The sequence below is a fragment of the Streptomyces echinatus genome (genome assembly GCF_014203595.1).
Lineage (GTDB): Bacteria > Actinomycetota > Actinomycetes > Streptomycetales > Streptomycetaceae > Streptomyces > Streptomyces echinatus.
In genome coordinates, this window is record NZ_JACHJK010000002.1 from 280,153 (window position 1) to 335,653 (window position 55,501).

Consider the following 55,501-nt stretch of genomic DNA (forward strand, 5'->3'; position numbering starts at 1 on the left):
GCGACCACAAGGAGCCAGTTCACAACGACTTCTTACCTTCCGGTTCCGTTCCGTCCGGGCCGGCGGTCCGCCCCCCGTACCGGACGATCTCGCAGTTCTCCAGGGTCACCAGCGCCTCGCCGATCACTTCGTCGAGCAGCGGCAGGAACGCCCGGATCCGCTCCTCGGCGTCCACGGCGACCACCATGGCCGGCAGGTCCTCGCTCAGCGACAGCAGGCGGCAGGTGTGGACGCAGGAGGTGGCACCGAAGCCCTCGATGCCCCGGAAGACACTGGCCCCGGCGAGTCCGGCGGCATGCGCGCGGTGCACGATCTCGGAGTAGAGGGGTTTGTGGTGCCAGGTGTCGTTCTCGCCGACGTATACGGTCAGCCGCAGGGCGCGGCCGGTGAGTGACGTCATCGCTGTCTCCCGGTGAGGACCCGGCGGGCGGCGGCCGAGGCCAGCCACACCGCGGCGAGGGCCGCGCACAGCGTCGCGGCCAGGTAGGCGAGCCCCAGGCCGGGGCGGCCGGCGTCGACCAGTCCACGGATGTCGACCGCGTAGGTGGAGAACGTGGTGAAGCCGCCGAGGACGCCGGTGCCGAGGAAGGGCCGCAGGAGGCGGTGGGCGGCCCACACCTCGGTGATGAGCACCATGAGCACGCCCATGGCGGCACAGCCGGAGACGTTGGTCCAGAAGGTCGCCCAGGGGAAGCCCCCGGGGGGTGTGGGCCAGGCGAGCGTGAGCGCGTAGCGGGCCACGGCACCGAGCGCGCCGCCGACGGCCACGACCGCGACCACGGGCGCCTGCGCACGCCACTCGCCGCGCCGGTGCGGCGCGGGCGGGACGCCGCGCGTCCGGGTTTCGGGGGCTGTCATGCCGGTGCGTCTCCTGTTCGGCCCTGCCCCGACGGGTGATCACGGCCGGCACCAGCGTACCGCCGGGTCAGGGGGCGGCGGGCCGTGCGCAGACCGCCACACCGGGCTCCCAGGCACTGCCGAGCACCAGGTGGTCACCGACCGCGCCGACGCTGGTGACCATGCGGAACCCGGACCGGCGGCGGGTGAGGTGGTGGACGGTGCGGCCCTGGTCGTCGAGGGCGAGGACGCCGGTGGTCCCGCTCGGGCGGTACGGCGCGCGCACGGCGGCGCGGGCGGCGGCGCGGCGGACGGCCGGCGGAGTGCGGTGCAGCAGGTGCAGGGCCGGTACCCGGGGGCTGGCCAGGGCGACCCAGAGCGGGCCGTCGGGGCCTTCGCGCCAGAGGTTGTCCGGCATCCCGGGGAGGTCGGCGAAGGGTTCGGCGTGGCCGGCACGGGGGCCGGTGAGCCGGTAGCGGGTGAGGCGGCAGGCGCCGGTCTCGGCGATCACCAGGAAGGAGCCGTCGGCGCTCGCGGCCAGTCCGTTGGCGAACTGCAGTCCGTCCAGGAGGACTTCGGGTTCCCCTCCCTCGGGTGCGAGCCGCAGGAGGCGTCCGGTGCCGGTGTGTTCGACGATGTCGCCGATCCACCGGTCGAGGGAGTAGCGGCGGCTGGAGACGGTGGCGTAGACGCTGCCGTCGGCCAGGGCGACGGCGTTGCTGCAGAAGCGGAGCGGCTCCCCCGCCGCCGAGTCCGCGAGGACGCGGACGGTGCCGTCGCCGGTGCTCACCCGCAGCAGTCCGCGGTCGGCGTCGCACACCAGCAGGTCTCCGTCCGGGAGGAGTTCGAGCCCCAGGGGGCGGCCGCCGGTCTCGGCCAGCACCTCCACGCGGGCCGAGTCGGGATCGCCGGGGTGGTGGACGCGCAGGATGCGCCCGTCCGCCACTCCGGTCAGCACGCGCCCGTACGGATCGGGGACGACGTCCTCGGGGCCGTGGCCGCCCAGGGAGACGTAGTGCAGCGGCACGAGCTCCGCGGGTCGGTCCATGTGCGGTCCCCTTCTCTCTGTCACCGTCGGTCGTCCTGCCCGTCACCATCCCTTCTCGAACATCCTGGCCACCTCGGCGATGCGGATCTCGTCGCGGAGGTAGTGGGTGCGGCAGCGGAACCGGCGGGTGCGCAGGACACCGAGGCGGGTGAGGAAGTCCAGGTGGGCGGCGGCGGTCCGGCGGGGTACGCCCAGCTTGGCGGCGACGGCCCGCGCGGTGACGCCGGTCGCGGCGAGGTCGCGGCGGGGCGGGGCCGGGAAGTGGACCGCCGGGTCCTTGAGCCATTCCAGGATGGTCCGCCGCATCCGGCCCGAGGGAGTTACCGTCATCCGTCCGCCTCCCGCTTCCGGCCTCCTCGTACGCAGTGTTCCCACTGTGGGGCCGGCGACGCCGTCGCGTCCGGGACTCGGCGTCCGTTGTCCGGTACCGAACGGCCGTGCGACCACGAGGGCGTCCCACCGCCCCGGGAACTCGGCGGGGGCCCGGCCGCCGGGCCCGTCGCGGGCGGCTCGGCGATGGCCGAACCACGTCATGGAGGAGAGCGCCTCGTCGTCATGTCCGAGGGCCGCCCCCGCCGGGCGGCCGGCCCGCGAGCGCTCGTGCCGGGACGCCGCCCCCGGGGCGCGCTCACCTCCCCCTCGGGCTCACCAGTCCCGTCTCATAGGCGACGACCACCGCCTGGGCGCGGTCGCGCAGACCCAGCTTGGCGAAGACGCGGGCCACGTGGGACTTCACCGTGGCCTCGCTCAGGGTCAGCTCGGCGGCCAGTTCGGCATTGGACAGGCCACGGCCCATCAGCGTCAGCACCTCCCGCTCGCGCGGGGTGAGCGCGGCCAGGTCGGCGGGTACGGCCTCGGCCGGCCGCTCGGCCTCGGCCGCGTACCGCTCGACCAGGCGGCGGGTGATCTGCGGCGCCAGCAGGGCGTCGCCGGTGCCGACGAGACGCACCGCCGCCGCCAGGTGCTCGGGGGTGACGTCCTTCAGCAGGAAGCCGCTGGCCCCGATCGACAGGGCCGTGTACACATACCGGTCCAGGTCGAAGGTGGTCAGCATGAGCACCCGGGAGCCGGGCGTCCGGGCCAGGATGTGCCGGGTCGCCTCCAGGCCGTCCATGACGGGCATCCGGATGTCCATGAGGACGACGTCCGGCCTCAGTTCACGGGCCGCGGCGACGGCCTCGGCGCCGTCGGCGGCCTCACCCGCCACCTCGATGCCCCGGGCGGTGAGGATCAGCCGGAAGCCGGTCCGGATCAGCGTCTGGTCGTCGGCGATCAGAACGCGCGGCGCCCGCTCGGGCGCGGCCGGGGTCACGGGCGGTCCAGGGGGATGCGGGCGCGGACGCGGAACCCGCCGCCGAGTCTGCGCCGGGCGTCGAGGTCGCCGCCGTACAGGGCGACCCGTTCGCGCAGGCCGAGCAGACCGCGGCCGGTTCCGTGGCCCTGCGGTCTCGGGGCGGCCGGTGCGGTGCCGGTGAGAACGCTGGGGCCGGAGTTCAGTATCTCCACGCGCAGGGCGTGGTCGGCGTAGCGCACGGTCACCTCGGCCTTGCCGCCGTCGCCGTGCCGGAGCGCGTTGGTCAGGGCCTCCTGGACGATGCGGTAGGCGGTCACGTCGACGCCCTGCGGCAGCGGGCGCGGCTCACCCGAGACACGGACCTCGACGGGCAGGCCGGCGAACGATATCCGGTCCACCAGCGGGCCGAGCCGGTCGAGGCCGGGCTGCGGAGCCAGGGGCGTGCGGGCCGCCTCGGCGGCCGGCTCCAGGGCGCCGTCGGTGCCGTCCTGCGCGGGCGCCAGCAGTCCGAGCAGATGCCGGAGGTCGGTCATGGCGCCCCGCCCCGCGTCCTCGACGGCGCTGAGCGCCGTCGCGGCTTCGTCCGGCATGGTGCCGAGCACCTCGCGGGCGGCGCTCGCCTGGACGACCATCAGGCTGACGCTGTGGCTGACGATGTCGTGCAACTCATGGGCGATCCGGTCCCGTTCGGCCGCGATCGCGGCCTCGGCGGCGCTCTCCCGCTCCCGCTCCAGCAGCCAGCCGCGCTCCCCCACCGCCGTCAGCCAGCGGCGCCGGGTGCGCACCAGCGCCACGGTCAGCCCCAGGACGGCCGCGCACGCCATCGCGAGCGCCGCCGTCAGCATGTCGTGCTCCCCCATGCCGTTCATGCTCGCAGACGGCACTGACATCCGCATCGACCTGGGGATTCAGTCGTCTGCATCCGGAGGATGAGTGGGGCGGCGGAGTGCCGTCCGCAGGTGGATGCCGGGGCCGTGGTCCCGCGTCTAGCGTCCTGGTCATGGTCACAGAGGTGAGAACGGCCGACCCCGTCGTACGGCTCGACGGGTTGCGCAAGGAGTACGGCGAGACGGCGGCGCTCGACGGGGTGTCTTTGGAGATCCGGGCCGGGGAGGCGGTCGCGGTGATGGGTCCCTCGGGATGCGGCAAGTCCACGTTGCTCAACATGATCGCAGGCCTCGACCGGCCGTCGGCCGGCACGGTCGTCGTGCACGGGGAGAACGTCGGCGAGTTGAGCGAGAAGGGGCTCGCCCTGTTCCGGCGGCGCCGGATCGGCATGATCTTCCAGTTCTTCAACCTCGTCGACGACCTGTCGGCCCTGGACAACGTGGCGCTCGCCGCCCAGTTGACGGGGACTGCGGCCCGCCAGGCCCGGCGGCGCGCGCTGGAGCTGTTCGAGGAACTGGGCATCGCGGGCCGGCGCAACGCCTATCCGGCGGTACTCAGCGGCGGTGAGCGGCAACGGGTGGCCGTGGCACGGGCGTTGATGAACCGGCCGGCGCTGCTGCTGGCCGACGAGCCGACCGGCGCACTGGACAGCCGCGCCGGGGAGCAGGTGATGGACCTGCTGATCGACCTGAACCAGATCGGTCAGACCCTGGTCGTCGTCACGCATGACGAGCGCCTCGCGCAGCGCTGCGCGAGCCGTCTGGTGGAGCTGGCGGACGGCCGGGTGACCGGCGAGCACACCCTGGAGCCGTCGGTATGAGGGCGGTGTGGAAGGCCGCGCGGGCGGCCGTGCGCCGCAGGCGGCTGCAGACGCTGATGATCTGGCTGGTCACGCTGGTGTCGACGGGGGCGCTCGTGGTGGCGCTGGGTCTGGTGGACGCCGCGTCGGCGCCCTTCGACCGCGCGTTCGGCGCGCAGCACGGACCGCACGTGGTCGCCGCGTTCGCGCGGGACAGGGTGTCGGACGGCCGGCTGTCACGTGCGGCGCGGGCATCGGGGGTGGAGGCGGCGGCCGGTCCGTTCGCGCAGGCCGCGGTGGACATTCCGCGCGGCGCGGCGGACTTCGGCCTCGGGGGCGAGATCACGGTGGTGGGCCGTGCCGGTCCGGGCGGGACGGTGGACCGGGTCGACCTGTGGGCGGGGCGGTGGGCCGTCCGGCCGGGCGAGGTGGTCCTGAACCGGCAGTCCGACTGGACCGCCGACGACCTCGGCAAGAAGTTCCGCGTACCGAAGGGGCCGACGCTCACGATCGTCGGGTTCGCCTTCGACCTGAGCCACACGGCGGACGCGTGGGTGGCCCCGGCACAGATCGGCGCGCTGCACCCGACGGCCACTCAGATGCTGTTCCGGTTCCGCGCCGCGGCGACGGAGGAGGGGCTGCGGGCGGAACTGGCCGAGGTGACCGGCGGGCTGCCGCGGGGTGCGCTCACCGCTTCGCGGACGTACCTGGCGCTGAAGCACCGGATCGGGAGCAACGCGCGTGCCTACGCGCCCTATCTGATGGCGTTCGGTGTCCTCGGCATCCTGGTGGCGGTACTGATCGTCGCCAACGTGGTCAGCGGGGCGGTGGTGTCCGGATTCCGGCACATCGGCATCCTCAAGGCGCTCGGTTTCACCCCCGGGCAGGTGCTGGGCGTCTACCTGACGATGATCAGCGTGCCGGCCGTCCTGGGCTGCGCGCTCGGCACGTACGCCGGAAACCTGCTGGCCGAGCCGTTCCTGCGGTTCGCGTTCACCGGGCCGGCCTCGGGGGTGCTGCACGGCAGCCTGGGGATCGCGCCCTGGGTGAACCTGCTCGCACTGCTCGGCATGCCCCTGGTCTGTGTGCTCGCCGCGCTCGGCCCTTCGGTGCGGGCGCGGCGGCTGCCGGCGGCGCGGGCCATCAGCGCGGGCAGCGCGCCCCGCCACGGACGTGCGCTCGGCATCCAGCGGCGCCTGGCGAGCGCCCGGCTGCCCCGGTCGGTCAGCCTCGGCGCGGGCCTTCCGTTCGCCCGTCCCGCACGCAGCGCGCTCACGCTGGCCGCCGTGGTGCTGGGCGTGACGACGGTGACGTTCGCGACCGGCCTGGCGGCGACGCTGAACAGCTACGGCAACGGTGAGCGTTCCTACGACGTCACGGTCTACGTGGGCGACCACCGGGACGGCAGGGAGCCGGTGCACGGCGACCGTGAACTCCACGCTCTGCTGGGCAGGTTGCCGGGGGCGACCCATGTGACGGCGCGCTCGGACGACGAGGCGCTCCTCGTCGGCAGCACCCAGGCGGTCATGTTCGAGGGCCGGCGCGGTGGCCGGTCCCTGGACAGCGCGCTGGTGAAGGGCCGCTGGATGCGGGAGACCGGGGAGGTCGTGGTCGGGACGCCGTTCCTGCGCCGCAACGGGGTACATCTCGGGGACCGGCTGCGGCTGCGGAAGGACGGCCGCGAGGAGGAGGTGACCGTGGTCGGCGAGACCATGGACACCGACGACCGGCTGGTCATCGGCTCCTGGCCGACGGTCACCGCGCTCATGCCGCGCGCCGAGCCCATCGCCTACCACGTCAAGCTGCGCGAGGGCGCGGACCAGTCGGCGTACGCCCGCGCCGTCCGGGCCGCCGATCCGGGGCTGTCCGTCCAGCTGAGCGGCTCGAACAGCGTCACCGGCACCATCGTCGGATCGGCGACCGGGCTCACCCTGATGCTGTCCCTGGTCGCCTCCCTGGGCGTGTTCAACACGGCCGTCCTCAACACCCACGACCGGCGCCGCGACCTCGGCATGCTCAAGTCCATCGGCATGACCCCGCGCCAGGTGACGGTGATGACGGTGACGTCGATGGCCGTGCTCGGCGCGCTGGGGTCCCTGATCGGCATCCCGCTGGGCATCGTCGCGCACAAGGTGGTGGTACCGCGCATGGCGGCCGGGGTCGACATCACCCTGCCCCGGTACATGATGGACGTCTGGCACGTCCCCCTGCTGAGCGTCCTGGCGCTCGCGGGCGTGCTGATCGCCGTCCTGGGCGCGCTGGTCCCGGCCCGCCGCGCCGCCCGCCTCACCGTCGCCGAGGTGCTGCACAACGAGTGACGGCGGCAACCGGTCAGGATCGGAGAAGCCGCCGCGGGCTCCCCGGCCCTAGCGTGAGAGCACCGACGAGGAACCCGTCGGGCACGTATCTCGAAGGAGTGAGTCGCATGACCGCCGGCCTGCAGACGATCATCTACCCGGTCAAGGACCTGGACCGCGCCAAGGCCGTGTTCGGCGCGCTGCTGGGTGTCGAACCGTACGCGGACCAGCCCTACTACGTCGGCTACAAGGCCGCCGGACAGGATGTGGGCCTGGACCCGAACGGGCACGCCAAGGGCATGACCGGTCCGGTGCCGTACTGGCACGTGACGGACCTGCGGCAGCGTCTGGCGGCGCTGGTGGAGGCGGGCGCGGAGCTGCTCCAGGACGCGCAGGACGTGGGCGGCGGCCGGCTGATCGCCTCCGTGAAGGACGCCGACGGCAACCTCGTGGGGCTGCTGCAGGACGCTTCCGCCTGAGGGCGGGCGCCCGCCCGCACCACAAACTAGTTGCACACTCAACGATTGGCCGGATCGGTGCTACGGTGCGGGTATGGCAGTCACAACGGCCGAAACCCGGCTCGAGGAGCGCTGGCGGGACATCCTCGCGGTGCACGCGCGCACGATGTGCGAGATAGACCGCGCCCTGCACCCGCACGGCCTGGGCGCCAGCGACTTCGAGGTGCTGGACATCCTGACGGCGGAACGGCCCGAGCAGGGCGAGCAGTGCCGGGTGCAGAACCTGGTCGGCCGGGTCCACCTCAGCCAGAGCGCACTGTCCCGGCTGATCGGCCGGCTGGAGAAGGACGGCCTGGTGGAGCGCTCGGTGTGCGCGGAGGACCGCCGCGGCGTCTGGGTCGCGCTCACCCCCAAGGGCCGCACGCTGCACGCCGAGGTGCTGCCGCTGCAGCGCGCGGTGCTCCGGCGCATGCTGGCCGAGCGGGAGGACTAGGGGGTTTCGCCCGGGTCGCGGCGCGCCGGCCGTGTCGGTGTCCTGTCCGGTCGGCACACCTGGAGCAGCAGCTCGGACCCGTCCGGCAGGATCTCGGCGCCGTGCTCGGACACGTGCGCGCGTGCGGGTGAGGCGGGGTCGAGCAGCGGGTTGGTGTTGTTGAGGTGGGTGTAGATCCGGCGCGGACCCGGATGGCGGGCCAGCGCGGCCAGGGTGCCGTCCGGACCGGTGACCGGCAGATGCCCGAGGGCGGCCTGCCCGGCGCCGGAGCGCCCCACCGTCCCCATCTCGTCGGCCGCGAAGAACGTGCCGTCCAGCAGCACGCAGTCGGCCCCGGCGCACAGCTCGTCCAGGACCGGGCTCCAGACTCCGACGCAGGGCGCGTACACCAGCACTCCCCCGCTGGCCAGGTCCTCGACGCGGTAGGCCGTCACCCATGGCCCCGCGGGCACGGGCGCCTGCGCCGGCACGTACTTCGGGATCCTCGCGCCCATCGGATGAGCGGTCACGACGAGTCCCCCGGCCAGCACGAAGCCCCCGTCGGCCAGACTGTCCGCCCACTCCCAGGGCGCGTAGCGGTCCAGCGCGGCGCGGGCCGGGCCGAGGACGGCACGCACCGGCGGCGCCGCGTACACCTTCAGGCCGGCCGCTCCGCGCAGCGCGGCCAGACCGCTCACGTGGTCGGCCTCGGCGTCGGTGAGCAGCACTCCGCGCAGCGGGCTGTCCCGGGGACCGGGGCCGGGCCACAGAGCCGGGGTGGCGGCGAGCTGGGCACGCAGGTCGGGAGAGGCGTTCAGCAGCCACCAGTCGCGGCCGTTGCCCGTGACGGCCGCACACTCCTGGGTCCGGGAGGGCAGCTTGCCGTCCCGGGCTGCGGCGCACAGCGCACAGGCGCAGTTCCACTGCGGGAAGCCGCCCCCGGCGGCGGTGCCCAGCAGGACGACCCTCACGACCATCGGTCCCTTCGCATGCGCCCGGACGTGTCCTCCGCTGGGATCTTCCCTTCCGGGCGCCGGTGACTACCCGGGGGCGGGGGGCAGTTCCGGTCGTCCTTCGTCGGGCCGCCGGTCCACCGGGCGGCGCGGCGGGACGGGGTCGGCCGGGAAGTCACGGGGCCCGGTCCACAGGGCGGGCACGGCGTCGCAGCGGCGGCACAGCTCGTAGGCGATCGCCTCGTAGTTGACCCGCCAGCCCCGGAAGTGCGGCCAGGCCTCCGCCGCGGTGCGCCCGGTCCGGAATCCGGCGCTCCCCAGCATGTCCACCGCAGCCTCGAACTCGGCGAAGGTGAGCCGGACGGGAGCCTCGGGCGACGGGTCGGCGTCGAAGGGGATGCGCAGGGCCCGGGCGATGTCCCGCAGCGCGGTGAACCCGGCGCGCAGCACCAGCCGGGCCTCGGGCGGCGCGAGCCGGGGGAGCAGGGCGAGCTGCAGGGCCGCCGCGTCCATCACGGCGATCAGTCCGACCAGCCAGCTGCGGTAGGGGCGCGGGGCGCGGAAGGTCAGCAGGATGGGGTAGGTGGAGTGGCTCTCGCCCATGTCCGAGGCGAGGCGCTCCCAGGCCCGGTACAGCTCGGGCAGCGCGGTCTCGGTGTCCACCAGCCACTGCCGGGCCAGGATCTCCGGCCCCCAGGCGGGCTCGCCGGCCCGGGCCTGGAGCAGGGTGACCTCCAGCTCGCGGCGGTTGTAGGCGGCGTAGAGGGTGGGCAGGTAGGCGATCTGCAGGGCGATCAGGACCGGTCCGGTGGCGGCGGCCATGAAGTCGAGCACCGACAGCTTCAGCCGGGCGCCGCTGGCGAAACCTAGAGTGAACAGGCTGGAGCCGGCTTCGCGGAACGCGGTGGCCCAGGACAGCGGGGAGAGCGCGTACAGCAGGAGCCCGAAGCCGAGCAGGGCTCCGCCGAGCCAGCTGGTGAGCATGCCGATCAGCATCAGCGGCGCGAGCCAGGTCTGGGCGCGGTCGATGGCCTCGTAGCCGCCGCGTGGGGCGGTGAGCCGGAGCGCCCGGCGCAGCAGCCACCAGAGGCGGAACACCAGCGCGGAGTAGAGGCCCCGGGGGACCACGAGGGTGCGCAGGATGCTGCCGAGGACCAGCCCCAGGACGAGCAGCCCGGCCGCGCCCGCGATGTATGCCATGGGCTCATTCTGTGGCCCGGGGGCAGGGAGTGATCGGTTTCGCGGGCAGGCGGGGGTGCCGTGGGGTCAGCGGGCCAGCAGGGTGCGGACGCCTTGCGAGGTCAGGGTCAGCGAGTGGGCGGAGCTGCCGTCGATGGCGAGGGAGAGGTTCTCGTCGGGCCATTGCGCGGCGAGTGCGCCGAGCGGGATCAGGCGGTAGCGCGAGATGAACGGCAGCAGCTCGGCCATCTCACCCTCCGTGGTGAAGACCGGGACGACCGAGTCGCCTCCGGGCTGCTCCAGGACCGGCAGGGCCACCGTCGTGGCGTCGGCGCCCTCTCCGTCCACCGCGTCGTCCGGCACCGGGACGAGCACGTCACTGTGGGCGAGGGTGTCCAGGGCCCTCTGGTCCTCGGCGTTCACGGCCAGCGCGTCCAGCGCCTGCTGGGCCGGCGTCGGCAGGTCGTCGTGTGCGGGTGTCTCCATGACTGATCCCCAGGTTGCGGTGGTCGTTCGGGCCGCCCCGGCGTACTGCCGCCCGGGCGTGCTCGGCTCGCGTACCCGGTGGGGTCCGGGGCATGCGTGCAGATCACCGGGAGGTCCGGTGGCGAGGCCGTGGGCGGCCGGAGCAGGGACGCCGATCGGGGCGGGACGCCGGCCCTGGCGGCGGTCACGGCTCCGGCTGCGGTTCCGGCTGCGGTTCCGGTTCCGGCTGCGGTTCCGGCTCCGTGAGCAGGTCGGAAAGGGTGGTGACGCGGACCAGCGGCCGGTACAGCTCCATGATCTGCAGGGCTTTGAGGTGGGAGTCGTCGTCGGCACCGGCACAGGCGTCCGCGACGACCAGCACCTCGACGCCGGCGTCCGCGGCGGCCAGGGCGGTGGACAGCACACAGCACTCGGTGCTGACGCCGGCCAGCACGAGACGGCCGCCCGGGCCGACGCGGGAGGCGAGTTCCGGGGTCCACTTGCCGAAGGTGGTGGTGTCCAGGACGTGGTCCGCCAGGTCCGCGAACCCGTCGGTCAGCTCCCAGAGCGCGGCGTCCGGAGGCAGGCGGGCGAAGGGCCACCGGTCGTAGTAGGCACGCCAGGCGCCGGCCGGCCGCCCGGGGGCCAGGAAGCGGGTGAAGGTGACCCGGCCGGCGAAGGCCGGGAGCAGGCCGCGCACGCCCGCCGCCGCGTCGGCGTACCGGGGTGCGGCCCAGGGGCTCGCCGGGTCGGCGAAGACCCGCTGCATGTCGATGACAGCCAGATGTCCGGCGCTCATGCGTGCCGCGCCTCCTCCTGGCGTGCCGGGCCCGGCGTCCGGTCCTCCTGGTCGCGCACCCGGCCACGGCCCAGCAGCAGCGTGCCGAGGAAGGCGAGCGCCAGGGCGGCGAGGACGCCCAGGTTGGCGTACGCCCAGGCACCGGTCCTGCCGCCGAGGCCGAACGGCTCCAGCAGATAGCCCTGCCAGGTCAGCCAGCTCGCGGCGGAGTTGGTGACCAGTCCCCACCCGACGGCCGTGGCGGCGAGGGTGAGGCACAGCGGGAGGAACGGGACGTCGCCGTAGCGGCCGTGCGGGCGGTACAGGTCGGTCTCGTCGTAGTCGCGGCGGCGCAGGGCCAGGTCGGCGAGCATGACGCCGGCCCAGGCCGCGATGGGCACGCCGAGCGTGGTGAGGAAGCCCATGAACTGGCCGAGGAAGTCGTCGGCGAAGAACACGATGTAGACCGCGCCGGCGGTCATCAGTACGCCGTCGAAGAGCGCGGCCAGGTAGCGGGGCACCCGCAGGCCGGCCGAGAGCAGGGCCAGGCCGGAGGAGTAGATGTCGAGGACGGCACCGCCGACCAGGCCGAGGACGGCGACGACGGCGAACGGGACCAGGAACCAGGTCGGCAGGATCGTGGTCAGCGCGCCGATCGGGTCGGCCGCGACGGCCTTGCTCAGGTCCTCGGAGGAACCGGCCAGCAGCAGGCCGAAGACCAGCAGGACCAGCGGGGCGAGGGAGGCACCGAAGGCGGTCCAGCCGATCACTCCCCGGCTGGAGGAACCGCGGGGCAGATAGCGGGAGTAGTCGGCGGCGGCGTTGACCCAGCCGAGGCCGAATCCGGTCATCATGAACACCAGCGCGCCGATGAACTCCTGCGCCGAACCCGCCGGGACGGCGTCGACCCGGCTCCACTCGATGCGGTCGGCGACGAGGGCGATGTAGACGATCGTGAGAACCCCCGTGACCAGGGTGATCCAGGTCTGCAGCCGCATGATCAGGTCGAAGCCCATGACCCCGCCGACCACGGTCAGCGCGGCCACCACCAGGAGCCCGAGGACTTCGGTCCTGGTGCCGCCGCCCCAGCCCAGACGGCGGAAGACCGTCGCGGTGGCCATCGTGGCGAGCGCCGTGAGGACGGTCTCCCAGCCGACGGTGAGCACCCAGGAGACGGCGGACGGCAGCCGGTTGCCGCGCACACCGTACGCGGCCCGGCTGAGCACCATGGTGGGTGCCGATCCCCGCTTCCCGGCGACCGCGATGAAGCCGCACAGCAGGAACGAGGCGACGATGCCCAGCGTGCCGGCGGCGAGGGCCTGCGGGAAGGAGATGCCGAAGCCGAACGCGAAGGCGCCGTAACTGAGGCCCAGGACCGAGACGTTGGCCCCGAACCAGGGCCAGAACAGGGTGCGCGGGGTGCCCCGGCGCTCCGCGTCCGCGATCACGTCGAGACCGTGGGTCTCCACCCGGAGGGCCCGGCTCGTGGCCGCGCCGTCGAGGGGGTCCTGCGCAGACGTCATCGCCGAGCCACCCGCCCTGCCTGTCCGGACCTGACCGGACTGTCCGCTCACGCTAGGTCGGGGGCCGGGGAGCGTCAAGGCGGCTCGGGAGCGGCGCGGTTCCCGGGCCGTTCGCCTGCACGGGGCCGACGTCTCAGCGGTCGAACTCCTCGTGGATCGGGGTCTTCGGCTCTTCCCACAGATGCAGGGAGAGACCGGGCCGGCCACCGTGCCGCGCCTGCCGTTCCCGTGGCGCGGCACGGTGGCCGGGGTCCGGGTCCTCGTCCGTGGTGTCGTCGGCGGGGTCGGCTCCCTCCGCCTGGGACGGGGTGGTGCGCTCCGGCTGCTTCTCGTCGCGGGCGTCCGCCTCCCGCTCGCCTTCGGCCTGGGACGGGGTGTTCTCGCTCATGGGGTCCTCTTCACACGCGCTCCCCCGGCTGTTCCGATGCCCCCGAGTACCCGTGCGCCGGGAAACTCACCACCCGGCGCGAGGACCGGAATCCCGCCGAGGCGGGAACCCACCGCGGGGTGACATCCCTCACAGTCCTGTCGACTACTAACCATGCTCCCTAGTAGGTGTCCCATCCTCGACATATGGGATTTGTCCGGCTTGCCATAGGCCTGAATCGCCGTTCGCATGTCGGCGGACCGGCCGATCGGCACCTCGCCGTATCGGTCGCCGAGTGCGCGTTCCTGACGGCCCGACAGCGTTGCGCAAACATCGCGGTCGCGAAGTCTGCATCTCTCGATGCGCCTGACAAGGGCCGCGAGAGCATACGAAGCGCGGTAGTAGACGCGCTCTTTGCGCTCCTTGTGAGGCCGTCCTGAGAATGAGTGCTCCGCGATCACCGAGCGAGGTTGACGTATGGGCCAGCACCGCAAAACCAAGCACTACCGGCGGATAGTCATTGCCGCCGCCGCCATGGGCGCCGTGGGCGTGCCGTCTGTCGCCCTGGCCTGTTCCGAATGGCCGAACGGCACGGAAGGCCAGGCACAGGCCACCGCGCCGAGCGCACCCGGGACGCAGTGGCAGCACATTCCCTGGCATCACCACCGCAACGGCTTGGAGGCTGTCGCACCGGGGACCGCCGCGCCGGAGACCGGCGTGCCGCAGCCGGCCGCACCGCGGACCACCGCACCGGCCGAGCCCCGGACCACGGCTCATCCGAGTGCCAGGAAGAAGGTCCCGGCCCACCGGCCCCAGGGGAACGCCGCCCCGAGCACCCCGAGTGCCCCGAGTGCCCCGAGTGCCACCACCGCCCCGGCCGCCCCCGCGCCCGCGGCCTCCGCCGCGCCGAGCACCCCGAAGCCCAGCACCACGGCGTCCGGGGTCACCGCGGAGATCCTGCGGCTCGTGAACGCCGAACGGGGCAAGGCCGGTTGCCGGCCCCTGACCCTGAACTCGACGCTCACCAAGGCGGCGCAGGCCCACAGCGCCGACATGGCCGCCCACCAGAACATGTCGCACACCGGATCGGACGGGTCGAACCCGGGCGACCGCATCACGCGCGCCGGTTACACCTGGAGCAGCTACGGCGAGAACGTCGCCTACGGCTACGGCACGGCGGAGCAGGTCATGGCGGGCTGGATGGCCAGCCCGGGCCACCGGGCCAACATCCTCAACTGCGGGTTCAAGGAGATCGGCGTCGGTCTCGCGCAGCCGAACAGTTACTGGACCCAGGACTTCGGCACGGCCCGCTGACCACCGGCGGCCGGCGGGTCCGCCCGCCGGCCGGGGCCCGGGGGCTCGGGCAGGGTACGGAAGAACAGCCAGCTCAGTACCGGCATCAGGATCAGCGGGGCGAGGGCGGTCCGCAGGGACGTCGCGTCCGCGACCCGGCCGATGAGGGGGCTCACCAGGCCGCCGACGCTGACGGTCAGCCCCAGGGTGACGCCGCCGGCCGTGCCGACCCGTGAGGGCAGGTAGTCCTGGCCGAGCGTCACCTGGAGGGAGAACGGGACGTAGAGGCCCGCGGACGCCAGGGCCACGCACAGGTACAGGGCGGGGCCCGGGACGAACACGACGCCCGCGACCGCCACGGCCGCCAGCAGGTACGACCAGCGGCACACCGTGACCCGGTCCCGGCGCCCGGCCAGCCGGCCGCCCAGCACGGAGCCGGCCGCGCCGCCCAGATAGAGCACGAACAGCGCGGCCGTACCGGCCGCCACGCCGCCGCCCAGGCGCTGCGCCGCGTACAGGGACAGAAAGCTGCTCAGGCCGGTGAACACGACCGAGCGGCACACCACGGCCAGCGACAGCCTCAGGAAGGACGCCCGGTCGTCGGGGCCGGCCGCCGGTGCCGGGTCCAGCAGGCGCTGTCGCTGCCCCGGTGCGCGCAGCACGCTCAGGGTCAGCGCCGCACCGACGAGCGCCGGCAGCATCAGCAACGGGGTCCAGCGCAGTCCGCCGGTACCCACGACGGCCGCGACCAGGAGCGGGGCCAGGGCGAAACCGACGTTGCCGCCCAGGGAGAACCAGCTCATGGCGGTGTGCCCGCCCCCGCCCGCCAGCCGCGCGACGCGGGCGGACTCGGGGTGGTACGCGGCCACACCGGCGCCGGACCCCGCCACGCACACCAGGGTCAGCGCGTACGAGTCGCCGCTGCCGCACAGCGCGATGCCCAGGCCGGCCAGGAGCGTACTGGCCGGCAGCAGCCAGGGGACCGGCCGGCGGTCGGTGAGCGCGCCGAACAGCGGCTGCGCCACCGAGGACAGCAGGGAGGCGGCCAGGACGACGCCCGAGGCCGCCGCGTAGCCGTAGGCGCGCTCGGCGACGAGGAACGGGATCAGGGACGCCACGCACCCCTGGTAGACGTCGACGCAGGCGTGCCCGACGGACAGCAGGATGATGGATGCTCTTCTTCGCACCCGGCCATGCTCCGGCCCGGACGGCCTGTCGCGCTTTCGATAAACTGCCAGGTGATGACGCAGATCCGCCATGAGCCGGTGGCCCCCACCCGCACCCGACGGCTGGACTCCGGCGCGGCGATAGACGCCCACCGGCACGACGGCCACCAGATCGTGTACGCAGGCCGGGGCGTGCTGGCCGTCACGACCGACGCGGGTTCCTGGGTCGCCCCGGCCACCCGCGCCATCTGGGTGCCGGCCGGCACCGTCCACGCCCACCAGGCCCACGGCGCGCTCGAACTGCACCTGGTGGGACTGCCCGTGACCGAGAATCCGCTCGGCCTGGACGCGCCGACCGTGCTCGCCGTGAGCCCGCTGCTGCGCGAACTGATCGTCGCCCACACCCGTGCCCCGCAGGACGGCAGTCCCGAACGGGCGCGGCTGCGCGCGGTGTTGCTCGACCAGCTGCGCGCCTCGCCGCAGCAGCCGCTGCACCTGCCGACGCCCGCGTCCCCCGTGCTGCGCGCGCTGTGCGACCTCCTGCGCGCCGATCCGGCCGACGGCCGCACCCTGGCGGAGCTGGGCCGGGTGGTCGGGGCGAGCGACCGTACCCTCTCCCGGCTGTTCCGCCGCGACCTCGGTATGACGTTCCCGCAGTGGCGTACCCAGCTGCGGCTGCACCACGCGCTGGTCCTGCTCGCCGACCGGACACCGGTGACGGCCGTGGCGCACCGGTGCGGCTGGTCCTCGGCCAGCGCGTTCATCGATGTCTTCCGGCGCGCGTTCGGGCACACGCCGGGCAGCGGTCCGGAGCAGGCACGAGCTCACGACGCCCACACCGGCGGGCCGGGACGGCGGTGAGAGCCCGGCCCTACGGCCGTACAGGCCCGGCCGGACGACCGCTGTGACGGCCCGGCCACGGCGGCGCCGAGGGTCCGGTACTGGCGGCGGTTCAGAGCTTGGCGCCGAAGTCCTGGGTCCACCAGGGGCCGCCCGAGCCGTTGTGGACGCCCACGCCGATGTTCTTGAACGAGCAGTTGAGGATGTTGGCGCGGTGGCCGGGGCTGTTCATCCAGGAGTCCATCACCGACTGCGGGGTCTGCTGGCCCCGGGCGATGTTCTCGCCGTACGTGGACCAGCGGTAGCCCGCCGCGGTGATGCGCTCGCCGGGGCCGTTGCCGTCCGGGTCCGTGTGGTCGAAGAAGCCGCGGGCGGCCATGTCGTCGGAGAGCCCCTGGGCGGCCTTGTCCAGTTGCGGGTCCTCGCTGACCGCACCGCATCCGGCCGCGGCCCGCTCCTTGTTCACCAGCGCGACCACCTGCGCCACCGTGCCCGTGGGCGCCGGCTGTGCCTGCTGGGTGGGGGTGACCCGCGGGGTGACGCGCACCGTCTGCTGCGCCTGCGGCGTGCCGGTCTTCTTCGCGGGCCGGGGGCTCTTGGACGGGGCCGGCTTCTTCGAGTGCGACGGGGAAGGCGACGCGGAGGCGGAGGGCGACGACGAGGTCGCGGAGGCGCTGGGTTCCACGAGGTCCACGACGGGGGCGTTGGCGGCGGGCGCCGCGGTCGCCTCCCTGGTCTCCGGTCCGGAGCCGGGGCCGAGGTACCAGAGGCCGCCGCCCGCCACGCAGGCCGCCACCACGGCGCCGCCGACGGTCCGGCGCCGGAGCCGCCGCCGTCGCCGCGCCTCGTCGCGAGCGGTCGTACGCCGGCGCGAGGCGCGCAGCCCGACCTGTCCCGTCGTGGCGTCCGGGCCGCCTTTGCCCGTGCCCGGTCCCCCGGCGCCCATGTCCGCGGCCAGGTGGGCGGTTTCCATGTCCGCCGGGAGCGGGACCGCCGAGCCGGCCGCGGTCGTGCCGGTCACGGCGGACCGGGTCGTCGCGAGCAGCGCCGAGGACACCCCGACGAGCGCCAGCCCGGCCAGCAGACCCTCCGCCGGCAGCAGACCGCTCCACAGACCGCCGCAGCGCACGCAGTCGCGGGCGTGCCGGGCTATCCGCTTGCGCCACAGGGCGGAGGGCAGGCCGTCCCACGCGGCCAGCACACCGCGCAGTTCCTCGCAGGGGGGCCGGGTGTCCAGCGCCCGTACCACCACGCGGGCCGCCTCCAGCCGCGCCTTCATCCGCTGCACCCGTACGGCGGTGTGCTGCGGCGAGACCCCCAGGGCCGTGGCGACTTCGGCCCGGGTCAGTTCACCGGCGCACTCCAGCCACCACAGCGAGAGCACCTCCCGGTCCTCCGGTTCCAGCCAGCGGGTGGCGCGCGCGGTCTCCTGGCGCTGGCCGGACAGCTGGAGCCGGACGATGGTCAGGTCCACGAAGTCGGCGCCGGGGTCGGCGACATCGGCGGCCTCGTCCACGGCGTCCGGGGCGACCTGCCGGTCCTGCCAGTGCGCCCGCACCCGGTTCATCGCGATGGCCACGAGCCAGGAGCGAAAGCTCTCCGGGGTCCGCAGGTCGCCGAGCGAGCCCAGGGCCCGGAGCATGGTCTCCTGGACCACGTCGTCGACGTCGACCGAACCGTTCAGGGCGCGCCCCACGATGTTGTAGACCAGCGGGAGGTAGGCGCTGACCAGGGCGTCCTGGGCCGCCGGGTCCCCCGCCCGGGCGGCGTTCACCAGTGCCGCCGTGTCCACCGTGTGCTGTGTCCTCATCAGAACTTCCCTGTCCTCGACGCCCGAACGATGCTGTCCGTTACCTGGGAGACCGCCCGGCACGGTGCCGATAACAGTTCTTCGGAAAATCTTTCGAGAGGGAAGCTCACAGGAGCGGTGCGACGGCCGCAAGGGCGGAGATCACACCGGGCGAGCGACCGACCGAGCCCGGTGCGCCGGTGTGGTTGCCGCGATCCAGGAACCGGTCGACGTACGGCTCCTCGTGTCCCGCGACGACCGGCGCGGTGCCGGTGTCAACGGCACGAACAGGGCGCCGGGGTCCCCTGGGCGTCCGCTGTGGCACGGTGGCGTCGAGTTCAGGTCCGGACGCGCACACGGGGGGTGGGCCGGACCGGGCCCGGGCACTCGGGGCGGGCCGCTCCGGGCCGAGGGTGCCCGCCTCGGTCTCCGGCGGCGTGGCGTGCGCCGGGCCGGTGCGGTCCGCGGCGAGGATGGCGCTCGGCAGCAGGTGACTGGGAGGCGGGTGTGCGGGTATGACGGTGAACCGTGTCGGCCTGGTCGTGCACGGCGGGCGCGCCGAGGCGGTGGCCGCCGCGCGGGTCGTGCGCGCGTGGTGTGACGAGCACGCGGTGGGCTGCACGGACATCGACGTGTGGCAGGAGGGCGCGCGGCACAGCGCCCGGGAGGAGGTCGACAGCGCGGGCGACCCGGACCTCATCGTCACCCTGGGCGGCGACGGCACGTTCCTGCGCGGTGCCCGGGTGGCGGCCGAGAACGACGCCCTGGTGCTCGGAGTCGACCTCGGCCGGGTCGGCTTCCTGACGGAGGTCCCGGCCACGGCGGTGCGTGAGGCGCTGGACGCCGTACAGGAGGAGCGGATCGAGGTCGAGAGCCGGATGCTGCTCACCCTGCGGGCCTCCTGCCGGCTGGAGGTGCCCGCGCAGATGGAGGCGCTGCTGCGGTACGGCCGCGGGCCGATGCTGCCCCCGCCCCGGGTGCGGTCCGAGTGCGTGGCGGGCAACGACTGGGGTGTCGCGCTGAACGTCACCGCGCTGAACGACGTGGTCGTGGAGAAGCTGGCCCGGGACCGGCAGGTGTCGGTCGCGGTGTATCTGGCGGGCCGGCTCCTGGCCTGCTACTCGGCCGACGCCCTGCTGGTGGCCACGCCGACGGGCTCCACGGCGTACAGCTTCGCCGCGGGCGGCCCGGTGGTCTCGCCGCGCGCGGAGGGCCTGGTGTTCACCCCGGTGGCACCGCACATGGTGTTCAACCGCTCGGTGGTGGCCGCGCCGGACGAGCCCGTCGCGCTGCGGGTGCTCCAGCGGTCGGGCCGGGCCGCGGTCAGCGTCGACGGCCAGCTGCGCGGGGTGCTCAGCCCCGGGGACTGGATCGGGGTGTACGCCGCCCCGCGCCGGCTGAAGGCGGTCCGGCTCGGCCCGACGGACTTCTACGGGCGGCTGCGGGAGCGTATGAACCTCACCGACGCGCCCGCCGCGCTCGCCGACGGGGAGGCCGCCCCGCTGTGGCCGGTGACCACGCCACGGCCGGCCGACCTGGCTCATCTGGCGCTGCCACCGATGCCGCGCGACGCGTCCCGGCCGTCCTGAGGGCTCAGCCGGTGCCGGCGCGAGGGTGAAGCCGTCGTAGCCCCTGGCGCCGACGGTCTGCAGGGTGGTGGCGGTCAGCCGCGGGTGCCCGGCCATGAGTGCCGTGAAGCGCCGGACGCCCTGGACGCGCGGGTCGGTGGCGGCCGGGTCGGCAAGGTCCTCGCCGAACTGCTGCATACGCTGACCGGCCATCAGGTCCTGGAGCGCCGCCGCTACCAGGACCACCCGCCCCGCCACGAGTACCTGCTCACCTAACAGGGCCGTGGTCTGCTCCCCGTGCCGGCCTCGCCGTCGCTCACGGCCCGGAACCGGTGGGCTGAGGGGGCGCCCGGAGCGTCCCGGGAATGCCGTCGAAATGGCTCCGCCGGCCGCTTCCGCGAGTCGGCCATGACCCGGATGGCCGTTCGAAGCCCGGGGCGCCGCAGCGTCGGGTGTGTGCCCTGTGGTCGTATATTCCTTGGTGCGCTTGAGCCGTCGGATCGGCGTGGTCCTCGATCGCACCGGGGAACGGCCGTCAGGGCCGTACCGTAACGTGGGCAAGCCCCACCGGAATAAGGAGATTTGGATGTCGACAGTCGAGCTGAACACCAACTTCGGCCGCATCGTGCTGGAACTCAACGACGCCGAGGCGCCCAAGACCGTCGAGAACTTCCTCACGTACGTGCGCAGCGGCCACTACGACGGCACGATTTTTCACCGGGTAATTAACGGCTTTATGATCCAGGGCGGCGGTTTCACCCCGGACATGGACCAGAAGCCCACCCGGGCGCCGATCCAGAATGAGGCCGACAACGGGCTGAAGAACAACAACTACACCGTGGCGATGGCCCGGACGGGCGACCCGCACTCCGCGACCGCCCAGTTCTTCATCAACGTTTCGGACAACGCCTTCCTGAACTTCTCGGGGAAGAACCCGAACGGCTGGGGCTACGCCGTGTTCGGCCGGGTCACCGAGGGCCAGGATGTCGTCGACTCCATCAAGGGGATCAAGACCGGCAGCCGTCACGGCCACTCGGACGTCCCCACCGAGTCCGTGGTCATCGAGTCCGCCAAGGTTCTGGGCTGACGCACTCCGGCGGGGCGGCACCGGTCCACCGGTGCCGCCCGCGTCACTTCGCCCGCCCGCGTCGCACCGCCCGGTCCGGCGGCTTTGCGTGCCGGGCCCCGCGCGGCCGGATTCAGGCCGCCGCCCCGCCGCCGGGAGCGAGCCGCCGGAGGGTGGCCTCGATCCGGTGCTGTACGGCCTGCCGCTGCGGCACCAGGTAGAAGTGGGCCCCGGGATACACGTGGAGCTCGAAGGAGCCGTCGGTCTCCTGGGACCAGGTCCGGGCCTCCTCGGGGGTCACGCGGGGGTCGGTGTCGCCCGTGAGCACGACGAAGGGGCTGCGCAACCGGGGCCCCGGGGTGGGCCGGTAGGTCTCCACCGCGCGGTAGTCGGCCCGCAGCATGGGCAGGATCATCCCCAGCAGTTCCTCGTCCCGGAGCAGGGCGGCGTCGGTGCCGTCGAGCTTGACGACCTCCTCGATCAGCTGCGCGTCGCTGCCCTGGTGGAGGTTCTCGAACCGCTCGACGGACGGGCCGCGGCGCCCGGACAGGAAGAGCACCGCGCAGGGACGCCCGGCGTTTTCCAGGAGCCGGGCCAGTTCGAAGCCGACCATGGCCCCCATGCTGTGCCCGAACAGGGCCAGGGGCCTCTCGTCCAGCTCGCCCAGCGCGTGGAACACACCCTGCGCGAGCTCCTGGACGGATTCCGCCGGGGGTTCCTCGCTGCGGTCCTGACGGCCGGGATACTGCGCCGCCCGCACGTCCAGCGCGGGCGACAGCGCCTTGGAGAGGCCGAAGTAGAAGCTCGCGGAGCCGCCGCCGTGCGGCAGGCAGAGCAGCCGTGGCGCATCCGGCTTCGACTCGTGGAAACCGCGCAGCCAGGACGAGTGCCCCGCACCGGACCGGTCGACCATGTGTCCCCCTCGATGAACGTGCTGTCCTGAAACGTGCCTCTCCAGAACGTAGTGGATGCAGGGGCCACCCGGCTGACGGACCGCCGGTCACCGCAACGTCCCTCGGTGGACACGGAACCACAGACGACTTAGACTCCTAGTCCAGATATAGACCGCATGTCGACGGCTGAGGGGAGGAGTGCCATGGATCACGCCGCGGACGGTGCGGACGAGCACCTCGTCCGGGAGGCCGAGAAGATCACCGTGGCACTCGGCCGCATGTTCCCCGGCCTGTGCGAGGTGGTGCTGCACGACCTGCGGAACCCGGACCACGCGATCCGCGCGATCGAGAACAACCTGTCGGGCCGCCAGGTCGGCGATCCGGCGACGGAGTTGGGGCTGGCGCGCATCGCCGACCCGGAGTACCCGAGCGTCATCCAGAACTACCCCAACCGGTTCCCCGACGGCCGCCCGGCGAAGAGCACCTCCATCGGCATCAAGAACGCCGCCGGCGAGTACGTCGCGGCACTGTGCCTGAACCTCGACGTGTCCGTGCTGTCCCCGGTGACCCTCGCCCTGTCCAACCTGGTGGCCACGGACACCGAGCACCGCGACCAGCCCCTGGAGACCCTGCGGGACCGCACCGCGCGCGAGCTGCGCGAAGCGGTCGAGGCCCGGGCCGCCGAGCGCGCCGCCGCGCCCCGCTCGCTGAGCCGCGAGGACAAGAAGGCACTCGTACGACAGCTGCAGCGCGACGGCTACTTCGACTCCCGCGACGCCGCCCAGACCATCGCGGACCTGCTCGGCGTGTCCCGGGCGACGGTCTACAACTACGCGAAGTGAAGGTCACTCGCCCATGAGCACCGCTCCCTCCCCGGCCCCTGCCGCCCGTGCCGGTTCCACCCCCTCGCCCACTCGCTCCGTCCCCGCCGCCAGGACCCTGGCCGACCCCGACACCCCGTTCGCCGTCGTCGACGCCCACAGGACACGGCGCAACATCGCGCGCCTGCGGGACCGGGCGGACCGCCTCAAGGTCGCCCTGCGCCCCCATGTGAAGACGGCCAAGAGCCCCGACGCGGCCGCCCTCCTGCACGACGGCTCCCCCGGCCCCGTCACCGTCTCCACCCTCGCCGAGGCCGAGGCGTTCGCCGACGCGGGGCACCGCGACATCACCTACGCCGTCGGCATCGAACCCCGCAAGCTCCCGCGTGCGATCGCCTTGTCGCGCCGCGGCGTCACCCTGCGCGTCCTGCTGGACAGCACCGAGCAGGCGGCGTTCGTCGCCGCGGCCGCGCGGGAGTCCGGCACCGTCCTTCCCACCCTGATCGAGATCGACTGCGACGGACACCGCGGCGGCCTCCGGCCCGACGCTCCCGGGCTCACCGGAATCGGCCGCGTCCTGCACGAAGCCGGCTGCCTGGACGGCGTGCTGACCCACGCCGGCGAGTCGTACTTCCGCCACACCGCCGAGGAACAGCGTGAGGCGGCGCGGAACGAACGCGACGCCGCCGTCGCCGCGGCCGGGCGGCTCCGGGCGGCCGGTCTGCCCGTGGCCACGGTCAGCGTAGGCTCCACCCCCACCGCCCACGCCGCTGACGACCTCACCGGAGTCACCGAACTCCGCGCGGGCAACTACGTCTTCTTCGACCTCGTGATGGCCGGCCTCGGCGTCTGCGACCTGGACGACCTCGCCCTGTCGGTCGTGGTCACCGTCATCGGCCACCGCCCCGAGTACGGGTGGATCGTCACCGACGGCGGCTGGATGGCCATGTCCCGCGACCGGGGCACCGCCGCGCAGGCGCAGGACCAGGGCTACGGCCTGGTCGCCGACCTGTCCGGCGCCCTGATCCCCGGGCTGGTGATGACCGCCGCGAGCCAGGAACACGGCACCCTCACCGCCCGGGACGGCGCCGTCCTGCCCGACCTGCCCATCGGCACCCGCCTGCGCGTCCTGCCCAACCACGCCTGCGCCACCGCCGCCCAGCACCACGGCTACCACGTCATCGACGGCAGCCGGGGCGAGGTGGCCGCGCCCGCCGTCGAGTCGTACTGGCCCCGCGTCAGCGGCTGGTGACCGCCCGCCCTTCACGCCCGCCCCAGCCGGCAGCCGATCCGGCACGACAGCCGGCATCCGACCCACCACTCGAAGGACAGCCCATGGCCGCCGAACCGCCCGTCTCCTTCGCCGATGTCCGCGAGGCTGCCGCCCGCCTCGAGGGCATCGCCCACCGGACCCCCGTCCTCACCTCCCGCACCCTGAACTCCCTCGTCGGGGCCGAGGTGTTCATCAAGGCCGAGAACTTCCAGCGGATCGGCGCCTTCAAGTTCCGCGGCGCCTACAACGCCGTCGCCCAACTCCCCCCGGACCAGCTGGCGAAGGGCGTCGCCGCCTACTCCTCCGGCAACCACGCGCAGGCCACCGCGCTGGCCGCCCGCGAACTGGGCACCAGCGCCGTCATCCTGATGCCCGAGGACGCTCCCCGCTCCAAGATGGAGGCGACCGCCGGATACGGCGCGGAGATCGTCACCTACGACCGCTACACCGAGGACCGCACCGCGCTCGGCCACGCGCTGGCCGAGGACCGCGGCCTGGCCCTGATCCCGCCCTACGACCACCCGCACGTCATCGCCGGTCAGGGCACCGCCGCCCTCGAACTCCTCCAGGAGACCGGACCGTTGGACGCCCTGCTGGTGCCCGTGGGCGGAGGCGGTCTCATCGCGGGAAGCGCCACCGCGGCCACGGCACTGCACCCCGGCATCCGTGTCATCGGCGTCGAGCCCGAGGCGGGCGACGACACCAAGCGCTCCCTGGAGAGCGGCGCACGCGTCACCGTCCCGGTCCCCCGCACCATCGCCGACGGCCAGGCTCTGGACACGCCCGGCGAGATCACCTTCACCGTGAACCGGCGCCTGGTCGACTCCATCGCCCTGGTCAGCGACGCCGAGATCGTCACCGCGATGCGGTTCGCCTTCGAACGCCTGAAGATCGTTCTGGAACCCAGCGGGGCCACGCCCCTGGCCGCGCTCCTCGCCGGGCGCGTCGACAACCCGCCGCGGCGGATCGGCGTCATCGCGTCCGGCGGCAACATCGACGTCGACCGCTTCACCTCACTCGTCACCGGCTGAGCAGCCGGTGGCCGTCCCGGCCGGGGAGGAGTACGGCCGTCATCGGCCCGGTAGGTGTGCGGCCGTCACCAGCCCGGGAGGTGTGCGGCCGTCACCAGCCCGGAAGGTGTGCGGCCGTCACCGGCCCGGGAGGCGGGTACCGGCAGATCACTCCCTCCCTCGCTCACTCCGTCACTCCGGCACGGGCACGCACTCGGCGAGCAGGTCGATGATGTCGCGCCAGGCTCGCCGCGCGTGCCGTGGGTGGTGGCCGACGCCGGGACGCACGGTGTGGTCGACCGGCGGGTGGTGGAAGGCGTGCAGGGCTCCGCCGTAGACCACGAGGCGCCAGTCGACGCCCGCGGCCTGCATCTCGGCCGTGAACGCGTCCCGTTGCGCGGGCGGCATGATCGGGTCCTCCGACCCGACCCCGGCCCACACCGGGCAGCGGATGCGCGACGCCTCGCCCGGTCGGCCCGTGGTCAGTGCGTTGACCGTCGCGATCGCGCGCAGGTCGACGCCGTCGCGCCCGAGTTCCAGCCCGATGGCGCCCCCGGTGCCGTAGCCGACGGCGGCGATCCGGTCGGGGTCGGTCCGCGGTTCGGCGCGCAACACGTCCAGCGCCGCGTGGCCGATGCCCCGCATCCGGTCGGGGTCGGCGAGCAGCGGCATACAACGGGCCAGCATCTCCTCGGGGTCGCGCAGACAGCGCCCGCCGTGGAGGTCGAAGGCCAGCGCCACGTACCCCAGCTCGGCGAGCGCGTCGGCCCGGCGCCGCTCGACGTCGCTCAGCCCCAAGCCCTCCGGCCCGAGCAGCACCGCGGGCCGGCGGCCGGCACCGGCCGGGAGCGCGAGGTGCCCGATCATCGTCAGTCCGTCGGCGGGGTACTCGACCGTGCGCGTGGTGACCGTCGTCATGAGACCGGACTGTAGTGATCGTCGCGTCGGGCCGGCCCGGCGTTACGCCGCAGGCAGAACGGCTCAGACCGTCAGCCGGCGCAAGCCGCCCGGGGTGCCGGGGGCGAAGGTGACGCGGGTGTAGTACTCGGTTCCGATGATCCGGTTCCGGGTCTCCTCCGGGAGGCGGGCGAGGATCCCGGGCAGCGCGCGCTCACGTTCCGCCTCGCTGCGGTGGGCCGTGATCGCGGCCCACTTCCGGTCCGCCCACGGCCGGACATCCACGGTGGCGGTGACGTGTGTGTCCGGCACGCTCAGCACCGACTTGCCGACTCCGTCCAGAAGTTCACCCAGTTCGGCCGCGCCGGAGTGCGGGTGGGTCGCCAGGTAGAGGGCGCCGGGCTGCCATGGCTCACCGGCCTCGGGGTACAGCTGCCCGAGAGCGGCGGCGGTCACCGCGAGCAGGGTCATCCGATGCGTGTGCCGGTGATCGGGATGCCCGGTCAGCTGACCGTAGGCGTCATGGGTGACGACGATCTCGGGCCGGACCTCCCTGATGTGGGCGACGAGGTGTCCGACGGCCTCGTCGACCGGCACGTCGCACCACCGGGACCGGCCGGGGGCCGAGTCGGGGACACGGTGGTCGGCGTACCCGAGCAGGCGCAGTGGCTCGCGGACTCCGAGGGCCGTCAGGGCGTCGGCGAGTTCACCGGCGCGCGGTGTGCCGGGGGCCCAGGTGGCCGTGACGACGGCCGTACGGGCGCCCTCGGCGGCGTGCTGGGCGAGGACACCGCCGGCGACCAGCGCCTCGTCGTCCGGGTGGGCGAACACGGCGAGCAGGCCGGGCGGCACGGATTCCTGCCGAGGTGCCTCGGCGAACTCCCGGCGGGTCGCGGTCGCGGTGCGGTCGGGGACCGGGTACGTGCTCACAGCTCACCCCAGTCCCAGGTGTCGAAGTACCCGGCCGTGCCCGTCCGGCGGGCCTCGGTCACCGCTGTCAGCCGCGCGAAGTCCTGGACCGGCATCAACGGCCGCCAGTCCTCCAGGCACAGCACACGGATCTCGTCGTGCTCCTCCGGGTCCAGGGTGATCCCCCGGATCCGCGCCTCGTCGAGACGGCCCCCGTCGAAGATCATGCCCATGGTGCTGTACGGCCATGCGTCGCCGGGCAGTCCGTAGACCGCGGCCAGCAGCCGGGGCGGCCCGGTGACGGTGATACCGGTTTCCTCACGGCACTCGCGCACTGCCGTCTGCCAGGGCCGCTCGCCGGGCTCCATGGTGCCGCCGGCCATCTGCCACGGGTGCGAGGGGTTGTACGGTGCGTGCAGCTGGACGGGCCGGTCCTGCTCGTCGGTGAAGTGGATGCAGGCGAATCCCGTCGCCTTCATCAGTTGCTCGGCGTACTGCTCGGGCGGCAGCCAGGTCCGGCTCACGTCGTCTCCTTTCCCTGCCGGCTCCGGTACGGGAGCCGGGTCGTGCGCCGCGTGGCCGGGCCGGTGGCGGCCCCCGGCGGTCCCGCGGGAGATCCGTCGCTCATCGGCCGCCTCCAGGACGCCACGGCCACGGTCCTCCAGCGGCGGCGCGCAGCCGGGCCAGGGTGCGGCGGCCGCGTTCGACCAGCTCGGGGTCGCCGTGGGCGGTGCCGAATCCGATTCCGGAGAGGGCGTCCAGCGCGGAGTCGGCCGTCAGACGTTCCGCTTCGGCCTCGGTCGGCTGTCTGCCGTATCCGTCGAAGAATGCCTCGGAGAGGTCGGGGCGCCCGGTCCACGCGTCGTCGAGCCGGACCAGGTCCCGTGTCGCGGGGCCGGGTTCACTGCGCTCGAAGTCGATCACGGCCACGGAACCGTCGTCGGCGCGCAGGAGGTTGCGGAGCTGGAAGTCGCCATGGGTCTCGACCCACTCCGGCGGCGGCAGCGTCGTGGCCCGCTCCAGCAGTTCGCGGACGAACTCCTCGTCCCCCGGCCGCAGATGGGGTCGCGCGGCCGCCAGCCGACGGTCGGCCCGCGTCTCGACGGGACCGGCCGCGGTGGGATCGGTTGCGGTGGGCGCGGGACGTGCCGGTGCGCTGTCGTGGATGCGCCGGGCCAGCGCGCCGAGCGTGCGGAACACCGTGCGCCCTTCCGCGGGCGAGAGGACCGCCCCGTACAGTGGCCGGCCCGGCACCGCCGTGACCACCACGGCCCGGAGTCTGTCGTCGGGTGCCACCAGCCGGGGCGCGGCGGAGCCCAGCGACAGCGCCCACGTGCGGTACGCCCGGACCTCCCTGGCGTGGACGCGGTCGTTCTGGTGGACCTTCACGTACCAGGTTCCCCCGTGCGTGCCGCGAGCCCGCCAGACCCGGCTGCCCGCACGCGCCCACCCGACGTCCGTCCAGCGGCTGATCCGTCCCACCGCACGCTCGGCGAACTCCCTGACGTCGGGTTCCGGTACCCGGGACGGCGGGTCGCCGTCGGCGCCCGGGACGATGCGGAGTCTGTCGGTGGCGGGATCGTAGGCGATCTCGTCGCGCGGCCGCTGGAAGTGCACCGCGAGCCGGGCCCCGGACGTGTACGCGTCGAGCCCCGCCCTGCAGTAGGCCACCGTCCCGGCGGGAAGGGAGTCGAGGCGGACCCAGTCCATCGCGTCGCACACCTCCGGCTCCGCGATCCGCGGATCGCCCCGCCACCGCCGGACCTCGAAGAAGTACCCGGTCCGGGAACGCCCGCCGGGTCCGCGGTGGTGCACGGTGACGGCGGCCCGGACGTCGGCGGGATCGATGACGACGCCGGTCTCCTCACGGGCCTCGCGGAGCAGCGCGGTGACGACGTCCTCGTGTGGGCCGTCCAGGTGCCCGGACGGCAGGTGCCAGAGTCCGGCGGCGTAGACCGCGCCGGCCCGGCGTGTCATCAGTACCTCGGGTCCGCCGGCGGTCTCTCTTCTCAGGATCAGGTGGACGTCCAGAGGCTCCCGGTGCCGCTCACGGGCGGTGCGGGTCGCCGGCGTCCCGGCGGAGGTCAACTCCCTCACCAGCCCATCTCGGTGTAGAGCCGGCCGGCGCGGATCCCGTCGACGGCGGCCCGGGTGTAGGGGACGATCGGTTCCGGCAGCTTCTCCGGCCGCCACCACTGCCAGGCGAGGCACTTGTCCGGCTCGCGCAGCTCCGGCACGCCCTGCCAGCGGCGGACGCGGAACACCAGCTGCATGCGCGGCGGCGAGCCGGGACCGTCGACGAGGTGCACGGCGTGCACGTACTCCGCGTCGGCCGGGTCGATGACCAGACCGGCCTCCTCGCGGGCCTCCCGGACCAGGCACCCGAGCGCCGGCTCCCGTTCGCAGTGCCCCGCGAGGAAGTGCCATGTCCGGCCGGCGTAGGCGCTGTCGGGATGCCGCAGCCCGAGCAGGACCCGCCCCTGGTCGTCCTCCAGATACAGGTGCACCCCGATCACATGCGGCAGCGTCCCGCCGCCGAACACTTCCCGTTCCACGTCCGGGATCCCGCCCGTCGCCGGGCCGCGTTCCTTCCGCTGCTCCTGTCCGGCCCAAGTCACCGTGGTCCCCCTCGACGGTCGTCCGGTGGTGTCGTCAGGCTCAACGACCGCGGCGGGATATCGAACACACGTATTTCGGACGGAGTCCGATCCGCCGTGGAGAGCGGGTCCGGGAACATGGGGGATGCATGGACCCTTGCCCGGCAACGGAACCGCGCCGGACGCGGATGGCCGAAACGCCGCTGTTTCCCTCGGAACGCGGCTCACGGCTCATGGCTCACGGCGAAACCCCGGGGCGCATCGCCTCGACGGTCAGCCGGTCCGTCGGCTGGGCATCATGCGGTGACGAGGCGGTGCGCGAGGGTCCGACCGCCGTGATAGTGGCCGTCTTCCACCACCACCTCGTTCACCCACCAGGACAACCCGGCGCCCACACCGACGGGTTGACGCCGGAGGCGCACGGCCGACCGCCGCTCAGGCGCTCAGGCGCTCAGGCGCTCAGGCGCTCAGGCGCTCAGCAGAATCTCGCAGGAGCAGTGGTGGAACTCCAGGCCGAGTTCGTGGTCCACGGCCTCGTTCGAGCGCGTGGCGGCCGCGCTGACCTTCTCCCAGGAGCCGTACTTGAGGTACAGCTGGTCCGCCGTCGGGCCGAGCGGGTTGCCGTACTTCTTGATGTTGCGGGCCTCCAGCTCCGCGACCTGCTCCGGGGTCATGCCGGCGCGGACGATGTCCTTGGCGTCGTTGCGCATCTGGACCAGGGTGCGGGCGACGTCCTCCTCCGAGCGGCCTTCGGCCCGCATGTCGCACGCGGTGCGCTCCATGTCCGCCAGCAGATCGTGGTAGCGCATGCGCTGTCCGCGGGCGACCTCGCGCTCCTGCGGTGTCTCGCGCCGGATCTGGCACACCACGGGTTCCGGGCTGGTGCACGGGCCGTGGTCCGGGGGTGCCTGGGAGACGGGGCCCACGACGACCGGTCCGCAGTCGGCGGCGGCCCGGCAGACATGGGCCGGCGGTGCGGCGAAGACGGGCTGCGCGGGGACGAGCAGGGCCTGAGCGGCCAGTACGGCGGGGACGATGCGACGGGCCACGGAACGCAGGCTGGGAAGCGACATGCGCCCATCGTCGAGTGGATCATGGGGAAGGGAGCGCTCCGACGGGCGGTCATGCCTCGTACGAGTGCCGGACTCCACTCAGCCGAGTGAATTCGGCACCGCCCGCGGCCCATAGCGCCGACGGCCGGACCGCGCGGGACCGGCCCGGCACCGAGACGGACCCGGCGGGCTGACGGTGTGGTCCCCGGACGCGTCCACCAGGGCACGCTCAGGGACGCGCCACCGACGGCGCAGGTCCCCCGGCCGGTTCGCCTCCCGCGACAGGGGCAAGGGACCGTTGCCAGGGCCCTACGCGTGCCCTACGGTTGCGCGCGTCAACCTCGCCCCCGCCCTGGGGAGTTGATACGACGTGCTGTCCCGACGAAACGCGTCCGCCGCCACCGCGACCGTCACCGTACCCGCCCCGGAGCAGCCCCCGCCGAGGCAGCCCTGAGGCTGGTGGGGCCGGCATGACCCACCGCCCCTCCCCCCGGCTCCGGCTCGTACCGATGGGAGAGCGGCGTCGTGCGATCCGCCGCCCCGGGACCGCGCTCCGCGCGACTTGCCGCTTCGACCTGGAGGGTTCTGTGGACCGCAAGAACCGACGGCTCGCCCACCGCGCGCCTGCCATCGCCGTGCTCGCCGCCACCGCCGTGCTCGGCGCGATGTCGCCGCCCGCGGACGCGGCCGGCCGGGCGGCCGGCACCGGGCCTGCCGCCGCTTCCCCGCACGGCCCGCGCGTGCCGCTGCGCGTCGCCACCTACAACATTCACGCCGGTGCCGGCCAGGACAACGTCTTCGACCTCGAACGCACAGCGGCCGCGATCCGCGATCTGGACGCCGACGTGATCGGCCTCCAGGAGGTCGACGTGCACTGGGGCGCCCGGAGCGACTACACCGACGAGGCCCGGGAACTGGCCGGACGACTGCACATGCGGGTCTTCTTCGCGCCGATCTACGACCTCCCCGCGGACACGGCGGACGGGCCGCGGCGGCAGTACGGCGTCGCGGTGCTGAGCCGCTTCCCGGTGCGCGACGCGCAGAACCACGAGATCACCCGGCTGTCCACGCAGACACCCGACCCGGTGCCGGCACCGGCGCCGGGCTTCGCCGAGGTGACGGTCAAGGCCCGCGGCACACTCGTGCACGTGTACGCGACCCACCTGGACTACCGCGCGGACCCCTCGGTCCGGCGCGCCCAGGCCGACGACATGCTGGCCGTGCTGGCCGAGGACCGGGGCCCGAAGATCCTCCTCGGCGACTTCAACGCCGAGCCGGACGCGCCGGAACTGGCCAGGCTGTGGGGCCCGTTGCGGGACTCCGCGCCGGACGGCGGCAAGACCTACCCGGCGGTCGGCCCGGTCAAGCGCATCGACGTCGTGGCCGTCTCACCGGACGTCACCGTCGCCCGCACGCACGAGTCCGCGACGGCGGCCTCCGATCACCGCCCGGTGGTGGCGGACCTTCTGCTGCGCCGCCACCGCCGCTGAGCGCCACAGCCACTGAGACGGGGCACGAAGGGCGGCCGGCCTCCCGGCCGAAACTCCTTTGCATGCTCCTGACAATCTCGCGGTTCCGTGGCACCCTGCCTCACGCACGTCCGTCCGCACCGTTCTTCGTTCCCCCCACCCTGCCCGGTCCCGACCGGTCCGGGCACGGCAGAAGGAGACCTGCGTGAGACGACACCGCACTGCCGTGGGCATTCTGCTGGCCGTCGGAGCACTGCTCACCGGCGGCCTCGTCCAGGCCGGGGCCGCCGAGGCGGCCCCGGTGGCGACGCCTTCCGGACCGTCGGCCGCGGCCCACACCGCTTCGGCCACGGAACAGCACCGGGCCCGCGCCTTCTGGACCGCCGAGCGCATGCGGGGGGCCACCCCCCTCGATCTGCTGCTGACCGAGCAGGCGGCCAAGACCCTCAAGTCCCCCGAGCCGCACGGGAGTCCGACCACCGTGGCCCCCACCCCCGCCCTCGCGTCCTTCCCGCAGGCGGGCGGCCCCTGGACCGGCGGCGGAGCCGTCGTCACCACCTCGGGCCGGGTGTTCTTCACCTTCCAGGGGCGCACCGCCTCCTGCACCGGCAACGCCGTCACCAGCCAGAACGCCAGCACCGTCGTCACGGCCGGGCACTGTGTGAAGTACCAGGGCAGCTGGCACACCAACTGGGTCTTCGTGCCCGCGTACAACAACGGCAACGCCCCGTACGGCCAGTGGACCGCGGCGAGGACACTGACGACGCCGCAGTGGGAGGCGAGCGAGGACATCAACTACGACGTCGGCGCCGCGGTCGTGGCGCCCCTGAACGGCAAGACGCTCACCTCGGTCGTCGGCGCGCAGGGCATCCAGTTCAACGGCGGCTACAACAAGCCGATGTACTCCTTCGGCTTCCCGGCCGCGGCGCCGTACGACGGCACGAAGCTCATCTACTGCGGCGGCAACAGTTCCAAGGACTTCCTGTTCACGCAGGATCACAGCCTCGGCTGCAACATGACGGGCGGTTCCAGCGGCGGCCCCTGGTTCACCGGCTTCGACGAGGCCACCGGCACCGGTCTGCAGGTCTCCGTGAACAGCTTCGGCTATTCGTTCCTGCCGAACTGGATGTTCGGCCCGTACTTCGGCGACGTGGTCAAGGCCCTGTACGACAAGGCCCGGACGTCGTAGCCCGGACCTCCGGCAGCGTGACCGCCGGTCGCCGGCCGTCACAGGATTCCCTTTCGCCGTGAGCCAGTCCGTCGAGGGCCCCGGAGCGCCGGGCCCTCGACGGGCGTTCCCGCGGTGGTGTGCCACGGTGTCCTTCCCCGCGTCCGGCTATCCGTCGACGGCCCGGAAGCCGCGCAGGCGCAGGCTGTTGCCGACCACGAAGACGGAGGAGAAGGCCATGGCCGCTCCCGCGATCATCGGGTTGAGCAGTCCCGCCGCGGCCAGCGGAAGGGCGGCGACGTTGTAGGCGAACGCCCAGAACAGGTTCGACCGGATGGTGCCCAGGGTCCTGCGGGCGAGCCGGATGGCGTCCGCCGCGACCCTCAGGTCCCCGCGCACGAGGGTGAGGTCTCCGGCCTCGATCGCGGCGTCCGTACCCGTGCCCATGGCCAGACCCAGGTCGGCCTGGGCCAGGGCCGCCGCGTCGTTCACGCCGTCGCCGACCATGGCCACCGAACGGCCCTCCCCCTGCAGGCGCTTGACCACGTCGACCTTGTCCTGCGGAAGCACCTCGGCGATCACCTGCCCGGGCTCGATACCGATCTCGGCGGCCACGGACTCGGCGACGGCCCGGTTGTCACCGGTCAGGAGCATGGGGGTCAGACCGAGGGCGCGCAGCCGGCGGATGGCCTCGGGGCTGGTCTCCTTGACGGCGTCGGCGACTTCGAGGACCCCGCGGGCCTCGCCGTCCCAGGCGACGGCGATGGCCGTGCGCCCGGCCTCCTCGGCGGCGGCCTTGGCGGCCCGCAGGTCCGCCGGCAGGGACATCGCCCAATCGGCGAGCAACTGCTCCCGGCCGACGAGGACGGCATGACCGTCGACGACGCCCTGGACACCGAGACCGGGGACGTTGGCGAAGTCCTCCGGGACGGGCAGCGCGCCGGCCCGGGCGGCGGCTCCGGCGGCGACGGCCTGGGCGATCGGGTGCTCGGAGGAGTGTTCCAGGGCGCCGGCCAGCCGCAGGACGTCCGCCTCGGCCGTGCCCTCGGCGGAGTGGACGGCCAGCAGGGTCATACGGCCGGTGGTGACGGTGCCGGTCTTGTCCAGGACGATGGTGTCGACCTTGCGCGTGCTCTCCAGGACCTCGGGGCCCTTGATGAGGATGCCGAGCTGCGCGCCGCGCCCGGTGCCGACCATGAGCGCGGTCGGGGTGGCCAGCCCCAGGGCGCAGGGGCAGGCGATGATCAGGACGGCGACCGCCGCGGTGAAGGCGGCGCTGAGGCCGGCGCCGTTGCCCACCCAGAAGCCCAGGGTGCCGACGGCGAGCGCGATCACGACGGGGACGAAGACCCCGGAGATCCGGTCCGCGAGGCGCTGGGCGGCGGCCTTGCCGTTCTGGGCGTCCTCCACCAGCCTCGCCATCCGGGCGAGCTGGGTGTCGGCGCCGACCCGGGTGGCCTCCACGACCAGCCGTCCGCCGGCGTTCAGGGTGGCGCCGGTGACACCGTCCCCGGCGGAGACCTCGACCGGGACGGACTCGCCGGTGAGCATGGAGGCGTCCACGGCGGAGGAGCCCTCGACGACCCTGCCGTCGGTGGCGATCTTCTCTCCGGGGCGGACGAGGAAGCGGTCGCCGACCTGCAGCTCCGCGACGGGCACGCGTTCCTCGCGGTCCCCGCGCAGCACGGTGACCTCCTTGGCGCCCAGCTCCAGCAGGGCCCTCAGGGCCGCGCCCGCCCGGCGCTTGGAGCGCGCCTCGAAGTACCGGCCGGCCAGGATGAAGGCGGTCACGCCGGCGGCGGCCTCCAGGTAGATGTTGCCGGCGCCGTCGGCGCGGGCGATGGTCAGCTCGAAGGGGTGCGTCATGCCGGGCGTGCCGGCGGTCCCGAAGAAGAGCGCCCACAGCGACCAGAGGAACGCCGCCGACGTACCGACGGAGATCAGCGTGTCCATGGTGGCGGCGCCGTGCCGGGCGTTGGTCCAGGCGGCTCTGTGGAAGGGCCAGGCGGCGTACGTCACCACGGGCGCCGCCAGCGTCAGCGACAGCCATTGCCAGTACTCGAACTGGAGCACCGGGACCATCGCCATCGCGATCACCGGTACGGCGAGCACCACCGCGGTGGTCAGCCGCTGCCGCAGGGGCCGCAGCTCGTCCGCCTCCCCGGCGGGGCCGGTGCCGGTCTCCGCCTCGGTGCGGACGGGCTCGGGTTCGCGCGCGGTGTAGCCGGTGGCCTCGACGGTGGCGATCAGATCCGCGACGGCTATGTCCTCGCGGAAGGTGACCTTGGCCTTCTCGGTGGCGTAGTTGACGGTGGCCTCGACGCCGTCCATGCGGTTGAGCTTCTTCTCGACGCGGGCGGCGCACGAGGCGCAGGTCATGCCGCCGATGGCGAGTTCGACCTCGGTGGCACCGGAAACGGTGGTGGACAAGTCTGCTCCTCGCAACTCATGGACGCGGCGGACTCCGGATCTCCAGGTACCTCCCCTGGGTATCCGAGGACGACCTCATAGATACCCCCCACCCGTATATAGACGCAAGCCCTCGCACCACATCAGGCCACTACCCCTGGGCGGTATATGCGCGAGCTGTCCGCCGAGTCGGCCCTCACGTGACCGCCGGGCCGGGGAATCGGCCGGTAATCACGGGCGCGCGGCCGCGGCCCGGCCACAGCGGTTAGGCTGACCCGTGCAGCTGGTTCGCCCCGTCCGCCAGGCGGGACGCGTCGTAAGAGGGAACCCGGTGGGAATCCGGGACTGCCCCGCAGCGGTGAGCGGGAACGACCGCCGTCATACGCACTGGGTCCGCGAGGGCCTGGGAAGCGACGGCCACTAGGTGTCTCGTACGACAACGAGACGTGCCCGCGAGTCCGAAGACCTGCCAACTGCCCGCGCGCGAACGACTCGGGCGCGGACATTCCGGTGACCTCGAGGGCGGGTCGGCGTGCACACGGACGGACGGGCAGACCACTGCCGTCCGCTCGGCCACCCCTTCGCGCTCTCGTCCCGTCCCCGGGATCTCAGGGATTCATCTCGCGAAGGAGATCTCCGTGACCACCAAGTCCGCAGCCGCGGCAGCACGGGCCACCGTGTACGGCTACCCCCGCCAGGGCCGGCACCGGGAGCTGAAGAAGGCCGTCGAGGGCTACTGGAAGGGCGGCGTCACCGCCGACGCCCTGCGCGCCACCGCCGCCGGCCTGCGCCGCGAGAACTGGCGGCAGCTCGCCGAGGCGGGCATCCACGAGGTGCCCACCGGCGACTTCTCGTACTACGACCACGTCCTGGACACCACCGTCATGGTCGGTGCGATCCCCGCACGTCACCGGGAGGCCGTCGCCGCCGGCCCGCTGGACGGCTACTTCGCCATGGCGCGCGGCACGCAGGACGTGGCGCCGCTGGAGATGACGAAGTGGTTCGACACCAACTACCACTATCTGGTGCCGGAGCTGGGCCCGGACACGGTGTTCACCGCCGACCCGGCCAAGCAGGTCGCGGAGCTGACGGAGGCCCTCGCCCTGGGCCTCACCGCGCGGCCCGTCCTGGTCGGCCCGGTCACCTACCTCCTGCTCGCCAAGCCGGCACCGGGCGTGGCCGCCGGCTTCGAACCGCTCACCCTCCTCGACCGCCTGCTCCCCGTGTACGCCGAGGTCCTCGCCGACCTGCGCGCGGCCGGCGCGGAGTGGGTGCAGCTGGACGAGCCCGCGCTGGTCCAGGACCGAACGCCGGCCGAACTGAACGCCGCCGCGCGCGCCTACCGCGGCCTCGGCGCCCTCACCGACCGTCCCCGGCTGCTGGTGGCGTCCTACTTCGGCCGGCTCGGCGAGGCTCTGCCGGTGCTCGCCAAGGCCCCGGTGGAGGGCCTGGCCCTGGACTTCACCGAGGCCGCCGCCGCCAACCTCGACGCTCTCGCCGCCGTCGGCGGGCTGCCCGGCAAGCGCCTGGTCGCCGGTGTCGTCAACGGCCGCAACGTCTGGGTGAACGACCTGGAGAACTCGCTCGCCACGCTCGGGACCCTGCTGGGCCTCGCGGACCGGGTGGACGTGTCGGCGTCCTGCTCCCTGCTGCACGTCCCGCTCGACGCCGCCCTGGAACGCGACATCGACCCGCAGATCCTGCGCTGGCTCGCCTTCGCGCGGCAGAAGACGCGCGAGACCGTCACGCTCGCCAAGGGCCTGGCCCAGGGCACCGACACGATCGCCGCCGAACTCGCCGCCAACCGGGCCGATCTGGCCTCCCGCGCCGGCTCTCCCCTCACCCGCGACCCGGCCGTACGGGCCCGCACCACCGCCGTGACGGATGCCGACGCCCGCCGCACCCCGTCGTACACCGAGCGCGCCGCCGCCCAGCGGGCCCATCTGGGCCTGCCGCCGCTGCCGACCACGACGATCGGCTCCTTCCCGCAGACGGACGAACTGCGGGCCGCGCGCGCGGCGTTGCGCGGCGGCCGCCTGGACACCGCCGGATACGAGGAACGCGTCAAGGCGGAGATCCAGGAGGTGATCTCCTTCCAGGAGAAGGCCGGCCTGGACGTCCTGGTGCACGGCGAGCCCGAACGCAACGACATGGTCCAGTACTTCGCGGAGCAGCTCACCGGCTACCTCGCCACCCGGCACGGCTGGGTCCAGTCCTACGGCACCCGCTACGTCCGCCCGCCCGTCCTGGCCGGCGACATCTCCCGCCCCGCACCGATGACGGTGCGCTGGACGAGGTACGCCCAGTCCCTCACCGGCCGCCCGGTCAAGGGCATGCTCACCGGCCCCGTGACCATGCTGGCCTGGTCCTTCGTCCGGGACGACCAGCCCCTCGGCGACACCGCCCGGCAGGTCGCCCTCGCCCTGCGCGACGAGGTGAACGACCTGGAGGCGGCCGGCACGGCGGTGATCCAGGTGGACGAGCCCGCCCTGCGCGAGACGCTGCCGCTGCGCGCCGCCGACCGGGCCGCCTATCTGGCCCGGGCGACGGAAGCGTTCCGGCTCACCACCGCCGGGGTGCGTCCGGACACCCAGATCCACACCCACATGTGCTACGCCGAGTTCGGTGACGTCGTCCAGGCCATCGACGACCTCGACGCCGACGTCATCAGCCTGGAGGCGGCCCGTTCGCACATGCAGGTCGCCCGCGAGCTGGCCGCGCACGGCTACCCGCGCGAGGCGGGGCCGGGTGTGTACGACATCCACTCTCCGCGCGTGCCGAGCCCCGAGGAGGCCGCCGGGCTGCTGCGCACCGGTCTGCTGGCGATCCCGGCCGAGCGACTGTGGGTCAACCCGGACTGCGGGCTGAAGACCCGCGGCTGGCCGGAGACCCGCGCTTCCCTGGAGAACCTGGTGGCGGCGGCCCGTACGGTCCGTGAGGAGCTGTCCGGCTCCTGACGGCCCCTGCGCCGCCGGTCCGGCCCCGCGCGCGAGGCGCGGGGCCGGGCCGGCGTGCTGCGGTGCGGGCGAGTCGCGGCGTCTTTCTCGGCGGCCGCGGCCGGGCGCCGGCCGGCGGTGGGCTCGCCCGTGTGGGCATGGGGTGGATGCGGTGCCCGTGGTCGCCGGGCCGGGGATCCGTGGAAGCCGCGCAACCCCGCGGATGCTAGGTTCGCGAACGCGGCGGGCGGGAGGAGGGGGTGCGGGGCATGGTCCGGCGACCGGCGGAACCGCGAGGTCCGCGGCGAGGCCGCGCCGCCCGCGCACGCGGCGTCCCCACCAGGGACTTGGGCGTTCTCCGCCCCGGACCGGATCCTCACGGACACCCGCCTTCCCTGACGACCGTCCCAGGAGCGACCGCGTGACCAGCCGAGTGTTCCTCGTCTCCCCCGCCATGAGCGTGTCGCTGCGCCAGGCGCGCTTCGACGACGACGGCCCGCTCGACGCCACCGGCGCGGCGCGGGCCCGGTCGGCGGCCGGGTCGCTGCCCGCCGCGGCCCGGGTGCTCGTCTCCCCCGCCGAGCGCTGCCGTCGGACGACGGCCGCGCTGGGCCTCGACGGCGTGCCGGTGCCCGAGCTGGCGGGTCTCGACATGGGCCGCTGGCGAGGCCGCACGCTGGACGAGGTGGGGGCCGCCGAGCCGGAGGCGGTGGGCCGCTGGCTCTCCGACCCCGAATGCGCGCCGCACGGCGGTGAGTCCGTGCGGGACCTGTGCGCGAGGGTGGCTCGCTGGCTGGCGGACGCGCGGACGCTGGAGGGCCGTACGCTCGCCGTGGTCGAGCCGGAGGTGGTGCGGGCGGCCGTCGTCGACGCGCTGGGCCTTCCCGGTGCGGTGTTCTGGCGGCTGGACGTGCCGCCCCTGACCGTGACCGAACTCAGTGGCCGGGCCGGGCGCTGGAACCTGCGGCTGGGGAGTGCGCCGGCCGCCGTGGAGAGCGAATAGGGCCTCTCGTCCGGGCCGGACCGGGCGGGCGGCGGGCGGCGGTTCGGGACGCCCTGCCGCGGCGACGGCGGTCCTGGGAGGCGCCGGTGACGGCGGTTCAAGAAGGGACGCGGGGACGGCGGTTCAGGTCGCCGCGTCCCGGTGGCGGCGCAGCAGTGCCGCCACCGCGCAGCGCAGACACACGGTGTCGGCGTGCCCCGGCGTGGCCTCCGGCCCGGGGCACGTCGTGGACGGCACGTGGGCCGGGTCCTGGCAGGCGTCCCCCCGGGTCTCGATCAGCGTCTCCAGTTCGTACAGCAGCTGTGCGGTGCGCTTCGCCTGCTGGGAGAGCACCCGGACCCGGGCGCTCTGGCCGCCGATCTGCCGTCGGCTGGCGACCAGTTGCTCGTACTCCTGCGGGGTGAGGGCGACCGCCTCGTGGCCGCCGAGGGTGATGCGGCGCGGCTGGGGGGCTCTGGCCACTCGGTTCCTCCGTCCTCGCCTGGGTGCCCGTGTGCTCCTCGCCCGGGTGCCCGCGTCTGATCGGCCGGCTTCCCGTGCCACGGCACCGATCGGCTCGTCGTCGTCCGTGCCGGGAGAACGCCAGAGGGCCCCCGGATGGTTCCGAAGGGCCCTCTGTGGTCCGGAAGGAGTCAGTGCGCGGCCGGAACCGTTCGCCCGGCGGCTTTCGCCGGCCTCGGGTTCAGCAGCCGCTCGGCCAGCTCGCCGAAGGCGAGGCCGAACCCTCCCCACAGGACGGACTGGATGGCCAGCGCGGACAGCCGGAACCGCCACAGCAGGGCGGCCGGGAAGTCCTGCGGCACCTCGTTGACGACCGGCAGGAACTCGTAGGCCAGGCCGACCACGACGGCGAACGCGGCCACCGCGACGACCGTCGCCCACCAGTTGCCCAGACCGGGCGCGAGACGCTTGCCCAGGATGGTGGCGCCGACCGCGAGAAGGACGCTGAGCAGCATCATCAGGAAGTACAGGGTGGTCCGCTTGCTGATGGTGTCGGGATCGCCCACCGACGGCGGATTGGCCGGGTACTTCAGGAACGGCACGACGTAGACGGTGAGCAGCGCGGAGCCCGACAGCAGCAGGGCGGTGGCGCGCGGGCCGAAGCGGCCGACGCGGCCCATCGCGAAGCAGAAGGCGAGCGCCGCGATGCCGCCGAAGGCGACGCCGTAGACGAGGACGCCGGTGGCGAGACCGGCGGTGGACTGCAGGGAGCGGGAGACGACTTCCATCTCGTGCTCGTGGGAGTGGGCGTCCTCGAAGGCGATCGCCTTGTCCACGCTCGGCTCACCGAGGAGGTAGGCGGCGATCAGGGCGAGCACGCCGGCGGCCAGGCCGGCGAGCATGCCCCGCACCAGGAGGTTTCTTACCGTTGCGGAGTTCATGGTGGTGCGGTGTCCCCTCGCGTCAGTGGCAGGGGAAACCGAGCAGGTGGCGGGCGTCGTGCACCCACTCGTGGACGTCCGTGCCGTTGAACACGGAGGTGGCGCCCTGCTCGGCGCCGACGAAGTACAGCAGGACCAGCATCAGGATGCCGAAGAAGGCCGCCCAGGGAGCTATCGCCTTCAGCGGCAGCTTGGCGGGAACGGCGGGGGTGGTGGCTGTCGGCTGGGCGACGGTCTGCGCCATGGCAGGACCTCCTCTGGGAGTTCGCGTCCCATCTCGGTGGTGCACAGGACGACGGCCACGGGTCTGACTCACGAAACGCCTCGGGGACGCTTCGCACACAGTGGCGCGACCGTGCCGGGTTTCCACCGGCTTCCGTCTCGCCGTCGTCGATATCGCTCAGACCGTACCGCGTGACGCGTGCACGGCCAAGACCGCGCCCGACCGCCGTGATCTTCCTCTCGCACGGGCGATCGGTCCTGGTGTCCGTGGGCCGGTGGTGGCGGGTCGACGGGCGCCGCCCCGGCGGGCGCCCGTCCCTCCTTCTGGTCCGCGGTCGCGAACATCCCGCGGAAGCGGGCGCCGTTCGAAGGGTGAGCCTGCCGTGAGCGTGGTCGCGAGGACCCGCGCGGGTGGGTCCGGGGCGACGGTACGGCTCAGCCTCCCTGCGGGTAGGTGCCGGGGCCGGCGAGGCCCAGTTCACGGTCGCCGAGCGGGGCGAAGAAGCGTTCCACGTCGGCGTCGCCGACCTCGGCGAGGGTCGCGGGGGACCAGCGCGGGGCACGGTCCTTGTCGATGATCTGCGCGCGGACGCCCTCGACCAGGTCGGGGGTGCTCAGGGCGGCGCAGGAGACGCGGTACTCCTGGTCCAGGACCCGCTCCAGCGAGCCGAGGCGCCGGGCGCGGCGGACCGCGGCCAGGGTGACCTTGAGGGCGGTGGGTGACCGGGTGAGCAGGGTCTCGGCCGTCTCCTTCGCCTCGGGGCCGCCGTCGGCGAGCAGCCGCCGGACGATCTCCTCGACCGTGCCGGCGGCGTAGCAGGCGTCGATCCACGCGCGCTGCTCGGCCAGTCGCCCCGGGGGCGGCGGCTGTTCGTGGCGTACGAGGGCGTCCCGTACGGGGGTTCCGGCGAGATCGTCGAGAAAGGCAGGGAGGGCGGCGGACGGCAGGTAGTGGTCGGCGAGCCCGCACAGCAGGGCGTCGGCGGCGCCGATCTGTGTGCCCGTCAGCGCGAGGTGGGTGCCGAGTTCGCCGGGGGCCCGGGCGAGCAGATGGGTGCCGCCGATGTCGGGGACGAAGCCGATACCGGTCTCGGGCATGGCGATCCGCGACCGCTCCGTGACGACGCGGACGCTGCCGTGCGCGGAGACGCCGACCCCGCCGCCCATGACGATGCCGTCCATGACGGCGACGTACGGCTTGGGGTAGCGGGCGATGCGGGCGTTGAGGTGGTACTCGTCGCGCCAGAACGCGGCGGAGGCGGTGCCGTCGCCGTCCCGGGCGTCGTCGTGGACGGCGCGGATGTCGCCGCCCGCGCACAGGCCGCGCTCCCCCGCGCCGGTGATCACGACGGTTTCCACGGCCGGGTCGTGTTCCCACACGCTCAGGGCCTCGTCGATCCGCCGGATCATGTCGTGGTTCAGGGCGTTGAGCGCCTTGGGCCGGTTGAGGGTGATGTGTGCGGCCCGGCCCTCGGTGCGCAGCAGCACGGGGGCGGCTGAGGGCGCGGCGGACTGTTCGCCGCCGGTCATCCGGTCGCCTCCGGCAGGGCACGGGCCACGATGACGCGCATGATCTCGTCGGTTCCTTCCGGGAGCTGGTGCACCGCAGTTCACGGCCGATCCTCTCAAGGCCGTACGCGCCGGCGTGGCAGTGGCCCCCGTGCGGCCGGAGGCCTCGGCCGGGCTTCCCGGCGGAGCGGTGTTCAGGGTTCCGCGCGGCGCCGTGGCGGCGTGAAGGCGTACAGGTCGAGGATGTCGGGCCGGGGGGCCAGGCCCGGGCCGCCGGCGCGCGCCCAGGCGATGATGTCCTCGGTCGCGTCCGCGTCGTTGACGAGCCCGAGCCACACCGGCCGTGCCCCGGCGGCCCGGCCCGCGGCGGAGGGCTGTACGACGATGACGTTGGCCTGATCGCACACGTCGAGACACTCGGAGACGCGCACCGGTACCTCCGCCCGCAGCCGCGCGGTCTGCGCGGCGTGGTCGACGCCGGTGACCTTGGGGCTGCCGCAGCAGCAGTCCCGGCACACGACGACCCGGCACGGTGCCGGACCGCTCCCCGGTGCTCCCCCGCCCGGTCCTGCTTCCTTCGGCCGTTCGGCCATGCCGCGCCACTCCCCTCCCGGGGAGATCCGCCCCGGTGTTCCGTGAGGAGGCGACCGCGTGAGTCTCCTGGCTCCCGGGTCGCGGCTCGTCCCGCCTTCCCACCCCGTTCGGGGCAGTGGCCTGCCGGAACTCGCTGACCGGTCACAGTGGCGGGACCGCGCCGGATTCACACCGGCTTCCTCGGACCGCCGTCGCCCTATGTCGCGGGCCATCATTCCATCAGCGGCGTCGCGCCGTCACCCGGCCGCCGTACGGACGGGCGCCGGCGGCCGGCCGGGGGCGGCCCGACTCCCCTCCGGTCAGCGGAAGAAGACGACCGACCGGAGCTTCAGTCGCTCGCTTCCGTACCCGGTGCGCGGGCGCAGTGTGAACGAGTCTCCCGTGCAGTCCGGTTCGGTGAACACCAGCGCGTACTCGTCGGTCCGGTTGCGCGGGGAGTGGGCCGGAGAGCTGGATCCGGGGTCCGCGACCTCGGGGAGGGTGATGCACTCCCCGCTGTCCGGGTCTTCGAGGACCGCGGTCCTCGGTGAGCCGTCCAGACCGGTGTAGGTGTACTGGAACTCTCCCGTCGCGGCGGAGGCGGAGCCGGGAACGGCCAGGGTCAGGGCGAGGGCGCCGAAGGCGGCGACGGCGGTGGTGCGCAGACGCATGGGAAAGGTGTCCCTTCACAAGGAGTGACGGCGTGCGGAAGTCACCCTTCCCAAGATCGCGTCACCTCGCGCGGTCACCGGCCGCCGAATCGATCCGGCCTCACCCGAACGAGCCAGCCGCCCTCCTCTCAGCCGTCCGACGCCGTGCCGAACCACGCCTGGGCGAGCGAGTCCAGCGTCCCTTCGGCGGGCACGTCCAGCTCCTCCAGATACCAGGGGAGGTTGCTGTACACGTGCAGCAGCGTGTACGCGAGCAGCAGGGACGGCTCGAAGGCGCGGCCGTACGCCCGGGTGAGCCGGGCCAGCGGGCCGGGACGGCCGCGGGTGACGAACAGGCCGACTCCGACGAAGTCGTACGCGGGGTCGCCGATCATGGCCGGCTCGAAGTCGAAGAACCCCGACAGGCGCGGGCCGTCCGGATCGACGAGGAAGTGCTGCCGCATGACCTCGGTGTGCAGCAGGGAACGGTGCGGGCCACGCGGCAGCGGGACCGAGGCGAGGAAGTCCGGGATCTGCTCCAGCCAGGCCTCCGGCAGTCCGTGGGCGCGCTGCCGGGCCACGGCGCCGGCGGCCTGCCGGTCCAGGAAGGTACCCCAGTCACCGGGGCGGAGGACGTCGCGGAGGGGTTCGGGGTCGAGGGAGTGCAGCACCGCCAGGGTCTCGCCGATGCCGGTGAGGAGCCGTTCATGTCCGGGACGCGGCAGGCGGTCCCATGCGTGGGCCAGGTTCTCGCCGCGGAGCCGGGACATCAGGACGTACCGCCAGCCGTTCTCGTACTCGCCGAAGTCCCGCACCCGGGGTGTCGGTACCGGCAGCCGTCCCTGGAGGTGGGCGAGGACGCGGCCCTCGGCGACACCGTCACCGGCGGCCGCCGCCGGGAACAGCTTGAGCACGTGCTCGTCACCCACCGCGTAGACCGGCTGCGACCCCTCCGGGAAACGGGTCAGCGGTGCGCCGTCGAGACCGAGGCGGGCGCAGAGGTCCTCCACGCCGGGTCGCATCACGGTCTCGTCGCGGACGATCGCGTCCCACTCCTCGTCCGTTTCCACAGCAGGCAGCATGACCGGGACCGTAGGCCACCGTTCGCCGGGCGGCAACGGAGATTCCGGGCCCCCGGCTCCCGTGGCCGCCGGTCCCGCACCCGCGTCGGCCCACCGTCCTGCCGTCGGCCCCCGGGACCGGCCGGTGTCACTCGAACGGGTCAGGTGCGCGGACCCGTTCGGGCGCGGCCTCCCACGTCCGGCCACCGGCGGCGCGGCACGGGCCGCGGCTCACTCGAAATGACGAATGACGGGCCGTGCGCCCCTTGTCCTCACTGTCCCCTCCCCCGTTCGGAGTTGCGGCCGTACGGGCGACATGAGTCCGTGGGAGTCGTGTCCCACCGGATCTCACTCAGGAGGAGACATGGGCACCAACCATCAGGGCCGGACGGCCGAGAAGCTGAACGTCGTGTTCGCGGTTCGCGTGATCGAGGGCGGAGAGCAGGGCTTCCTGGATCTGTACGAGCGGCTCCGGAAGTCCGTGGCCGGCACCCCCGGCCACATAGTCGAGCGGCTCGGCGCACCCGCCGACGACTCCCGGCAGTGGGTGATCACCAGCGAATGGGAGTCGGCCGACGCGTTCTTCGCGTGGCAGCAGAGCGAGGAGCACCAGGAGCTGGTGGCCCCGCTGCGCGAGTTCGTCGACCAGAGGCAGTCGCTGCGGTTCCGGGTCGTCAAGGAGACCAAGGGGGTGGCGTCGTGACGCGCGCCTCCGTCGGTCCCGTCGCCGTGCTCGGGCTCGGTGCCATGGGCGCCGGGCTGGCCGGCCGCCTGCTCGAACAGGGGGTGGAGGTCCGGGTCTGGAACCGTAACCCGGACCGGACCGCGCCGCTCGCCGAGGCGGGCGCCCACGTCGCCGCCCGCCCGGCCGAAGCGGCCGCGGGTACGAGCGCCGCCATCTGCGCCGTGGCCGACGGCGAGGCCCTCGCCGCCGTGCTGCGCGGGCCGGGCGGCGTGCTGGCCGAGGACCCCTATCCAGGCGTCCTGCTCTGCGCCAGCACCGTCGCCCCCGAGGAGGTCGTCCAGATCGCCGGGGACATCCCCCGCATCCTGGACATGGGCATGCTCGGCAACCGCGACCACGCCCGCGACGGGGAGCTGCGGCTGTTCGTCGGCGGCGACGGACAGGCGTTCAACGCCGCCCGGCCGCTGCTGGACACGCTGGGCAAGGAAGTGGTCCATCTGGGCGCACTCGGTTCCGGCATGCGGATGAAACTGCTCCTCAACCTGCTGATGGGTATCGAGGTGCAGGCCCTGGCCGAGGCGGCCGAACTGGCGGACGCCTGCGGACTGGACCGGCAGCAGGTCCTCAAGACCATCTCGGGCAGCGGTTTCGCCTCCCCGGTCATGGCCTTCAAGTCCCGGCGCCTGGCCGCCGGCCGCTTCGACGAGCCGGACTTCCGGCTGCGGCTGATGGCGAAAGACCTCATGCTCGCTACCAAGCAGGCAGCAGCAGTCGGCCTGAGCCTGCCGCTGGCGACCGCCGCGGCGGAGACCCACGTCCGCGCCACCGAGCAAGGACTGGGCGACCAGGACTGTGCCGCGGTCATCCGCGCACTCGCACCGAAACCGGGAACCGATACGTGATCATCGACATCCACGGGCACCTGTCCCCACCGGAAGCGGCGGAACGCTTCCCCATGCCCCCGAGCCTCACCGACGTCGACGGCATGCTCGCCGCCCGCGCCGAGGCCGGCATCGACCTCACCATCATCGGCAGCCCCGTCGGGGCCGGCGCGATGGCGCGGGTGCCGGGCGTCGACAACTACGCCCAGCCCCGCGACCGGCTGCGCGGCTTCCACGCCTGGATGTCGGGCCTGATCCGCACGTTCCCGGACCAGTTGCGCGGGTACGTCTACGCCAACCCGTTCGGGGACGACGATCACCTCGAAGGGGTGCGCGAGACCCTCGCGGACCCCGCGTTCGTCGGCCTGATCACCACGTCCAGCGTCCACGGGGAGCTGCTCGGCTCGCAACGCGCCGACTCCTTCTTCGCGCTGGCCGCGGAGGCGGAGGTGCCGGTCCTGGTGCACGCCCCCGCCGAACCGGTCGGCACGGAGCGGGTGGACGAGACGGGCTTCGTCGAGCAGATCGGCCGCTTCGGCGACGTCACGATGGGCATGGCCATGATCGCGTTCGCGGGATGGCTGGACAAGTACCCGGGTCTGCGACTGATCGGCGCGACCGGCGGCGGCGCGATGGCGCTGCTGCCGGAGCGTCTGCAGACCGCTGCGCGCCCCCGGCACTGGGCCGGGGGCGCGCCGCCCGCCGGCCGGCCCGGGGCGCCCTCCGCCGCCCCGGACGCCGCCCGGCCGGGCGGGGTGCGGCCGGCGGCCGACCCGGCCGCCGCGCTGCGGCGCATGTACGTCGACACGAGCCCGTTCAGCGCGGCGCACCTGAGCCTGAACGCGGAGGTGCTGGGGCCCGAACGCATGCTGTTCGGCACGGACTCGCCGCCGATGGCCGCACCGCTGGAGGACTTCATCCACATGATCGAGAAGCTGCCGCTCGACAAGGCGTCCCAGCAACTCGTCCTCGGCGGCAACGCCCAGGCCCTCTTCGACCTCAGGAGCCGTCCGTGACCACCACGCAGGAGGCCGTCACCGCGGCCGAGCGGTGCACCCCCGAGTTCCGGCGCGATCCCCACCCGGTCTACGCCCACCTCCGCACGGCGGCGCCCGTCTGCCCCATGAGCCCGCCGCACGGCAACGAGACCTATCTGATCACCCGTTACGAGGACGCGCGGGCCGCGCTGGCTGATCCGCGGCTGAGCAAGGACATGTACGGGGCCATGGACGCCTACCGGAGGATCTTCGGTGACTCGTCCGTGGCGCTGGACGACAACATGCTCAACTCCGACGCGCCCAAGCACACCCGGCTGCGCAGGCTGGTCAACTCCGCCTTCACGCCACGGCGCGTTCAGGCGCAGCGGCCGCGGATCGAGGAGATCGTCCGGAACCTGCTCGACGAGTGCCCGGCCCATGAGCCCTTCGACCTCCTGCCGGCCTTCGCGTTCCCGCTGCCGATCATCGTGATCTGTGACCTGCTCGGCGTGCCGCCCGAGGACCGGACGCGGATGCAGCAGTTGTCCACCACGGTGGCGCAGACCGGTTTCGGCGAGGAGTTCAAGCGGGCGCAGCAGCGGGCGGAGGAGGATCTGCACGCGTACTTCACGCACCTCATCACCGCCAAGCGGGAACGCCCGGGCGACGACCTGCTCAGCGCGCTCATCACGGTCCGGGACAACGAGGACGGCGGGCTCACCGAGAGCGAACTGGTCTCGACGGCCTTCCTGCTGATGTTCGCGGGTCACAAGACGACCGCCTACCTCATCGGCAACGCCGTCCACCATCTCCTGTCGCACCCCGCGCAGTTGCGCGCCGTCCGGGAGGATCCCGAGCTGATCCGCGCGGCGGTCGAGGAACTGGTCCGCTTCGACGGCTCGGTGGAGAGCGCGACGTTCCGCTACGCCACCGAGGACGTGGAGTACAGCGGGACCCGGATCCCCAAGGGCGCCCTGGTCCAGATCGCGCTCAGCTCGGCCAACCGCGATCCGGTGAAGTTCGAGGCGCCGGACGAGCTGAACGTGAGGCGGCCGGGGAACGCGCAGGACGCCCATCTCGGGTTCGGGCACGGCAGTCACTACTGTCTGGGAGCCCCGCTGGCCCGGCTGGAGACACAGCTGGCCCTCACGCTGCTGTTCGACCGGTTCCCGGGGATGGCCCTGGCCGGCGGCGCCGGCGGGCCGCGGTGGCTGGAGGTGCCGTTCCCCGCCTTCCGCGGCCTGGCCGAGCTGCCGGTCGTCCTCGACCCCGCCGGCTGAGGCGCGGTGCACCACGCCCGCGGGGCGTCCGGCGCGGCCGGACGCCCCGCGGGCGTGCGCGTTCCTGCCGGGCCGCGCCGGGCGGCAGTTGCGCCGGGCTGACCCGTTCGCCTGGCGTCCACGGCCACGCGGTCCAGGAGCCCGTGGGTGGCCGGCACGGGCCGGGATCACCTGGGCTCCGGTGCCGACGCCGCGGGCCCGGTGGTGAACGGCTGGGCGCAGACGACGAGGAAGGCGACGTCGTCGTGGCCGGCGGGGTGCCGCAGCTGCCGCAGGAGCCGGTCGCTGGTCTCCTCCGCGGACCGGTCCGGCGGTGCCAGGAGGCCGAGGAGCTCTTCCAGGCGTTCGTCGATGGGATCATGACGGGTCTCGACCAGTCCGTCGGTGTACAGGACGAGGCGGTCGCCCGGCTTCAGGTCGAGCGTGGTGGTCTCGAAGGGGACGCCGCCGACGCCGAGCGGAGTGCCCGTGGGCAGGTCGAGGAGTTCCGGCCGCTCGTCTGCCCGCACCAGGACCGGCGGCAGATGGCCGGCGGACGCCACGTGCAGCTGGGCGCTGTGCGGGTCGTAGACCGCGTACACGCAGGTGGCGATGTAGGGGTCCAGACCGTGAGTGATCTTGTCGAGGTGGGTGAGGATCCGGGCGGGGTCCAGGTCGAGGTCGGCCAGGGTGGAGGTGGCGGTGCGCAGGCGGCCCATGGCGGTGGCGGCCGGGATGCCGCTGCCCATCACGTCGCCCACCGTGAGGGCGGTGCGGTCGCCACCGAGGGCAATCACGTCGTACCAGTCGCCGCCGACCTCGTGGAAGGCCTCGGCGGGCCGGTAGCGGGCGGCCACCTCCAGGCCGGGCCGCCGGGGCGGGAGCTGCGGGAGCAGGCTGCGCTGCAGGGTCTCGGCGGCGCTGCGGATGCGCTGGTGCAGAACCGCGTTGTCGATGCTCAGCGCGGCGGAGGAAGCCAGCTCGCAGGCGAGCGTGAGGTCGTCCTCGTCGAACGGCTGGGGGTTGCGGGCGCGGGCCAGGCCCATGACACCGATGACCTGTTCGCGGGCGATGAGCGGGACGGCCATGTCGGTGTGGACACCGGCCCGCGCGAGCAGCCGGGCGGCCTCCGGGTCGGCGGCGACCCGGGAGAGCTCCCCGGTGTCCAGGTGGGTGATCAAGACGGGGCGGCGGGTCCGGATGCAGTGGGACGCCGGGTGGTCGGCGTGGTAGGTGGTGAGGCGGCCCGGCGGAACGATGGCCTGGGCGGCGTCGGTGGGGTACGCGGTCTTCACCGCCATGGCACGGAACAGCGCCGGGCCCTCTTCGGGGTCCGTACGGCCCGTCTGCAGGACCGAGTCGAGGAGGTCGACGGCGACCATGTCGGCCAGGTCGGGCACCACGACTTCGGCGAGTTCCCGGGCGGTGCGCTCCACCTCCAGGGTGGTGCCGATCCTGGCCGAGCTGCGGGCCATCAGGCGCAGGCGCTGCTGGGCCTGGTCGGCCTTCTTGGCCGCCTGGTAACGGTCGGTGACATCGGCCACCACGGTGGCGATGCCGAGCGCCTGACCGTGGTGGTCCTCCAGCCGGTAGACCGACAGCGACCAGGCGTGTTCGTGGTCCGGGTCGGCTGCGGTGCGGCCCACCACCTGCTGCTCCACCACGGGGATGCCCGAGGCCAGCACGTGCCGCATCACGGTCTCCGCCCCCTGGAAGGGTTCGCCGGGGAGGATCTCGCGGAAGCGCCGGCCGGCGTGGGCGGCCTCGGGGACGCCGTGCATCGCGGCCAGCGCCGGGTTGATGGCCAGATACCGCAGATCGGTGTCGAGGACGGCCAGCCCCATCGGCGCCTGGGTGACCAGCCGGTTGGACAGGGCCAGCTTCTGCTCGACCTGCCGCAACGTGTTCCGGTCGGTGGCCAGTCCCAGGGCGTAGTGGTCGCCGAGGTTGTCCGTCAGCCGCATGTTGCGGAACTCGATCATCCGGGTGCTGCCGTCCTTGTGCCGGACGGGGAACGCCCCCGCCCAGCCCCGCCCGGTCTCCATCACCTCGGCGAACAGTGTGATGACCTCGTCCTGGTGTTCGGGGTGGAGGAGGAGTGACGCCGCGTACTGTCCGACCGCCTCGCCTCCGGAGTAACCGAACAGTTCCTCGGCCTGCGGGCTCCACATGTCGATCCTGCCGTCGGCCTCCAGCAGCACCGCGGCGACGCCCAGCAGATCCATCAGACCGCTCGGGTCCACGGCGGCGCCCGCCGGATGATCCGCCTGCTCCGGGCGCTGCTCCTCTCGCCTCATCGCACGCGCTCCTTCCCTCCGCCGGCCTCACCGGCGTGTCCGCCTCGCCCCGCAGGCCGGACGAGACGGTCGCCCCGCAGATCAGCAGCCCTTTCCACGATGGGGCACGGGACCTGGGACGGCCAGAGCGGCGAGCCGGGGAGGGTGCCGGGGCCGAAGTCGATCACCGCCCTCGGCCGGCCCCCTGCCCGTTCGGCGTCACCTCGCCGGTCCGTCCGTCTCTCCACTTCTACCCCTCAGGGCCGCCGACGGTCCTCGGCGGACGCCGGCCCGGCACCCGGTCGGCGGCAGGTGACGCCGGGCCGCCGGATCGCGGGGCGGCGGGGCCCCGGCGACGCGCGGCGGCACCCCGGGGGGACGCGTCCCCCACGGGCGCGTGCCGGGTTGACCGGGCTCCGGCCGATAGAGCCGGCCGTGTCACACGGACGGTGACGGCAGGTAGCTCGCCAGACCCCGCAGGATGATCTCCAGACCGATGTCGAACCTCTCGTCGGCGGAGTCCGTCACCATCAGCCCCGCCAGGGCCCGCAGATGCGGAAAGTCCTGCTCGGGCAGGGACGCGAAGTAGTTCTGCATCTCGCCGGCCATCTCGCGCCAGTCGGGGCGGGCCAGGGAGGACTTGTCACCGGCCTGCAGAGCGGCCCGGTCCCGCCACATGCCCTCCTCCAGGACGAACCCGTCGATGTAGGTGGAGATGAGGTCACCGGCCTCCGCCGCGATGCGGTCGGGCAGCCCGGCGGTGCGGAAGACGGCCAGCAGCGCCTCTACGTGCGGCAGCAGTTCGGCGGTGAAGGGGACGTGGGCCATGGAGATCCTGGCCATGTCCCGGTGCGCCAGCAGAAGGTGCCGCCAGGAGCGGGCGTAGTCGCGCACCTGCTCCCGCCACCGCTCGGGGTCGGGCACGGGCATCGCGAAGCCGGCGAAGAGCCGGGCGTACATCAGCTCCAGGAGGTCGTCCTTGGAGCTGACGTGGGCGTAGAGCGCCGAGACCGCGACGCCGGCCTCGGCCGCCACCTGGCGCATCGACAGCCCGTCGAGTCCCTGCCGGTCCAGCACGGTGAAGGCGGCGTCGACGACCCGTTCGCGGGAGAGCGGTTCGCGCGCGGGGGCCACGCGGGCGGGGGCGGGACGCTCGCGCTCCCACGGGGACGGCGGAGGGGACGCGGGGGTGCCGGCGGTCTCGTCGGTCATGAGGACAGTCTAGTTGTCGGGAGAACGGTGTTCTCCGTGGGCGAGCACCGTTCACCGCCCCGGCAACGCGATATATCTTGTCTCACCCTCCAGGTTTGCGCTATATCTTAATGAACGGCGTTCTCTTCATGAGCGCTGTTCCGTTACAGTGAACACTGTTCGGCAACTGAACAGCGTTCTTCGACCTTTCTAGGAGATCCGATGTCCACCACCGGTGTCGCGTCCGCCGAGACGCCCACCGATACGCCGGCGCCCTACCGGTGGCGCTGGGCCGCCCTCTTCGTGATCCTCGCGGCCGAGGTGATGGATCTCCTCGACGCCGTGGTCACGAACATCGCCGGCCCCGCCATGCGGGCCGACCTCGGCGGCGGCGCCTCCACCCTGCAGTGGCTCGCCGCCGCGTACACCCTCTCCATGGCCGTCGGGCTCGTCACCGGAGGCCGGCTCGGCGACATCCACGGGCGCCGCCGGATGTTCCTGGTGGGGGCGGCCGGCTTCACCGTGGGGTCGCTGCTGTGCGCCATATCCGGGTCGCCCGAGATGCTGATCGCCGCGCGCGTCGTGCAGGGGCTGTTCGGCGCGGTGATGCTGCCGCAGGGCCTCGGCATGATCAAGGAGATGTTCCCGCCGAAGGAGTCGCAGAAGGCCTTCGGCCTGTTCGGCCCGGTCATGGGCCTGTCCGCGGTGTGCGGGCCGATCCTGGCGGGCTGGCTCGTGGACGCCGACTACTTCGGCACCGGCTGGCGGATGATCTTCCTGATCAACCTCCCGCTGGGCGCCGCGGCCCTCCTCGGTGCCCTGCGCTACCTGCCGAGGACCAGGTCCGACAGCAGGCCGCGGCTGGACATCCCCGGCATGCTCCTGGTCTCGCTGGGCGCGCTGCTCATCATCTTCCCGCTGGTCCAGGGCCGTGAGTACGACTGGCCCCTCTGGACGTTCGCGATGATGGCCGCCTCCGTGGTCGTGTTCGTCGCCTTCGGTGTCTACGAGTCGCGCCGCAGCAAGGCCGGCCGGGACCCGCTGGTCGTGCCCAGCCTCTTCCGCAAGCGTGGGTTCAGCGGCGGCATGGCCCTCGGGCTGGTCTTCTTCTCGACCATGCAGGGCTTCATGCTGGTCTTCAACCTCTACGCCCAGATCGGCCTCGGCTACGCCCCGCTGAAGGCGGGCCTGCTGATGGTGCCGTGGTCGGGCGGCATGGTCGTGGGCTTCGGCATCGCTCAGGGGGTCGCCCGGTTCGGGCGGGCCGTGCTGCAGGCGGGCGCCCTGGTCATGGCGGTGGGCGTGTTCGGTGTGTGGCTGACCCTCGACCTGGCGGGGGACGGCGTCGGCCCCTGGCAGCTCGTGCCGTCCCTGCTCGTCACCGGCATCGGCATGGGCCTGCTGATGGCACCGTTCTTCGACATCGTGCTCTCCAGCGTCGAGCAGCACGAGACGGGCTCGGCGTCCGGCACGATGACCGCGATGCAGCAGCTCGGCGGCGCCTTCGGTGTCGCGCTCCTCGGCACTGTGTTCTTCGGTCTGCTGGGCGGCGGGATCGCCGACGCCGTCGACCACCACTCGGACGGTCTGCGGCGGGAGCTGGCCGCCGCGCGCGTCGCGCCCGCCGCCCGGGAGCACCTCGTGACCGATCTGCGCGCCTGTGCCTCGGACCGGGCGGTCGCCAAGGATCCGGAGGCGACCCCGGCGTCCTGCACGCGCCTGGAGAAGGACACCCGGACCGCCGTGACCTCGCCCCAGGCCGGTGCCCGGATCCCCGCCGCGCTGGAGGACACCGCCTCCTCGGCCTTCCGCGGCGGTTTCGGCTCCGTCATGAAGACCGTGCTGTGGATCGTCGACGGCCTGCTCGCCCTCACCTTCCTGCTGGCGTTCCTGCTGCCGCGGCACGCGCGCCCCGAAGGATCCGGCGGGCACTGAGACCGCACCCTCTCCGGCCGGCCGCGGGGCGCCCCGCGGCCGGCCGGCCGGTGGTCCGACCGGCAGGTGACGGCCATGCCCGGCGGGCCGCCGCCCGCGCCTCGACCGAGCGGGTGTCTTCCGGCGTGCCGGAGCCGTGGGCTGCGGTCGCCGGCCGTGGATGCCTTCTAGCCTCGGCGGCATGCTGGGGCTTCCTGCTCACATCCGTGCCTGCCTGTTCGATCTCGACGGGGTGCTCACCCAGACCGCGAAGGTGCACGCGGCCGCCTGGAAGGAGATGTTCGACGGCTATCTCCGCGAGCGCGCCACCCGCGAGGGGACCGAGTTCGTGCCCTTCGACCCCGTCCACGACTACGACGAGTACGTGGACGGGCGCCCCCGTGAGGACGGCGTGCGCACGTTCCTGGCCGCCCGCGAGATCCGTCTCCCCGAGGGGTCGCCGGACGACCCGCCGGAGGCGGAGACCGTGAACGGCCTCGGCACCCGGAAGAACGACCTGGTGCTCCGGCGGATCCGGGAGGAGGGAGTGGAGGCCTATGAGGGCTCGGTCCGCTTCGTCCACGCCGTGCGGGCGGCCGGGATGCGCTGCGCGGTGGTGTCCTCCAGCGCGAACTGCCGTGACGTCCTGGTCGCCGCCGGGATCGAGGACCTGTTCGACGAGCGGATCGACGGGGTCGTGGCGCACGAGCGCCGGCTAAGGGGCAAGCCCGCCCCGGACACCTTCCTGGAGGGAGCCCGCGCGCTCGCGACGGAACCGGCCGAGGCCGCCGTGTTCGAGGACGCCCTCGCCGGTGTCGAGGCGGGCCGGGCCGGACGGTTCGGCGTGGTCGTGGGCGTCGACCGGGTGGGCCAGGCGGAGCAGCTGCGGGCGCACGGGGCGGATGTGGTGGTGCAGGACCTGGCCGAACTCCTGGAGTCCCGGTGATCACTCATCCCAGCTACACGGTCGAGCCGTGGTGCCTGCGCGAGACCGAGCTGAATCTCGGCGTACTCGCGCAGAGCGAATCGGTGTTCGCGCTGTCCAACGGGCACGTCGGCTGGCGCGGCAACCTCGACGAGGGAGAGCCGCACGGGCTGCCCGGCGCCTATCTCAACGGCGTCTTCGAGCGGCACCCGCTGCCGTACGCGGAGGCGGGCTACGGGTATCCCGAGTCCGGCCAGACGATGATCAACGTCACCGACGGCAAGATCATCCGGCTGCTCGTCGACGACCACCCGTGCGATCTGCGGTACGGCCGGCTGGTGGCGCACGAGCGGGTTCTGGACTTCCGCTCCGGCGTCGTCAGCCGCACGGCGCAGTGGACCTCGCCCGGCGGCCGGACGGTCCGGATCACCTCGCGCCGGCTCGTGTCCTTCACCCAGCGCGCGGTGGCCGCGATCGTG

The 55,501-nt window shown here is 73.4% G+C and carries 56 protein-coding genes and 2 riboswitches (2 of these 58 running past the window's edge); of the genes, 23 read left to right on the forward strand and 33 right to left on the reverse strand.

Annotated features, from left to right (window positions below; genetic code table 11):
* The 7 genes from crcB (FHS34_RS05800) to FHS34_RS05830 all read right to left on the reverse strand — a co-directional run.
* On the reverse strand, positions 1-23 hold the start of the coding sequence (gene crcB / locus FHS34_RS05800; RefSeq protein ID WP_184961834.1) for a fluoride efflux transporter CrcB. Its footprint begins 352 nt before the window's first position; only the first 23 of its 375 coding nucleotides appear in the window; its start codon is at positions 21-23; the stop codon falls past the left edge of the window.
* Positions 20-400, reverse strand: coding sequence for a DUF190 domain-containing protein (locus tag FHS34_RS05805; RefSeq protein ID WP_184961836.1), 381 nt, complete (start codon positions 398-400; stop codon positions 20-22). The genes crcB (FHS34_RS05800) and FHS34_RS05805 overlap by 4 nt, the downstream gene beginning before the upstream one ends.
* Positions 397-858 carry a fluoride efflux transporter CrcB gene (gene crcB, locus FHS34_RS05810; protein WP_184961838.1) on the reverse strand — a complete coding sequence of 154 codons (462 nt, stop codon included), beginning with the start codon at positions 856-858 and terminating at the stop codon, positions 397-399. Before crcB (FHS34_RS05810) ends, FHS34_RS05805 begins: the two co-directional genes overlap by 4 nt.
* A gap of 67 nt (positions 859-925) precedes the next feature.
* Complete coding sequence (locus FHS34_RS05815; RefSeq protein WP_184961840.1) at positions 926-1,885, reverse strand: SMP-30/gluconolactonase/LRE family protein; 960 nt, start codon at positions 1,883-1,885, stop codon at positions 926-928.
* Between the two features lie 42 nt (positions 1,886-1,927).
* Positions 1,928-2,215, reverse strand: coding sequence for a helix-turn-helix domain-containing protein (locus tag FHS34_RS05820; RefSeq protein ID WP_184961842.1), 288 nt, complete (start codon positions 2,213-2,215; stop codon positions 1,928-1,930).
* Positions 2,216-2,513: 298 nt separating this feature from the next.
* Positions 2,514-3,197: a response regulator gene (locus FHS34_RS05825; protein ID WP_184961844.1), complete on the reverse strand. Its 684-nt coding sequence runs from the start codon at positions 3,195-3,197 to the stop codon at positions 2,514-2,516.
* Positions 3,194-4,039 carry a sensor histidine kinase gene (locus FHS34_RS05830; RefSeq protein WP_225817537.1) on the reverse strand — a complete coding sequence of 282 codons (846 nt, stop codon included), beginning with the start codon at positions 4,037-4,039 and terminating at the stop codon, positions 3,194-3,196. Before FHS34_RS05830 ends, FHS34_RS05825 begins: the two co-directional genes overlap by 4 nt.
* A gap of 140 nt (positions 4,040-4,179) precedes the next feature.
* Between FHS34_RS05830 and FHS34_RS05835 the strand changes: the two genes are divergently transcribed.
* The 4 genes from FHS34_RS05835 to FHS34_RS05850 all read left to right on the forward strand — a co-directional run bounded on the left by FHS34_RS05835 (position 4,180) and on the right by FHS34_RS05850 (position 8,114).
* A complete protein-coding gene (locus FHS34_RS05835) occupies positions 4,180-4,887 on the forward strand; it encodes an ABC transporter ATP-binding protein (protein WP_184961846.1) in 708 nt (235 codons plus the stop codon).
* On the forward strand, positions 4,884-7,184 hold the full coding sequence (locus tag FHS34_RS05840) for an ABC transporter permease (RefSeq protein ID WP_184961848.1): 2,301 nt from the start codon (positions 4,884-4,886) through the stop codon (positions 7,182-7,184). Before FHS34_RS05835 ends, FHS34_RS05840 begins: the two co-directional genes overlap by 4 nt.
* A gap of 107 nt (positions 7,185-7,291) precedes the next feature.
* Positions 7,292-7,642, forward strand: coding sequence for a VOC family protein (locus FHS34_RS05845; RefSeq protein WP_184961850.1), 351 nt, complete (start codon positions 7,292-7,294; stop codon positions 7,640-7,642).
* Positions 7,643-7,715: 73 nt separating this feature from the next.
* Complete coding sequence (locus FHS34_RS05850; protein WP_184961852.1) at positions 7,716-8,114, forward strand: MarR family winged helix-turn-helix transcriptional regulator; 399 nt, start codon at positions 7,716-7,718, stop codon at positions 8,112-8,114.
* On the opposite strand, the gene pqqB is transcribed toward FHS34_RS05850, so the two are convergent.
* The 7 genes from pqqB to FHS34_RS44035 all read right to left on the reverse strand — a co-directional run bounded on the left by pqqB (position 8,111) and on the right by FHS34_RS44035 (position 14,305).
* Positions 8,111-9,064 carry a pyrroloquinoline quinone biosynthesis protein PqqB gene (gene pqqB / locus FHS34_RS05855; protein ID WP_184961854.1) on the reverse strand — a complete coding sequence of 318 codons (954 nt, stop codon included), beginning with the start codon at positions 9,062-9,064 and terminating at the stop codon, positions 8,111-8,113. The two genes, FHS34_RS05850 and pqqB, sit on opposite strands and share 4 nt — an antisense overlap.
* A gap of 69 nt (positions 9,065-9,133) precedes the next feature.
* Positions 9,134-10,246 carry a hypothetical protein gene (locus FHS34_RS05860; protein ID WP_184961856.1) on the reverse strand — a complete coding sequence of 371 codons (1,113 nt, stop codon included), beginning with the start codon at positions 10,244-10,246 and terminating at the stop codon, positions 9,134-9,136.
* 66 nt (positions 10,247-10,312) lie between these two features.
* Positions 10,313-10,711 carry an SseB family protein gene (locus tag FHS34_RS05865; RefSeq protein WP_184961858.1) on the reverse strand — a complete coding sequence of 133 codons (399 nt, stop codon included), beginning with the start codon at positions 10,709-10,711 and terminating at the stop codon, positions 10,313-10,315.
* 184 nt (positions 10,712-10,895) lie between these two features.
* On the reverse strand, positions 10,896-11,489 hold the full coding sequence (locus FHS34_RS05870; protein WP_184961860.1) for an isochorismatase family protein: 594 nt from the start codon (positions 11,487-11,489) through the stop codon (positions 10,896-10,898).
* A complete protein-coding gene (locus FHS34_RS05875) occupies positions 11,486-12,991 on the reverse strand; it encodes a purine-cytosine permease family protein (RefSeq protein ID WP_184961862.1) in 1,506 nt (501 codons plus the stop codon). The genes FHS34_RS05870 and FHS34_RS05875 overlap by 4 nt, the downstream gene beginning before the upstream one ends.
* A gap of 133 nt (positions 12,992-13,124) precedes the next feature.
* On the reverse strand, positions 13,125-13,379 hold the full coding sequence (locus tag FHS34_RS42260; RefSeq protein ID WP_225817538.1) for a hypothetical protein: 255 nt from the start codon (positions 13,377-13,379) through the stop codon (positions 13,125-13,127).
* Between the two features lie 752 nt (positions 13,380-14,131).
* Positions 14,132-14,305, reverse strand: coding sequence for a hypothetical protein (locus FHS34_RS44035; RefSeq protein WP_372478583.1), 174 nt, complete (start codon positions 14,303-14,305; stop codon positions 14,132-14,134).
* Positions 14,306-14,324: 19 nt separating this feature from the next.
* On the opposite strand from FHS34_RS44035, the gene FHS34_RS44040 reads away from it, so the two are divergent.
* Entirely contained in the window at positions 14,325-14,672 is a 348-nt protein-coding gene (locus FHS34_RS44040; protein ID WP_372478584.1) for a CAP domain-containing protein, read from the forward strand.
* Here the strand turns inward: FHS34_RS44040 and FHS34_RS05890 are convergent.
* Complete coding sequence (locus FHS34_RS05890; protein ID WP_184961866.1) at positions 14,639-15,838, reverse strand: MFS transporter; 1,200 nt, start codon at positions 15,836-15,838, stop codon at positions 14,639-14,641. The two genes, FHS34_RS44040 and FHS34_RS05890, sit on opposite strands and share 34 nt — an antisense overlap.
* 54 nt (positions 15,839-15,892) lie before the next feature.
* Here FHS34_RS05890 and FHS34_RS05895 point away from each other — a divergent pair, with 54 nt between their 5' ends.
* Positions 15,893-16,678, forward strand: coding sequence for an AraC family transcriptional regulator (locus tag FHS34_RS05895; protein WP_184961868.1), 786 nt, complete (start codon positions 15,893-15,895; stop codon positions 16,676-16,678).
* 91 nt (positions 16,679-16,769) lie between these two features.
* On the opposite strand, the gene FHS34_RS05900 is transcribed toward FHS34_RS05895, so the two are convergent.
* Complete coding sequence (locus FHS34_RS05900) at positions 16,770-18,467, reverse strand: sigma-70 family RNA polymerase sigma factor (protein WP_184961870.1); 1,698 nt, start codon at positions 18,465-18,467, stop codon at positions 16,770-16,772.
* A 494-nt stretch (positions 18,468-18,961) separates the two neighbouring features.
* Between FHS34_RS05900 and FHS34_RS05905 the strand changes: the two genes are divergently transcribed.
* From FHS34_RS05905 to FHS34_RS05915, 3 genes are all read left to right on the forward strand, one after another.
* The gene (locus FHS34_RS05905; RefSeq protein WP_184961872.1) at positions 18,962-20,035 is read left to right on the forward strand and encodes an NAD(+)/NADH kinase; all 1,074 of its coding nucleotides are present in this window, start codon (positions 18,962-18,964) and stop codon (positions 20,033-20,035) included.
* 84 nt (positions 20,036-20,119) lie between these two features.
* Positions 20,120-20,290, forward strand: a complete 171-nt coding sequence (locus FHS34_RS44045) for a winged helix-turn-helix transcriptional regulator (protein WP_372478585.1) — start codon at positions 20,120-20,122, stop codon at positions 20,288-20,290.
* A 310-nt stretch (positions 20,291-20,600) separates the two neighbouring features.
* Positions 20,601-21,101 carry a peptidylprolyl isomerase gene (locus FHS34_RS05915; protein WP_184961874.1) on the forward strand — a complete coding sequence of 167 codons (501 nt, stop codon included), beginning with the start codon at positions 20,601-20,603 and terminating at the stop codon, positions 21,099-21,101.
* A gap of 112 nt (positions 21,102-21,213) precedes the next feature.
* Here the strand turns inward: FHS34_RS05915 and FHS34_RS05920 are convergent, their stop codons facing one another.
* Positions 21,214-21,993, reverse strand: a complete 780-nt coding sequence (locus FHS34_RS05920; protein ID WP_184961876.1) for a thioesterase II family protein — start codon at positions 21,991-21,993, stop codon at positions 21,214-21,216.
* Between the two features lie 183 nt (positions 21,994-22,176).
* On the opposite strand from FHS34_RS05920, the gene FHS34_RS05925 reads away from it, so the two are divergent.
* The 3 genes from FHS34_RS05925 (at position 22,177) to FHS34_RS05935 (ending at position 25,098) form a co-directional block, all read left to right on the forward strand.
* Positions 22,177-22,815, forward strand: a complete 639-nt coding sequence (locus FHS34_RS05925; protein WP_184961878.1) for a helix-turn-helix transcriptional regulator — start codon at positions 22,177-22,179, stop codon at positions 22,813-22,815.
* 13 nt (positions 22,816-22,828) lie between these two features.
* Complete coding sequence (locus FHS34_RS05930; protein ID WP_184961880.1) at positions 22,829-24,046, forward strand: alanine racemase; 1,218 nt, start codon at positions 22,829-22,831, stop codon at positions 24,044-24,046.
* Positions 24,047-24,129: 83 nt separating this feature from the next.
* Positions 24,130-25,098: a threo-3-hydroxy-L-aspartate ammonia-lyase gene (locus tag FHS34_RS05935; RefSeq protein ID WP_184961882.1), complete on the forward strand. Its 969-nt coding sequence runs from the start codon at positions 24,130-24,132 to the stop codon at positions 25,096-25,098.
* A gap of 171 nt (positions 25,099-25,269) precedes the next feature.
* On the opposite strand, the gene FHS34_RS05940 is transcribed toward FHS34_RS05935, so the two are convergent.
* The 6 genes from FHS34_RS05940 to FHS34_RS05965 all read right to left on the reverse strand — a co-directional run bounded on the left by FHS34_RS05940 (position 25,270) and on the right by FHS34_RS05965 (position 30,553).
* Positions 25,270-25,995, reverse strand: a complete 726-nt coding sequence (locus FHS34_RS05940) for a dienelactone hydrolase family protein (protein WP_184961884.1) — start codon at positions 25,993-25,995, stop codon at positions 25,270-25,272.
* Between the two features lie 63 nt (positions 25,996-26,058).
* Entirely contained in the window at positions 26,059-26,826 is a 768-nt protein-coding gene (locus FHS34_RS05945) for a PIG-L deacetylase family protein (protein WP_184962847.1), read from the reverse strand.
* A gap of 74 nt (positions 26,827-26,900) precedes the next feature.
* Positions 26,901-27,407 (reverse strand): NUDIX domain-containing protein, encoded by a 507-nt coding sequence (locus tag FHS34_RS05950; RefSeq protein ID WP_225817539.1) that lies wholly within the window; start codon positions 27,405-27,407, stop codon positions 26,901-26,903.
* A gap of 100 nt (positions 27,408-27,507) precedes the next feature.
* On the reverse strand, positions 27,508-28,980 hold the full coding sequence (locus FHS34_RS05955) for a phosphotransferase (protein ID WP_308288301.1): 1,473 nt from the start codon (positions 28,978-28,980) through the stop codon (positions 27,508-27,510).
* Positions 28,977-29,501 (reverse strand): NUDIX hydrolase, encoded by a 525-nt coding sequence (locus FHS34_RS05960; RefSeq protein ID WP_184961886.1) that lies wholly within the window; start codon positions 29,499-29,501, stop codon positions 28,977-28,979. Before FHS34_RS05960 ends, FHS34_RS05955 begins: the two co-directional genes overlap by 4 nt.
* Before the next feature lie 446 nt (positions 29,502-29,947).
* Entirely contained in the window at positions 29,948-30,553 is a 606-nt protein-coding gene (locus FHS34_RS05965; protein WP_184961888.1) for a hypothetical protein, read from the reverse strand.
* Positions 30,554-31,119: 566 nt separating this feature from the next.
* Here FHS34_RS05965 and FHS34_RS05970 point away from each other — a divergent pair.
* Both FHS34_RS05970 and FHS34_RS05975 read left to right on the forward strand, forming a co-directional pair.
* On the forward strand, positions 31,120-32,022 hold the full coding sequence (locus FHS34_RS05970; protein WP_225817540.1) for an endonuclease/exonuclease/phosphatase family protein: 903 nt from the start codon (positions 31,120-31,122) through the stop codon (positions 32,020-32,022).
* Positions 32,023-32,206: 184 nt separating this feature from the next.
* A complete protein-coding gene (locus FHS34_RS05975) occupies positions 32,207-33,190 on the forward strand; it encodes a trypsin-like serine peptidase (protein WP_184961890.1) in 984 nt (327 codons plus the stop codon).
* 147 nt (positions 33,191-33,337) lie between these two features.
* Here FHS34_RS05975 and FHS34_RS05980 read toward each other — a convergent pair whose 3' ends face one another.
* The gene (locus FHS34_RS05980; RefSeq protein WP_225817541.1) at positions 33,338-35,599 is read right to left on the reverse strand and encodes a heavy metal translocating P-type ATPase; all 2,262 of its coding nucleotides are present in this window, start codon (positions 35,597-35,599) and stop codon (positions 33,338-33,340) included.
* Between the two features lie 246 nt (positions 35,600-35,845).
* A riboswitch (cobalamin riboswitch) is annotated at positions 35,846-36,066 on the forward strand.
* Between the two features lie 150 nt (positions 36,067-36,216).
* Between FHS34_RS05980 and metE the strand changes: the two genes are divergently transcribed.
* On the forward strand, positions 36,217-38,535 hold the full coding sequence (metE, locus tag FHS34_RS05985) for a 5-methyltetrahydropteroyltriglutamate--homocysteine S-methyltransferase (RefSeq protein WP_184961892.1): 2,319 nt from the start codon (positions 36,217-36,219) through the stop codon (positions 38,533-38,535).
* Positions 38,536-38,935: 400 nt separating this feature from the next.
* Positions 38,936-39,517: a histidine phosphatase family protein gene (locus tag FHS34_RS05990; RefSeq protein ID WP_184961894.1), complete on the forward strand. Its 582-nt coding sequence runs from the start codon at positions 38,936-38,938 to the stop codon at positions 39,515-39,517.
* A gap of 123 nt (positions 39,518-39,640) precedes the next feature.
* Here FHS34_RS05990 and FHS34_RS05995 read toward each other — a convergent pair whose 3' ends face one another.
* From FHS34_RS05995 to FHS34_RS06025, 7 genes are all read right to left on the reverse strand, one after another.
* Positions 39,641-39,979 (reverse strand): hypothetical protein, encoded by a 339-nt coding sequence (locus FHS34_RS05995; RefSeq protein ID WP_184961896.1) that lies wholly within the window; start codon positions 39,977-39,979, stop codon positions 39,641-39,643.
* 170 nt (positions 39,980-40,149) lie between these two features.
* Positions 40,150-40,899, reverse strand: coding sequence for a CbtA family protein (locus FHS34_RS06000; RefSeq protein WP_184961898.1), 750 nt, complete (start codon positions 40,897-40,899; stop codon positions 40,150-40,152).
* Positions 40,900-40,921: 22 nt separating this feature from the next.
* Positions 40,922-41,143: a CbtB domain-containing protein gene (locus FHS34_RS06005; protein ID WP_184961900.1), complete on the reverse strand. Its 222-nt coding sequence runs from the start codon at positions 41,141-41,143 to the stop codon at positions 40,922-40,924.
* 413 nt (positions 41,144-41,556) lie between these two features.
* The gene (locus FHS34_RS06010; protein WP_184961902.1) at positions 41,557-42,651 is read right to left on the reverse strand and encodes an enoyl-CoA hydratase/isomerase family protein; all 1,095 of its coding nucleotides are present in this window, start codon (positions 42,649-42,651) and stop codon (positions 41,557-41,559) included.
* A 173-nt stretch (positions 42,652-42,824) separates the two neighbouring features.
* Positions 42,825-43,223: a (2Fe-2S) ferredoxin domain-containing protein gene (locus FHS34_RS06015; RefSeq protein ID WP_184961904.1), complete on the reverse strand. Its 399-nt coding sequence runs from the start codon at positions 43,221-43,223 to the stop codon at positions 42,825-42,827.
* A 60-nt stretch (positions 43,224-43,283) separates the two neighbouring features.
* Positions 43,284-43,406: riboswitch (cobalamin riboswitch) on the reverse strand.
* A 117-nt stretch (positions 43,407-43,523) separates the two neighbouring features.
* Positions 43,524-43,874, reverse strand: a complete 351-nt coding sequence (locus FHS34_RS06020; RefSeq protein ID WP_184961906.1) for a hypothetical protein — start codon at positions 43,872-43,874, stop codon at positions 43,524-43,526.
* Between the two features lie 128 nt (positions 43,875-44,002).
* A complete protein-coding gene (locus FHS34_RS06025; RefSeq protein ID WP_184961908.1) occupies positions 44,003-44,935 on the reverse strand; it encodes an aminoglycoside phosphotransferase family protein in 933 nt (310 codons plus the stop codon).
* Between the two features lie 343 nt (positions 44,936-45,278).
* On the opposite strand from FHS34_RS06025, the gene FHS34_RS06030 reads away from it, so the two are divergent.
* The 4 genes from FHS34_RS06030 to FHS34_RS06045 are packed head-to-tail and all read left to right on the forward strand — an operon-like array spanning position 45,279 to position 48,737.
* Positions 45,279-45,617 carry an antibiotic biosynthesis monooxygenase family protein gene (locus tag FHS34_RS06030; RefSeq protein ID WP_184961910.1) on the forward strand — a complete coding sequence of 113 codons (339 nt, stop codon included), beginning with the start codon at positions 45,279-45,281 and terminating at the stop codon, positions 45,615-45,617.
* Entirely contained in the window at positions 45,614-46,501 is an 888-nt protein-coding gene (locus tag FHS34_RS43730) for an NAD(P)-dependent oxidoreductase (protein ID WP_184961912.1), read from the forward strand. Before FHS34_RS06030 ends, FHS34_RS43730 begins: the two co-directional genes overlap by 4 nt.
* Entirely contained in the window at positions 46,498-47,496 is a 999-nt protein-coding gene (locus FHS34_RS06040) for an amidohydrolase family protein (protein ID WP_184961914.1), read from the forward strand. Before FHS34_RS43730 ends, FHS34_RS06040 begins: the two co-directional genes overlap by 4 nt.
* Positions 47,493-48,737 (forward strand): cytochrome P450 family protein, encoded by a 1,245-nt coding sequence (locus tag FHS34_RS06045; RefSeq protein WP_184961916.1) that lies wholly within the window; start codon positions 47,493-47,495, stop codon positions 48,735-48,737. The genes FHS34_RS06040 and FHS34_RS06045 overlap by 4 nt, the downstream gene beginning before the upstream one ends.
* A gap of 167 nt (positions 48,738-48,904) precedes the next feature.
* Here FHS34_RS06045 and FHS34_RS06050 read toward each other — a convergent pair whose 3' ends face one another.
* Positions 48,905-51,013 carry a SpoIIE family protein phosphatase gene (locus tag FHS34_RS06050; protein ID WP_184961918.1) on the reverse strand — a complete coding sequence of 703 codons (2,109 nt, stop codon included), beginning with the start codon at positions 51,011-51,013 and terminating at the stop codon, positions 48,905-48,907.
* 417 nt (positions 51,014-51,430) lie between these two features.
* Complete coding sequence (locus tag FHS34_RS06055; protein ID WP_184961920.1) at positions 51,431-52,204, reverse strand: TetR/AcrR family transcriptional regulator; 774 nt, start codon at positions 52,202-52,204, stop codon at positions 51,431-51,433.
* Between the two features lie 201 nt (positions 52,205-52,405).
* Between FHS34_RS06055 and FHS34_RS06060 the strand changes: the two genes are divergently transcribed.
* From FHS34_RS06060 to FHS34_RS06070, 3 genes are all read left to right on the forward strand, one after another.
* Positions 52,406-54,118: an MFS transporter gene (locus FHS34_RS06060; protein WP_184961922.1), complete on the forward strand. Its 1,713-nt coding sequence runs from the start codon at positions 52,406-52,408 to the stop codon at positions 54,116-54,118.
* A 181-nt stretch (positions 54,119-54,299) separates the two neighbouring features.
* Complete coding sequence (locus FHS34_RS06065; protein ID WP_184961924.1) at positions 54,300-55,043, forward strand: HAD family hydrolase; 744 nt, start codon at positions 54,300-54,302, stop codon at positions 55,041-55,043.
* On the forward strand, positions 55,040-55,501 hold the start of the coding sequence (locus FHS34_RS06070; protein WP_184961926.1) for a glycoside hydrolase family 65 protein. Its footprint extends 1,935 nt past the window's final position; 462 of the gene's 2,397 nt are visible here — the first part of the coding sequence; the start codon lies at positions 55,040-55,042; its stop codon lies off the right edge, out of view. The genes FHS34_RS06065 and FHS34_RS06070 overlap by 4 nt, the downstream gene beginning before the upstream one ends.

Bases quoted from the DNA above. Each gene is read 5' to 3' on its own strand.
- FHS34_RS05805 (WP_184961836.1), bottom strand. From the start codon at position 400: ATGACGTCACTCACCGGCCGCGCCCTGCGGCTGACCGTATACGTCGGC.
- crcB (WP_184961838.1), bottom strand. From the start codon at position 858: ATGACAGCCCCCGAAACCCGGACGCGCGGCGTCCCGCCCGCGCCGCAC.
- FHS34_RS05815 (WP_184961840.1), bottom strand. From the start codon at position 1,885: ATGGACCGACCCGCGGAGCTCGTGCCGCTGCACTACGTCTCCCTGGGC.
- FHS34_RS05820 (WP_184961842.1), bottom strand. From the start codon at position 2,215: ATGACGGTAACTCCCTCGGGCCGGATGCGGCGGACCATCCTGGAATGG.
- FHS34_RS05830 (WP_225817537.1), bottom strand. From the start codon at position 4,039: ATGGGGGAGCACGACATGCTGACGGCGGCGCTCGCGATGGCGTGCGCG.
- FHS34_RS05835 (WP_184961846.1), top strand. From the start codon at position 4,180: ATGGTCACAGAGGTGAGAACGGCCGACCCCGTCGTACGGCTCGACGGG.
- FHS34_RS05840 (WP_184961848.1), top strand. From the start codon at position 4,884: ATGAGGGCGGTGTGGAAGGCCGCGCGGGCGGCCGTGCGCCGCAGGCGG.
- FHS34_RS05845 (WP_184961850.1), top strand. From the start codon at position 7,292: ATGACCGCCGGCCTGCAGACGATCATCTACCCGGTCAAGGACCTGGAC.
- FHS34_RS05850 (WP_184961852.1), top strand. From the start codon at position 7,716: ATGGCAGTCACAACGGCCGAAACCCGGCTCGAGGAGCGCTGGCGGGAC.
- FHS34_RS05860 (WP_184961856.1), bottom strand. From the start codon at position 10,246: ATGGCATACATCGCGGGCGCGGCCGGGCTGCTCGTCCTGGGGCTGGTC.
- FHS34_RS05865 (WP_184961858.1), bottom strand. From the start codon at position 10,711: ATGGAGACACCCGCACACGACGACCTGCCGACGCCGGCCCAGCAGGCG.
- FHS34_RS05870 (WP_184961860.1), bottom strand. From the start codon at position 11,489: ATGAGCGCCGGACATCTGGCTGTCATCGACATGCAGCGGGTCTTCGCC.
- FHS34_RS05875 (WP_184961862.1), bottom strand. From the start codon at position 12,991: ATGACGTCTGCGCAGGACCCCCTCGACGGCGCGGCCACGAGCCGGGCC.
- FHS34_RS42260 (WP_225817538.1), bottom strand. From the start codon at position 13,379: ATGAGCGAGAACACCCCGTCCCAGGCCGAAGGCGAGCGGGAGGCGGAC.
- FHS34_RS05895 (WP_184961868.1), top strand. From the start codon at position 15,893: ATGACGCAGATCCGCCATGAGCCGGTGGCCCCCACCCGCACCCGACGG.
- FHS34_RS05900 (WP_184961870.1), bottom strand. From the start codon at position 18,467: ATGAGGACACAGCACACGGTGGACACGGCGGCACTGGTGAACGCCGCC.
- FHS34_RS05905 (WP_184961872.1), top strand. From the start codon at position 18,962: ATGACGGTGAACCGTGTCGGCCTGGTCGTGCACGGCGGGCGCGCCGAG.
- FHS34_RS05915 (WP_184961874.1), top strand. From the start codon at position 20,601: ATGTCGACAGTCGAGCTGAACACCAACTTCGGCCGCATCGTGCTGGAA.
- FHS34_RS05920 (WP_184961876.1), bottom strand. From the start codon at position 21,993: ATGGTCGACCGGTCCGGTGCGGGGCACTCGTCCTGGCTGCGCGGTTTC.
- FHS34_RS05925 (WP_184961878.1), top strand. From the start codon at position 22,177: ATGGATCACGCCGCGGACGGTGCGGACGAGCACCTCGTCCGGGAGGCC.
- FHS34_RS05930 (WP_184961880.1), top strand. From the start codon at position 22,829: ATGAGCACCGCTCCCTCCCCGGCCCCTGCCGCCCGTGCCGGTTCCACC.
- FHS34_RS05935 (WP_184961882.1), top strand. From the start codon at position 24,130: ATGGCCGCCGAACCGCCCGTCTCCTTCGCCGATGTCCGCGAGGCTGCC.
- FHS34_RS05940 (WP_184961884.1), bottom strand. From the start codon at position 25,995: ATGACGACGGTCACCACGCGCACGGTCGAGTACCCCGCCGACGGACTG.
- FHS34_RS05965 (WP_184961888.1), bottom strand. From the start codon at position 30,553: ATGTCGCTTCCCAGCCTGCGTTCCGTGGCCCGTCGCATCGTCCCCGCC.
- FHS34_RS06000 (WP_184961898.1), bottom strand. From the start codon at position 40,899: ATGAACTCCGCAACGGTAAGAAACCTCCTGGTGCGGGGCATGCTCGCC.
- FHS34_RS06005 (WP_184961900.1), bottom strand. From the start codon at position 41,143: ATGGCGCAGACCGTCGCCCAGCCGACAGCCACCACCCCCGCCGTTCCC.
- FHS34_RS06010 (WP_184961902.1), bottom strand. From the start codon at position 42,651: ATGACCGGCGGCGAACAGTCCGCCGCGCCCTCAGCCGCCCCCGTGCTG.
- FHS34_RS06015 (WP_184961904.1), bottom strand. From the start codon at position 43,223: ATGGCCGAACGGCCGAAGGAAGCAGGACCGGGCGGGGGAGCACCGGGG.
- FHS34_RS06020 (WP_184961906.1), bottom strand. From the start codon at position 43,874: ATGCGTCTGCGCACCACCGCCGTCGCCGCCTTCGGCGCCCTCGCCCTG.
- FHS34_RS06025 (WP_184961908.1), bottom strand. From the start codon at position 44,935: ATGCTGCCTGCTGTGGAAACGGACGAGGAGTGGGACGCGATCGTCCGC.
- FHS34_RS06030 (WP_184961910.1), top strand. From the start codon at position 45,279: ATGGGCACCAACCATCAGGGCCGGACGGCCGAGAAGCTGAACGTCGTG.
- FHS34_RS06050 (WP_184961918.1), bottom strand. From the start codon at position 51,013: ATGAGGCGAGAGGAGCAGCGCCCGGAGCAGGCGGATCATCCGGCGGGC.
- FHS34_RS06055 (WP_184961920.1), bottom strand. From the start codon at position 52,204: ATGACCGACGAGACCGCCGGCACCCCCGCGTCCCCTCCGCCGTCCCCG.
- FHS34_RS06060 (WP_184961922.1), top strand. From the start codon at position 52,406: ATGTCCACCACCGGTGTCGCGTCCGCCGAGACGCCCACCGATACGCCG.
- FHS34_RS06065 (WP_184961924.1), top strand. From the start codon at position 54,300: ATGCTGGGGCTTCCTGCTCACATCCGTGCCTGCCTGTTCGATCTCGAC.